The following is a 56,145-nucleotide window of genomic DNA, read 5'->3' as shown; positions in this document are numbered from 1 at the left end:
AACCCGGGCAACGTGCTCCAGCCGGGCGCCTTCGCCGAGGTCGAGCTCGTGCTCGACGAGGTCCCCGACGCCCTGCTCATCCCGGCCGCCGCCGTCACGACGGGCGCCGACAGCACGACGGTGTGGGTGCTCCAGGGCGGGGCGGCCGTCCCGCGCGCCATCACGACGGGCGTCCGCACGGCCGACCGGGTCCAGGTCACGAGCGGGCTCTCCGCGAGCGACGCCGTCCTCACGTCGGGTCTGAACCAGGTTCGCCCGGGGCAGCCGGTCCGCCCGGGCGGGGCGTTCGACCCGACGCGCGTCCGCCCCGCGGGCACGCCCGAGCGGACCCGCGAGTACCAGGCCGTCCAGTGAGCCGCCCCGCCCCGCCCTGCTCCTCCACCCCGCCCGGCGCCCCGCGCGCCGTGCCCCGCCCGCGGGCGGGGCGGGGTGGCGACTCTCCTGCCGCGACGTCCGCGGGCCACCCCGCCCCTCTCCCCCGCCCCGCCTAGCCGATGGCCTCGCTCTACGACGTCTCCGTCCGGCGGCCGGTCCTCGCGACCGTCTTCTCGCTCGTCATCCTGATCGGCGGGGCCATCGGGTACCTCGAGCTCGGGGTCCGCGAGTACCCCATCGTCCAGACGCCGGTGATCTCGGTCAGGACCGACCTCCGGGGCGCGAACGCGGCCGTCGTCGAGAGCCAGGTGACCGAGCCCATCGAGGAGTCCGTCAACGCCATCGACGGCATCCGCTCGATCACGAGCACCAGCAACCAGGGCCGGAGCACGGTCCGCGTCGAGTTCGACCTCGGGGCCGACCTCGACGCCGCCGCCGCCGACGTCCGCGACCGCGTGAGCCGGGCGCGCGGCCGGATCCCCGACGAGGCCGAGGAGCCGGTCATCTCGAAGTCGAACGCCGACGGCGAGCCCGTCGTCTTCCTCAACCTGTCGTCGGAGCAGCACGACCTCCTCGAGCTCTCCGAGGTCGCCGACAACTTTTTCGCCGAGCGGCTCCAGACGATCGACGGCGTGGCCTCGGTCGACATCTGGGGCGACAAGCGGTACGCCATGCGGCTCTGGATGGACCCGGTGCGGCTCGCGGCCTACGGGCTCACGCCGGGCGACGTCCGCCGGGCCGTCGAGGAGCAGAACGTCGAGCTCCCGGGCGGGATCATCGAGGGCGACCAGGTCGAGCTCACGATCCGCCCGCTCACGCGGATCGCGACGACCGAGGAGTTCGAGAACCTCGTGCTCAAAAACGACGGGACCACGCTCGTCCGCTTTTCCGACGTCGGCCGCGTCGAGCTGGCGGCCCAGAACCAGCGGACCGTCCTCAAGCGCGACGGGATCGCCATGGTCGGCGTCGTGCTCCGCCCGCTCGCCGACGCCAACTCCATCGACATCGTCGACGAGTTCTACGACCGCATCGAGGGCATCGAACAGGACATCCCGGACGGGATCGAGCTGGGCATCGGGTTCGACAACACGGAGCCCATCCGGGCCTCGATCGCCGAGGTCCGCAACACGGTCTTTATCGCGCTCGGGCTCGTCGTCCTGGTCATCTTCGGCTTCCTCCGCGACTGGCGGACGACGCTCGTCCCCGTCCTCGTCATCCCGGTCTCGCTCGTCGGCGCATTCGGGGTGATGGCGCTCGCCGGGTTCTCGATCAACGTGCTCACGCTCCTCGCGCTCGTCCTCGCGATCGGGCTCGTGGTCGACGACGCGATCGTGGTGCTGGAGAACATCTACGCCAAGATCGAGGGCGGGATGGACCCGGTCCCGGCCGCGATTGCCGGGACGAAGGAGATCTACATCGCCGTCATCGCGACGACGCTCGCGCTGGTCGCCGTCTTCCTCCCCATCATCTTCCAGAGCGGGGTGATCGGGGCGCTCTTCCGCGAGTTCGGGCTGACGATCGCCGCGGCCGTCGTGATCTCGTCGTTCGCGGCCCTCACGCTCACGCCGATGCTCTCGTCGAAGCTGCTCAAAAAGCGCGACCGAAAGCCGTGGCTCTACCGGAAGACCGAGCCGGCCTTCGAGCGTCTGAACGGGGCGTACCGGACCACGCTGGAGCACTTTCTCGACGTCCGGTGGCTCTCGCTCGTCGTCATGGCGGCGGCCGGGCTGGGAACGTGGTGGCTCTTTACGCACCTCGAAAGCGAGCTGGCGCCGGCCGAGGACCGCTCGCAGATCCGGCTGTTCGCGAACGCGCCGCAGGGGCGGGGCTACGCCTACATGGACGCCTACACGAACGAGCTCATCGCGCTCTTGCAGCGCGAGGTGCCCGAGACCGAGGCGCTCATCTCCGTCACCTCGCCCGGGTTCGGGTCGTCGGGCTCGGTCAACTCGGCGTTCGCCAACCTCATCCTCGTCGGTCCCGACGGCCGCGAGCGGAGCCAGGACGAGATCGCGAACGCCGTCCAGCGGGCGGTCAAGACGTTGCCGGGCGCGCGCGTGAACGTGAGCCAGCCGGCCACGATCTCGACGTCGTCGAGCCGGGGCTCGCCGGTCCAGCTCGTGATCCAGGCGCCCGACCTCCCCGCCCTCCAGGACGCGCTCCCGGCGTTCATGGAGCGGGCGACGCAGGACCCCGCGTTCCAGTTTGCGCGGGCCGACCTCGAGTTTACGCAGCCCGAGCTCCAGGTCGAGGTCGACCGCGACCGGGCGCAGGCGCTCGGGATCGCCCCGCTCGACGTGGCCCAGGCCCTCGCCGTCGCGCTCTCCGAAGGCCGGTTCGGGTACTTTACGCGCGGCGGCGAGCAGTACGAGATCATCGGCCAGCTCGAGCGCGAGGCGCGGGCGACGCCCAACGACCTGCAAGGCATCTTCGTCCGCAGCGCCGACGGCCGGCCGATCCCGCTCTCGAACCTCGTCACGCTGACCGAGTCGGCCGCCCCGCCCCAGCTGTACCGCTTCAACCGTTTTACGGCGGCGACGGTGTCGGCGGAGCCGGCCGAGGGCGTCTCGCTCGGCGACGCCATCGAGGCCATGGAGCGGATCGCCGACGAGACGCTGCCGGCCGGGTTCTCGACGGCCCTCGACGGGCAGAGCCGCGACTTCCGCGAGGCGGGCGGGTCCATCTTCGTCGTGTTCGGGCTCGCGCTGGTCCTCATCTACCTCGTCTTGGCGGCCCAGTTCGAGAGCTTCCGCGACCCGGTGACGATCCTCCTGACGGTCCCGCTCGCGCTCGTCGGCGCGCTCGGGGCGCTGTACGTGTTCGGGAGCACGATCAACGTGTTCAGCCAGATCGGGCTGGTCATGCTTATCGGGCTCGTCACGAAAAACGGCATCTTGATCGTCGAGTTCGCCAAGCAAAAGCGGGCTGAGGGGCTCGACCGTCGCGAGGCGGCCGAGGAGGCGTCGGCGGCCCGGTTCCGGCCGATCCTCATGACGGCGTTCTCGACCGTCCTGGGGACGCTCCCGATCGCGCTCGCGCTCGGGTCGGGCGCCGAGAGCCGGGTGCCGATGGGGCTCGCCGTCATCGGCGGGCTCCTGGTCGGCACGCTCCTCACGCTCTACGTCATCCCGGCGCTCTACACCTACCTAGCGAGCGCGGACGTCCACCCGTCGCTGGGCGAGGAGACCGACGACCCGCTGGCCGAGGGCGGGGCGGAGACCGGGGACGGAGCGGAGACCACGGGCGGGGCGGCCGGCGACGGCGCGACGGGCGACCTCCCCGACGACCCGCCGATGCGCGCGGGCGGGGCGGCGGGCGGCGACGGGGCGCCGGCCGAGGCCGCCCCGCCCCCGGCGGACGAGCGCTCAGCGGAGGCATCGTGAGCGAGACCGAGATGCGAGAGGCCTTCCGTGCGCCCACCCCGCCCCGTCCCGCTCGCGGCGGGCGCGACCGTGCGCGGCGCACCCCCCGTCCGAGCGCCCATCGCTGCGCCTTCGGCTCCGCTCAGCGGGCGCTCAGATTGTCCCCTTTGATAAGGACAGCTTTTCGAGCCTGGGAGCCGGGCGGGCGAATGCCCGCCCGCGACCGGCCGCAAAGCGGAGGGTACCGGGCGGGGTGGCTCGGCATAAAGGCTGCGCTCGCTCTCGCCCTGCTCATGGTGGGCGGGGCGGCCGGCGCCCAGGAGCTCCCGTCGCTCCGCCAGGACTCGATCCCGCCGCTCCCCGACTCGCTCCGGCTCTACGGCGCCACGCTCCCCACGCAGCCGCCGCTCCCGGACTTTGCCGCGCCGGCCGGCGCCGTCCGGCTCACGCTCGACGAGGCCGTCACGGTTGCGCTCCTCCAGAACCCGGACCGCGCGGTCGCGGTGCTCGAAGGCGCGCGGGCGGTCAACAACGTGACGCGCGGGAACGCGGGCTACCTCCCGACGCTCGACGCGACGGCCGGCCTCGCCGGCTCGCGGAGCAGCACGTTCGGCGGGGGCGGGGCGGACAGCGTGGGCCTGGGCGGGGCGGGTGGCACGCGGTCGTCGACGGCGCTCGACGCGGGTCTCACGCTGGGCTATACGCTCTACGACGGCGGGCTGCGGGCGGCGACGTACCGGCGGCTCCAGGCCGAGGCCCGCCGCCTCGCGCTCCTCGCCGACGCCGACGCCGAGGCGCTCGCCCTCGACGTGGCCGCGGCCTACCTCGACGCCGCCCGCCAGGCCGACCTCGCGGCCGCGCGCGCCGAGGCCGTGGCCGTTTCTGAGGACCGGCTGCGGATCGCGCAGGCCGAAGTCCGCATTGGGACGTCCGCCGAGATCGACGCGGCCCTGGCTCTGGCGGACTACAACGCGGACCGGGCGCTCCTTCTGCGCGAGGAGGTGGAGCTCGCGGGCGCCCGGGCGGAGCTGGGCGGCCTGCTCGCCCTCCCCGACCCCGAGGCCGTCGTCGTGACCGACACGCTCGCGCTCGGCGCCCCGCCCGCGCTCGACGCCCTGGTGGCGGAGGCCGGCGCGGGGAACCGCCGCGTCGCGGCGTTCCAGGCGGCCGAGGCCGTGGCGGCCCAGGCCGTCGCCCAGGTCCGCTCGGACTACCGGCCGACGGTGCGGGCGGCGGGCGGCGTCGGGCTGACCGTGTTCGACCGCGGGTTCTTCCCGCCCGCGCTCGCCCCGACGGTGGGGCCGGACCTGCGGTACGGGGTCACGGCGTCGCTCCCGATCTACGACGGCGGCGAGCGGCGGCGGCGGCTCGAGAACGCGCGGATCGACCTCCGCCAAGCCGAGCTCCTCACGGCCAGCGAGCGGCTGGCGAACGCGGCCCGCGCCGCCGGGCTCGCCTCGACGGCCCGCGGGTTCCGGGCGCTCGCCGATCTCGAGACACTCAACGAGCGGGTCGCCCGCGAGAACGTCCGCGTGGCGCTCGCCCAGCTCCGGCTCGGGTTCATCACGCCGGTCGACCTCCGCCAGATCCAGCTCACGCTCGTCGACGTCCGCACGCGCCGGGTCGAGGCGGTGTACCAGGCGCGGCGGGCCGAGGCCGAGCTCCGGCTCCTCGCCGGCGTCCTCCTCCCGCCCGGGACCGCCGTTGCCCCGACCCTCCTCGACGGTTCGGACGGCCCGGAGTAGCGGGCGGCCCACCGCTGGCTCTCGGGCGGGGCGGGGCGTTCGGGGGTGCTCCAGCACAGGACGCGCGCGCCCGACGCCGCCGCGGACCTTGCCTACGCGGATCTACCCGCCACGACAAGGTCCGAGAGGGCGCGAGCGTGACGAGGGTTGAGGTCGCCGTGCGCGGGAAGGCCCGGCCACTGGCGCTCTACGAACTCGACGTCGCGCCACGTCGCACCGAAGGCGCGAGTTCTACCGCGTCGAGGTACGGCCCCATCTCGGGCAACCCGGCCGCGCCGTCGCCGCCGTACTCGCTCGGCGAGACGCCCGTGGCGCGCTTGAACGCCTTCGAGAACGACGCCTTGGACCCGTAGCCGGCGTCGGCCGCCGCCTCGAACACGGCCGCGCCGCGCCGGAGCGACCGGGCCGCCTTGTGGAGCCGCCAACTCGCGACGTAGCGGAGCGGCGGCGTCCCGACGGCCTCGGTGAATCGCGTCGCGAACGTCGTGCGCGACATATACGCTTCGGCCGCGAGTGCCTCGACCGTCCACGGGTGCTCGGGCGCGCGGTGGATCGCCAGGAGCGCCCGCCCGAGGTCCGGGTCGGCGAGCGCGTGCAGCCAGCTTGACCGGTCGCCGCCGTCAGGGCAGACCTCGGGGAGCCCCTCGACGTAGGCGCGGACGGTCTGGAGCAGGAACACCTCGGCGAGTCGTGCCGCGACGGCCGAGGCGCCCGGCCGCCCCGCCTGCGACTCGTCGGCGATAAGGGCGAGCGTCTGGCTCGCCCACGGGGCCGCCTCCGGCGGCAGCACGAGGGCGGGGGGCAGCGCCGCGATGAGCGGGCTGGCCGCCGTGTCCTCGATCAGGAGCGAGCCCAGCACGACGTGGTCGGGCGCCACGCCGTCGGACGGCGCGCCGTTCTCTTGGCCCTGCGCGTCGTGGCGCACGCGCTCGAACCGTTCGGCAGGGCACGCGCCCGTCACCGCGTCGATGGCTACGGCCGCCGTCGCCGCACCACGCGGCGACCGCACGACGTAGGGCACCGAGCGCGGCAGCACGGCACCCGCGCCGGCGTCCAGCGTGACGGTCCCGCCCGCCGCCTCCACGACGGCCGTCCCGGACGAGACGAGCACGAGGTCGGCCTGCCCCGGCTCGGGCGAGGCCTGGAGCGCCCACGGCCCCGACAGCTCGGCGGCGACGTGGGCCACGCTGCGGACGTCGGTGGCGGCGAGCGCGAGGGAGAGCGGGTCCATGGACGACGATCTAGTGGAGGTCCTTTGGTATCCCGCACCGTCCTCCCCGTTCCTGGTCCCACCCCGCCACTTCTGGACGACGGGACACGGCATCTGGGGGATCGGACGGGACCGCGACACGCCTCGCTGTGTTGGAGGGAAGACGACGCCAGCGTTTGTGCCGGCGTCGTTCCCGTCTCACAACTCCTCGCCCCATGCCCAGCAAGATCGCCGTCGTCTACTACTCCACCTACGGCCACAACCACCAGATGGCCCGGGCCGCCCAGGAGGCCGCCGAGGCCGCCGGCGCCGAGGTCCGCCTCCGCAAGGTGCGCGAGACCGTGCCCCAGGGCGTCATCGACGCCCAGGATGCCTGGAAGGCTCAGCAGGAGAAGACCTCCGACGTGCCCGAGGCCACGCCCGACGACATGGAGTGGGCCGACGGCTACGTCCTCTCGTCGCCCACGCGCTTCGGCGGCGGGACGAGCCAGATGCGATCGTTTATCGACACGCTCGGGCCGCTCTGGCAGAAGGGCGGGCTTGCGAACAAGACGTTCACGGCCATGACGAGCGCCCAGAACCCCCATGGCGGCCAGGAGACGACGCTCCAGACGCTCTACATCACGGCGATGCACTGGGGCTGCATCCTGGTGCCGCCGGGTTACACCGACGACGCCATCTTCGCGGCCGGCGGCAACCCCTACGGCGCGACCGTGACGGCCGACGGCTCGGGCGTGTCGGACGAGTCGCTCGCGGCGGTTCGGCATCAGGCCCGCCGCCTGGTCGAGTACACCGACAAGCTCACCGCGAGCTAGCCGCTCCGCTGAGCGCATCGGCGGGCGTTCCATGCCGGGGCGCCCGCTCTTCTCTGTCCTACCTGCTTAGACCATGTCCTCCCCCGTCACCGGGCTCCACCACGTCACCGCCATTACGGGCGCCGCCCAGGCCAACGTCGACTTCTACGCCGGCCGCCTCGGCCTCCGGCTCGTCAAGAAGACGGTCAACTTCGACGACCCCGGCACCTACCACCTCTACTACGCCGACGGCGATGTCCGCCCGGGCTCCGTGCTCACGTTCTTCCCGTGGGCGGGCGCTGCACCGGGCCGCCCGGGACCGGGCGAGACGACAGCGACGGCCTACGCCGTGGCGCCGGGCGCGATCGATGCGTGGCAAAGCGTATTCGCCGAGGCGGGCGAGGACGTGGGCGAGCGGTTCGAGCGGTTTGGCGAGTCGGGCTTGCGGCTCCGCGCGCCAGACGGCTTGACCCTGGAGATGATCGAAACCGACGGAGCCGACGGGCAGTGGGCCGACGGCCCCGTTCCGGTGGACCAAGCGCTCGGTGCCTTCCACAGCGTCACGCTCTGCTCACGCGCGCCCGAGGCGACGGCGCGCGTGTTGACGGAAGCCTATGGCTACCGTGAGCAGGGACAGGAGGACGGCCGGATCCGGTTCGTCAACGACACCGCCGACTATGCCCGCTACGTCGACCTCTCGTGCGAGGCCGTCGAGGGCGCGGGCCGAAACGGGAGCGGGACCGTCCACCACATCGCCTTCCGCGTGCCGGACGACGAGGCCGAGCTCGAGGTCCGCGAGGTACTCTTGGGGATGGGCCTCCAGCCGACGCCCCAGATCGACCGTCAGTACTTCCACTCCGTCTACACGCGTGAGCCCGGCGGCATCCTCTTCGAGGTCGCGACCGACCCGCCCGGATTCGCCACCGACGAGACAGAAGCCGAGCTGGGCCGTTCGCTCCAGCTCCCGCCCCAGTACGAGCCCAAGCGGGCCGCCATCGAAGCCCGCCTCGCCCCCCTCTCCCTCCCCTACTGATGACCGCCGACCCCCACACCGACGCGGGCGTCCACACGCTCGTCTCCGCAGACTCCCCCCACACGGTCCTTGTGCTCTGCCACGGCCGCGGGGCCACCGCGACGTCTCTCGAACCGCTCGCGCAGGCGGTCGCGCGGCCCGGCGTAAGCGTGCTCGCACCGCAGGCGGGCACGATCCAGGGGGTGCCGCAGTGGTACCCGAACAGCTTCCTGGCCCCGCTCGCCGACAACGAGCCCGCGCTGAGCGGGGCGCTCGCGGCCGTCGAGCGGGCCGTCGAGGACGCCCGCGCGCTCGGCGTGGGCGACGCCCAGATCGTGCTCGGCGGGTTCAGCCAGGGCGCGTGCCTGGCCGCCGAGTACGCCGCGCGCCACGCTCGGCGCTGGGGCGGGGTGGTCGCGCTCTCGGGCGCGCTCATCGGCACGGCCGAGGCCGACGACGCCTCACCCCGCCCAGAACTTGCGGGCGCAGGCGGCGCCTACCCCGACAAGGCGTTCGAGTACGACGGCGACCTGGCCGGCACGAGCGTGTTCCTGGGCTGCGCCGAGCGCGACCCGCACATCCCGCTCGCGCGCCTGGAGCGCTCGGCCACTGTCCTGACGGACCTCGGCGGCGACGTGACCAAGCGCGTCTACCCCGGCGGCACGCACGCGGTCGTGGACGACGAGGTCCAGTTCGTGCGCGAGCTCCTGGACTACCTCGCCTGCTGAGCCCGGTGACTAGTGCCATGGCGAGGGGTCCCGCGCGCGGTGGCCGGCGGGGCCGCCCGCCCAACGACCACCCCGCCCCGCCCGGCCTGAACGCCGACGGCGTCTGAGCGCCGATAACGCCGCAGACCACCCGGTCCTGCACGAGCCCGGCCCGTCTGGCGCTCCTAACTCACGCTCCCCCACCTCCAACCGACCTATGACCTGGCCGCCCCTCCCGCTCGACGACTGGCAGGACACGTACGACACGCTCCACCGCTGGACCCAGGTCGTCGGCAAGGTCCGCATGGAGGGGACGCCGTGGGTCAACCACTCGTGGCACGTCCCGCTCTACGTCACCGCGCGCGGGCTCTCGACCGGGCTCGTCCCCTCGCAGGGCGGCTTCGAGGTCGAGTTCGACTTCGTCGACCACCGGCTGAGCATCTCGACGACGCAGGGCGAGCGACGCTCGTTCGCGCTCCGCCCGATGACCGTCGCCGCGTTCTACGCTTCGTTTACCGAGGCGCTTGCCGACCTGGGCATTGAGGTCGAGATCCTAGCCCGGCCCGTCGAGCTGGAGGACGCGACGCCGTTCCCCGACGACACGGAGCACGCGGCCTACGACGCCGACGCGGCGCAGCGCCACTGGCGCGTGCTCGTCCAGGCCCACCGCGTGTTCACCGACTTCCGCGCCCGCTTCCTGGGCAAGGTGAGCCCGGTCCACTTCTTCTGGGGCGCCTTCGACCTCGCCGTCACGCGGTTCTCCGGCCGCGAGGCGCCGACGCACCCCGGCGGCGTCCCCAACTGCGCCGACTGGGTGATGGAGGAGGCGTACTCGCGCGAGCTCTCGAGCGCCGGCTTCTGGGCGGGCGCGGGGTTGGGCGAGGCGGCGTTCTACGCCTACGCGTACCCGCAGCCGGAGGGGTTCTCGGAGTGGGCGGTCGAGCCCGCGGCGGCGTACTTCCACGACGACCTGGGCGAGTTCGTGCTGCCCTACGAGGCCGTGCGGACGGCCGATGACCCGGACGCCGTGCTCATGGAGTTCCTACAGAGCACCTACGAGGCCGCCGCCGACCTAGCAGACTGGGACCGGGCGGGGCTGGAGCGCGAGTCGGCCCCTCCGGCCTGACGGCCCTCGCGGCCCCTACGTCCCCACCCCGCCCGGCCTCTACCGTCTGGCCTCCCCCCGGCTCCTACCGCCCGACCCCACCCCGCCCATGAGCGCTCCCTCACCGACCCGCGTCCTCGGCTTCGCCGGCAGCCTCCGCACGGGCTCTTACAACCGCGCGCTCCTGCGGGCGGCGCAGGAGCTCGCACCGGAGGACATGACGATCGACGTCTTCGACCTCCGGGGCGTCCCGCTCTACAACGCAGACGTGGAGGCCGAGGGCGACCCGGAGCGCGTGGCGGCCCTTAAGGAGGCTATCCGCGCCGCTGACGGTGTGCTTATCGTCACGCCGGAGTACAACCACGGCGTGCCGGCGGTGACCAAGAACGCGGTCGACTGGGCCTCGCGGCCGCCGCGGTCGGCGCCGCTGGGGGGCAAGCCGGTTGGCATCATCGGGGCGTCGCCGGGCATGACGGGGTCGGCGCGCGGGCAGAGCCAGCTCCGGCAGGCGTTCGAGTTCACGAACTCGTTCTGTATGCCGCAGCCGGAGGTCCTGGTCGCGCGCGCTCACGAGAAGTTCGACGCCGATGGGCGGCTAACTGACGAGACGACGCGGACGTACCTCGGCCGCTACCTCGTGGCGCTAGCGGCCTGGATCGACCGTTTGCGCGAGCCATCCGGCGCAAACGACTGAACACACGCCCCGCCCTCGGGCGCCCGCCGAAGAGGGGCGCTAGCGGCCCCGGCGGAGCCGTTGTGTTCCCGTCACGTTACACAACCTCATCCCCGTTACTTCTCGCGGCAGAGCGCCTACCCGTCCTGCCGCCCGCTCTCTACTCCCCATGCGTCTTTTCCTAACCGTCCTCCTCATCGCTGCCGTTCAGGGGTGCTCGTCTCCCAGCAACGAGACTACGGCTGAGCTCACACCCGAGCCGACGGCGGAGCCCGCGGCCGCGGCCGCCCCGCAGACGATGTACACGTGCGAGAGCGGGAGCACGATCCAGGCCTCCTACCCGACGACCGAGACGGCCGTCGTGGAGTACGAGGGCCAGACGCTCCCGATGACGATCGCGGTGTCGGGCAGCGGCTCCCGCTACGTGGGCGACGAGCTCGAGTGGTGGACGCAGGGCGCGGGCGTCGGCTCGGAGGGCACGCTTTTCCGCCACAACAGCGACGGCACGAGCGGCGAGATGGTCGAGTCCTGCGAGGCGTCGGCCTAGCCCGGCGCGCCAGGCGCGGGTCCGTCTCGGGCGCTCGGTTCCGTGCGTCGGGGAGGGTCCGCGAAGCCTCCTCGATACGGACCCCAAACAGACACGGGTGGCCGGGATCATATGGGAGCCCTGCTCACGCTCTTGCTGTTCGTCACGCTCTCGGTGCTCATCAACCAGATCGCCGCCAAGGCGCTCATGCTGACGGGCCTGTCCGAGGACGTGGCGCGCTTCCAGGCCCGCTCGGTCTCGACCGGCACGGGCTTTACCACCTCGGAGGCAGAAAACATCACCAAGCATCCGGCCCGGCGGCGGATCGTGATGACCCTGATGCTCCTGCACAGCGCGGGACTGGTGACGATCCTCGGCACGGGCATCGCCTCCTTTGCTGAACCGTCGGGCACGACCGTCGTGCTCCGGCGGGTAGTGCTCCTCGTGGCCGGCGTGGTGGGCCTGTTCGCACTGTTCAAGAACCGACGGTTTAGCCGCGCGCTCGACCACGCGATCGAGCACGTCCTGCGGCGCTACACCACCCTCACCGTGCGCGACTACGAGGCGCTGCTCCGCCTGCGCGAAGGGTTTCGCGTGGTCCAGTTCGAGATCGAGGAGGGCACGTGGCTGGCGAACAAAACGCTCCGGGAGCTGAACCTGCCGGAGGAGGGCGTCACGGTGCTCTCCATCCTGCGCCCCGACGAGACGGCCGCCGCCGTGCCCCGCGGCTCGTACCGCCTCCACGTCGGCGACAAAGTCGTCCTGTACGGGAAAGAGGATCGGGTGGCGGAGTTGAGGAGCCGGCCGCGCGGCCGGCCCGGCGAGGGGGCACGGGTCGAGGCGCAGCAAGAACACGCAGAGACGGAGCGACAGCAGGACGTCCAGCAGCGGGCGTACGAGAACGAGAAAGCCTGGACGACGCGCTGACCGAACGCCTAGCTCCCCCTTGTCCTACGCACCCGTTCTCCGTCACCCCCTCACTTGTCGGGTCTCCACCACATTACCGCCACCACTGACCGCGCACCTTCCCGAACGCGGCGGAACGCCTACAGCGTGACCGAGCTTCGACATCTACCGTCCCACACGCGCAGCGACACCTGAATCCCCGACCCATGAGCGACGACCCGACGAGCCCGCGCGTGCCCTACTGGCACCTTTACACCGACGACGACGGCGTGAGCCGGCAGCGGCTCTGCCACATGACGGCGTTCGAGTTGGAGTCGATCTCGCCGCCGGCCGACCCGCAGTGGCTCGGGGAGAAGCACCACGACGGCATGACGGTCCTGTTCACGGTCCAGCCGGCCGGCTGGACCGGCACGTGGCACGAGAACCCGGCGCCCCAGTGGATCGTCCCGCTCTCCGGCGCCTGGTGGGTGGAGTCGATGGACGGCGAGCGGCGCACGTTCGGGCCGGGCGAGATCTCGTTCGGCGAGGACCAGGGGACGGTCGAGCGGGGCGGCAAGAGCGGTCACCGCTCCGGCACGGCGGGCGACGAGCCGGCCGTCCTGATGATCGTTCAGTTCGACTCGGAGCGCGACGCCACGACGCCCTGCCGGTTCGACTGACATGGTCCTGCACACTCCAACTGTCGTCGCCGAGAACTTCTGCTGGGTGGAGGGGCCGCTCTGGGTGGACCGCCTAGACGGCCTCCTCGTGAGCGACGTCAAGGCAAACACCATCTTCCTGCTCCGCCCGCCCGTCAGCGAGGGCGGGGCGTGGACGCGCGAAGTGTTCCTCCGTCCGTCCGGCACCTCCAACCCCCACCCGCCTGGCGAGGAGCACGGGGCGAACGGCCTGTCCCTCGACGCCGACGGCCGCCTCCTGCTGTGCTCGCACGGCGAGCGCGGCGTGTTCGTGCTCGACGAGGAGCGGTGGACCCGGCGGCCTTTGGTAACGCGCGTGCGCGGGCGGCGTCTGAACTCGCCCAACGACGTCACGGTGTGCCCGGCCTCGGGGGCCGCCTACCTTACCGACCCGCCGTTCGGGCTCGACGACACGTTCGACGACCCGCGCCGCGAGACCGACGTGTGCGGGATCTACCGCGTCGACGCCGCGACCGGCGCCGTGACTCTGGCCTCGGACGCGCTCCACGCGCCAAACGGGATCGCCTTCTCGCCTGACGGTCGGACCGCCTACGCGACCAACTCGAAACCGCCGCACGGCCGCTACGTCGCGTTCGACGTGGGCGCCGACGGCACGTTCGGTCCGCCGCGCACGCTCCTGGACACACCAGACGCAACGTACGAGACGGGGATGCCGGACGGGCTGGCGGTGGCCAGCGACGGGACGGTCGTCGGCGGCGGGCCGGGCGGGGTGTACGTGTTCTCGCCCGAGGGGGAGTTTCAGGAGCGCGTCGACGTGGAGCCCCTCGCGTCGAACGTGGCGTTCGGGAGAGGCGGACGGTCGCTGTTCGTGACGGCGGGCGAGCGAGTGGTCCGGTTCGAGGTGGACTGATACGGGGTCGCTGAGTTCGCATAGCACTCGCCACCCCGCTCCTCTCCCACGTGTACAGGCCAGGGAGAGGAAACCTCGTAGCGGGCGCCGGGGCGGGGCGGGCGCACTGCGAACCTTCAGAGCGCGCATGAGACCGAGAGCGACTGGCCTACCACGGTCATCGGAACAGAGTTATGCAGTACCCGCCCGCGACGGCGCTCAAGAGGACGAGGGTCCCCCCACCCCGCCCACGATCCACGCCGGCACCGGGGCGGCCGGGAGGCGGACTGTGAACGCGCTGCCCACTCCGGGCTCGCTCTCGACCGAGATCGTCCCGCCCATGAGATCCACGAGCCGCTTGGTGATCGCGAGGCCCAGCCCGTTCCCCTCGTGGGTCCGCGCGTAGCCGGTCGAGGCCTGGGCGAACTCGTCGAACAGGCGGGGCGCGAACGCCGGGTCGATCCCGATCCCGCTGTCCTCCACGCGGAGCCACGCGCGCCCGTCGTCGACGCCGACCTCGACCACCACCCCGCCCTCGTCGGTAAACTTGATCGCGTTGCCGACCAGGTTGTTCAGGACCCGGTGGAGCGCGGCCGAGTCTGCGAGCGCCCGGACCGGGGGGCCGACCACGTCGAGGGCCACGCCGCGCTGCTCGGCGAGCGGGGCCAGGAGCCGGGCCACCTCGGCGGCCTCGCCTCGGAGGTCGACGGGCGCCGCCTCGAACGTGAACGAGCCGCCCTCGAGCTGGGCCAAGTCGAGGACCGAGTTTAGCGTGCCCTGGAGCCGCTGCGCGCTCCGCACGATGATGTCGACGGCCTCGCGCTGCTCCGTGCCCACCTCCTCGGCGAGCACCTCGGCAAACCCGAGGATGCCCGTCAGCGGCGTTCGGAGCTCGTGGCTCATGTTGCCCAAGAACGCCTCCTTGATCCGGAGCATCTCCTCGGTCCGCTCGCGGGCCACGCGCTCGGCCTCGAACCGGATCGAATCGGTCACGTCCGTGATCGTCCCGGCCGCCCCCCGGACCGCCCCGCCCTCGCTGCGGAGGAGCTGGACGTGGACCTCGACGTGGCGGACGCCGCCGCCGGCCCGGAGCAGCCGGCACTCGTGGCGGACGTACGGGACGGCGCCCGAGAGGAGCGACCGGAAGTTCCGCGCCACCTCGGCGTGGTCGTCGGGGTGGATCACGTCGAGGCACGGGCGGCCCAGGCTCTCGGCGACCGCGTGGCCCGTGACGGTCTCCCAGGCCGGGTTCAGGAACGACCACCGGCCCTCGGCGTCGGCCTGCACGACCACGTCGCGGACGCTCTCGACGACGCCCCGGTAGCGGGCCTCGGACTCCGTCCGGCCGTCGAGCGCGAGCGTGAGGGCCACCTCGCTCTCGACGATGTCGGCCAGGTCGCGGAGCGTAGCGCGGTCGTCGGCCGTCCACGCCCGGGGGTCGCGGTCGATGGCGCAGAGCGAGCCCAGCGCGTAGCCGTCGGGGTCGCGGATCGGGACGCCGAGGTAGGCGCCGACGCCGATCTCCGTCACGGCGGGGTGGTCGCAGGTCTCGCCCGCGCGGGCGTCGTCGAGCTGGTACAGCCGGCCCGTCCGGGCCACCCGCTGGCAGAGCGAGTGCGAGAGCGGGGTCCCCGCGGTCCACGGGTCGGACAGCCCCTGCTGGCTCTTGAACACCTGGCGCTCGTCGTCGACGAGCGAGACGAGCGCGATGGGCACGCCGACGACCCGGCACACGAGCCGGGTCAGTCGGTCAAAGCGATCCTCGGGCGGGGTGTCGAGCAGGCCCGTCGCCAGGAGGGCGCGGAGCCGGCGGTCTTCCAGGAAAGCGGGGGCGGGGTGAAGCGACACGGCCGGCTCGGTCTTGAGGGAGCACCCGTCCTAACGGGCAATCCGCCCCCTACGATCCGCCCGGCCGTCCCGTCAGGACTCTCCCCCCCGCCCCGCCCGCGTGGGCCGGGATGGCACGGTGGCGTGCGCGGGCGGGGCGGCCGGGTCGGCGCTCGCGCCGAGCGCGTCGCGGGCCGGCGCGAGCACGGCGAGCAGGTCGGACGTCGTGGCGAGCACGAGGTCGGCGCCCTCGCGGACCAGCTCGTCCTCGGTCCCGAACCCGCACAGCACGCCGACGGCCTGCGCGCCCACCGCCCGCGCCGTCTCCATATCGACCGTCGTGTCGCCGATCACGAGGCACGCCTCGGGCGCCACGTTCATGGCCTCGGCGGCATAGACGAGCGGGTCAGGGTAGGGCTTCATGCGCGGCGTCGTCTGCGCGCCGACGACGGCCGCGAACAGGTCGGCCACGCCGTGGTGCGCCAGGAACGCCCGGATGCGGACCTCCCCGCCCGTCGAGAAGGCGCTCATGGGGTAGCGCGGGGCGAGGGCGCGGAGCATCTCGGCCACGTCCGGGACGAGGTCGTGGGGCACCTCGTCGGCGGCCTCGGCGGGGTGGCGCTCGGCCCGGTTCCGCTGGGCGATGGCCCGCGTGAGGAGGCCCTTGAGCGCCGCCAGCTCGTCGTCCAGGCCGTAGCGGTCGATGGCCCCGTACGCCGCGTTGACCGGGCTCTCGGCGCCCATCACGATGCGCCGCGCGAGCTCGGCCGCCCGGCGCCCGCTCAGGAGCGGGAGCGCGTCGAGGACGCCGGCGATCTGCGCCACGAGGTGGTCGTCGGTGTCCGAGAGCGTCCCGTCGACGTCGAAGACGAGGGCCTGGACGCGGGCGAGGTCGAGGGGCATGGTGCACGGTGAGCGGCGCGGAAGATGGCTCCCCCGCCCCGCCCGGCGCAACCGACAGAGAGCGGACCGCCCCGCCCACAACAGAGCGGGCGGGGCGGGGCGTGGGTAGGAGCGAGGGCGGGGCGGCGGCCCTACAGCTGCGCGGCGCGGCGGCGGACGGCGGAGAACCGGCCGTCGGTCAGGCGCAGGTCGCGGCCGTCGTACGGCCGGGCCAGCTGGCGGACCGTCTGCATCCGCTCGGACGAGAGCGGGTGGGACCGGAGCAGCGCGATGCCACCGCCCCGCTCCTCGGCCGCGAGCCGCTCCAGCAGCTGGGCCAGCCCCTCCGGGTCGTACCCGGCCTCGGCCATAACGCGAACGCCGACGGCGTCGGCCTCGCGCTCGTCGGCGCGCGAGAACGAGGCGAACGCGCCCTGCGCCGCGATCTGGGCCGCGATCTGCGTGACGGCGCCGGGGTTGCGGCCGAGGACCATGCCGGCGATGGCGTTCGTCTCGTTGCTCTTCGAGAGCCGCTGGGTCCCGTGCCGCTCGACGCCGTGGGCCACCTCGTGCGCGATCGCGCCGGCCAGCTCGCCCGCGCTCCCCACGTTCGCGATGAGCCCCGTGTTTATGTACACCAGCCCGCCCGGCACGTTGAACGCGTTGACGGCGTCGTCGCGGACGACGTAGAACCGCCACGGCAGGTTGTCGACGCCGGCCGCGCGGACCATCCGCTGGCCCATCTCGCGGACGTAGCCGGTCACGAGCGGGTCGTTGGCGAGCCGGAGCTCCTGTCTCAGCTGGGTCTCGAGCTGCTGCCCGAGCTGCCACTCCTCCTCGACCGAGTAGTAGTTGGTGCCGGCGAGCGTGGCGCAGCCGGACAAGGCCGTGAGGGCGACGAGCGCGGCGAGGACAGGCGCGCGGAACGCGCGGGCGGGGTGGCGGGACATGGCAGCGGGGGGAAGGGGACGACCAACGATACCCACCGCCCCGCTCACACTCCGTGCCGACCGCCCCGCCCCGCCCCATTGCGAGGAGAGGCGGGCGCGGGCGGGGCGGCGCGTCCACGGGAAAAGACGCAGGGCTCCCGAAGCACGCTTGAGAAGGGTACAGGGTGCGAGGTACAGGTACGTGGCCCGACCCGTCTGCTTCGAGCCTGCCCCGTACCGAGTACCCCGTACCCACCCGGAGGGTGCTCTAGCTCACCGGCGGCCGGCGCGTGTGGAAGTCGGTCGCCTCCTGGACCGCGTGGGCCAGGCGCAGCGGGAGGTGGTCCTTCCAGAGCGGCCCGAGGAACGTGACCGAGTGCGGGCTCCGGCGGTCCGCGGAGCCCTCGACCGGGAAAAAGCCGTTGGGGACGACCGCGGCGGGGTGGCCCGTCAGGTTCGTGATCGCGAGGCCGGCGTTCCCGAAGCTGGGCGTGACGAGCACGTCGAGGCCGTCGAACAGCGCGGCCATCTCGCGCATGAGGACGGTCCGCAGCCGGTTCGCGTTGAGGTAGTCGACGGCCGGGACGAGGTGGCCGTGGCGGAACACGTTGGGCCACGCGTCGCGCGTCTGGCGCACGAGGCGGTCGACGCCGCCCGAGCGCGTGAGGCCGTCGAAGGCGGCGGCGGCCTCGGCCTCCAGGATCAGGAGCAGCGCGTCGACCGGCACGCCCGACGGGAGCGCGACGGGCTGGGCGTCGACGCCCAGCCGCTCCAGCACGGCCAGCGTCGCGCGGTCGGCCGCCCCGCCCGCGCCGTCGGCCTCGAAGGCGCCGGCGAGGACGCCCACCCGGAGGTCGCCGAGCGGGGAGGCGGGGTCGAACGGGAACGCGGGGTCAGGAGCGAGGGCGGGGCGGGCCGCCTCGGGGTCGGCCCCGCGGAGGGCGTCGAACACGAGGGCGCAGTCGACGGCCGACCGCGCCATCGGCCCGAGCTTGTCCATGCTCCACGAGAGCGCCATCGCGCCGCGCGTGGGCACGCGCCCGAACGTCGGCCGGAGGCCGGTCACGCCGTTCCGCGTCGACGGCGAGACGATCGAGCCCAGCGTCTCGGACCCGATGGCGAACGGGACGAGCCCGGCGGCGACGGCCGCGCCCGGCCCGGCGCTCGACCCGCTCGCGCCCTCGTCCGGGTTCCAGGGGTTCTTGGTCGTCCCCCCGAACCACACGTCGCCCCAGGCCAACGCGCCCAGCGTGAGCTTGGCGACGAGCACGGCGCCGGCGGCCTCCAGCTTGCTCACGGCGGCGGCGTCCTCGTCGATCACTTGGTCGCGGTACGGCTCGGCGCCCCACGTCGTGGGGTAGCCGCGGGCGGCCAGCAGGTCCTTGGCGCCGTACGGGATGCCGTGGAGCGGACCGAGGTCGATGCCCGCCGCGAGCTCGGCGTCGCGCGCGCGGGCCGTCTCGAGCGCCCGCTCGCGCGTGAGCGTCACGACGGCCTGGAGCCGGCTGTCGAACCGCGCGAGCCGGTCCAGGAACAGCTCAGCGAGGCCGACAGCCGTGACCGCCCCGCCCCGGAGGAGCGCGCCCAGCTCGGGGATCGACGCGAACGCGAGGTCCTGGTCCGACGGCCGGCGCCGAACAGCGGCCGGCATGGAGACCGACGCGCCGGCGCCCGGGGCGGGGCGGGCCTCCCCGCTCAGACCGAGGTCGAGCGCGAGCGCCGGCGGCACGCTGTTAGGCGGCTCGGCGGCGCGGATCGCCGCGAGCTGCTCCAGCCGGTCGTTCACGTCGTCGAGCATGAGCTCGCGCTGGTCCGGCGTGAACGAGAGCCCGAAGACGGCCTCGGCCGCCGCGATCTCGCCGACCGTCACCGGCCGGCTCTGGGCCTCCGGCATGGGCACGGCGCCCGGCGGGGCGCCGGGGGCGGGGCGGTGGTCCGCGAGCGGAGCGGGCAGCGCGGCGACGGGCAGCGCGGCGCCGGCGGCGAGCGTGGAGGCGAGAAAACGGCGGCGGCTGTGCACGGCTGGACTGCGGAGTGGAGAATGCGCAAAGGTGCCCACCCCGCCCGCCGAGCGCAAGGGCGAATCGCGGGCAACGAGGCCCAAGCCGACCACCCCGCCCTGCCCCACGGATCCCCACCGCCTACGGCTCTTCCAACCCCCACGCCTGGGCAATGTGCCGGAGGACGGTCCGCTCCATCGTGTGGACCACGCCGTCGGCGTCGGCCACGCGGACGAGCGCGGCGTGGGCGCGGGCCAGCAGCGGCGGGCCGACGGCGTCGCGGAACCGGGCGACGACCGTGTCCAGTCCGACCACGCTGAGGTCGCCGTAAACCTTGACGGCCGCCTCTACGACCGCGCTCAGGTCAGCCCCGCTGTGGACGTCGGGGTCGAGGAGCGTCGAGAGCCGCCCCAGCTGCTCGACGAGCACGTGCGTTTCGCGCGGGTCCAGGTCGGCGTCGGTCCCGTGGGCGACGACGAGCGTGAGCACGGCGAGGTCAGCGAGCGGCGTAGGCATGGGCGGGGCGGTCTCGGCCCTACGGCTCGGCCCGCTCCGGCGCCTGCGACGCGTCGCGGAGCACGGCGACGAGGCACGCGAACTCCTCCCGGCACCCGGGGCACGTCTGCAGGTGCTCCTCAACGAGCGGGAGGGCGGCCGCCGCGTCCAGGCCGGCCAGCTCCATCTCCGCAAAGTGGTCGACGTGGACGTAGCAGTCGCCACACGGGATCTCACCGGGGTGCGCGTTGAACACGCGCCGGACGAGAAAGCGGAGGACGTCGGGGGTGAGGGTCATGGTGTGCCGTAGACGCCGGCGGGCGGGGAGGTCTTACAGCGGCGCGCGGGCCGCCCCGCCCGCAGCACGTGGTGGCCTAGAGGTCGAGAAGGTCGTCCGGCCCCAGGCCGCGGTCCTCGAACGCCCGCTTGAGGCGGAGCCGGGCGTCGTGGAGCAGCTTGTAGAGCGCGTTCCGGTTCGTGTCCAGCCGCCTGGCCACCTCGTCCATCGGCATGCCGGCGAGGACGGCCTTGAGCGCCGTCTGCTGTCGCTCGGTGAGGTCCTCGTCGATGAGGCGGCGGACGAGGGCGGCGGCCTCGCCCTGCTCCATCACCTCGTCGGCGCCGGGCTCGGGGGCCGCCGGCGGGTCGGCCACGACGGCGTCGAGCGAGACGTTCTCCCACCGCTTCCGGCGGAGCTCGGAGAGCGCGATCCGCACGGCCACCTTCTGCGCCCACGTCGTGAACCGGGCGTCGCCGCGGAACTGGCCGACCCGGTCGCGGACGTGGAGCAGCGCCCGCTGCACGAGGTCCTCGGCGAGCGCGTCGGCCCCGCGGTCCACGCGCGGCGCGAGTGTGACGTGGAGGGCGCGCAGGAGGACCGGGCGGAGGTCGGCGAGGGCGGCCTCGGCCTCGGGGCCGTCCGAGCCGAGCGCGGCCACCCACTCGTCGTTCGTGCGGTCGGGGCGGGGGTCCGGGCGGCGCCGAGGGAGCACGGGCGGGGTGGGAGTGGGCGGGGCGGAAGCTACGCGCCCCGCCCGCGCCTCGATCCGACCGCCCCGCCCGGGCCTCGGCCCGCCGCGGGCGGGGCGGAAACCCCACCCCGCCCCGCCCGTGCGACCGGCCCGTCCGCAGACGCGCGCGGGCGGGGTGGCGACCGACGCCGCCCCCGCCGACCACCAGCCCCCCGCCCCCATCGCCACCCCGCCCCTGCTCCGCACCGTCCGCATGACGTTCCGGCCCGACCGGCTGGGCGACTTTCTCGCCCTCTTCCGCGAGGCCCGCCCGCGGATCGCCGCCGCGCCCGGGTGCCGGCACCTCGAGCTGTGGGAGGACGCCCGCTTCCCCAACGTGCTCACCACGTTCAGCCACTGGGACAGCGCCGACGCCCTCGACGCCTACCGCCGCTCCGACCTGTTCCGCGAGACGTGGGCCGAGACCAAACCCTTGTTCGCCGCCCCGCCCGTGGCGCACAGCCAGTTTAGAATGTGGAATTCGGAAGGTTGAATGCGGAAGGTGCCTGCCCCAAACTCGGGGGCGGGGCGGCGAGGGGCGGGGTTCGAACCCACGGGCCGCCCCCTTTCCGCCTTCCGCATTCACCATTCCGCATTCAGATGACCGTCCCGTCGGGGACGATGGCGTTTTTGGGGAGCACGACGATGCCGTCGCGGATGTACCAGCCGTCGCCGTCGGCGTCGGTCACGCCGTCCTCGTTCGTGATCCGGCAGTCGGCGCCGACCTGGACGTTCTTGTCGATGATCGCGCTCTCGACCACGCTCCCGCGGCCGATGCCCGGGCTCGGCGGCGGGTCCACGCCGGGCCGCCGCGCCGGGTCGCGCCACGGGAGGTAGTCGGCCCCGAGCATGACCACGTGCCGCAGCGCGGCGCCCTCGCCCACGTACGACCGGATCCCGACGACCGAGCCCTCGACCGTCGCCCGCGTCACGACGGACGCCTCGGCGATCATCGAGTCGACGACACGGGAGTCCTGGATCTTGGCCGGCGGGAGCATCCGCGAGTTCGTGTAGATGGGCGCGTCCTCGTCGTAGAGGTCGAACGACGGCACCTTCGAGGCCAGGTTCAGGTTAGCCTCGTAAAACGACCGCACGGTCCCGATGTCGGACCAGTAGCCGTCGTGGGGGTAGCTCACCACGCGCCGCGAGCGGATGGCGGCCGGGATGATCTCCTTGCCGAAGTCGGTCTCGCCGGGGTTGGCCAGGAGCACCTCGCGGAGCACGTCGCGCTCGAACATGTAGATCCCCATCGACGCCAGGTACACGCGGCCCTGCTCGCGCATCCGCTCCGAGACCGGGCTGTCGAGGCCGTCGAGCTGGTCGCGCGCCGGCTTCTCGCGGAACTCGGTGATGACCCCGTCGGCGTCCGTCTTGAGGATCCCGAACGCCGGCGCCTCGTCGGCCGTCACCGGGACCGTCGCGACCGTGAGGTCGGCCCACGTCGAGCGGTGGTGGTCCGAGAACGTGTTGAAGTCCATCCGGTAGAGTTGGTCGCCGGAGAGGACGAGCACGCGCCGGTGCGGGTAGGCGTTGATGTGCTGGAGGCACTGGCGCACGGCGTCGGCCGTGCCTTGGTACCACTGCTCGGAGTCCGGCGTCTGCTCGGCGGCCAGGATCGTCACGAACCCGTGGCCAAAGCGGTCGAAGCGGTAGGCCCGCGAGACGTGCCGGTTGAGGCTGGCCGAGTTGTACTGCGTGACGACGAACATCCGCAGCAGCTCGCTGTTGATGCAGTTCGAGATCGGGATGTCGATGATCCGGTACTTCCCGGCGAGCGGGACGGCCGGCTTCGAGCGGTGGGCGGTGAGCGGGAAGAGCCGGGTCCCGGCGCCGCCGCCGAGGATGACCGCGAGCGTGTCGCGCATGGGGAGCAGGTGTGAAGGGCAGCCTAGATACGGAAGCCCGCCGCCAGCGTTCGCCGCCCCGCCCACAAACGAGCCGACATCGTAGGGGCGACCGGCGGTCGCCCGCTCGGGACCCCGCCCGCGACCGCCCCGCCCACGCGACACGGGCGGGGTGATCCCCCCGACCGCACGATTCGACGGATCGTACCCGGCCGCCCCGGCCGATTCACCGCCCCGCCCGTGCCGTGCGGGCGGGGTGGAGACCACCGGGGCCGCCACCCGCCGCCCCTACGTGCTGGGCAATCGCCCACCGCCCCGCCCCGTTCGCGCGGGACGGTCCGCTACCTTCCGGCCGCCCCGCCCCGCCCCGCATGTCCACCCCGCTCGCCGACGCGCTCCGCCGCCGGATCCGGCACGCCCGCCGGCGGCTGACGGCGGCGGCCGTGGCCCAGGGCGTGCTGGTCACGGGCGGGGTGGTCGCCGCCGTGGCCCTGGTGGCGGTCGCGGCCGAGGCCGGGTTCTGGCTGGGCGTCGAGCTACGGACGGCCGTGTTCTGGCTGCTCGCCGCGCTCCTCGCCGGGCTGACGGCCGCGCTCGTCGTCGTGCCGCTCCTGCGCGGGGCCGGCGTGCTGCCCGGGCTCGACGAGCGCGCCGTCGTCCGCCGCGCCGGCCGCGACTACGCCGGCGTCGACGACCGGCTCGCCACGTTCCTCGACCTCGCCGACGGCCACGCCTCGGGCGGGGCGGGGCGGCTCCACGAGGCGGCCCTCGACGCGCTCGGCCGCGAGGTCCGGGACGTCCCCTTCGAGCGCGTCCACGCCTTTGGGCCGGCGTGGCGGACCGCCCGGTGGGCCGCGGTTCCGGCGCTCCTGCTCGCCGCCCTCTTTCTCGGCGCGCCGTCGACCGTGGGCGGGGCGGCGGCCCGACTCCTCGCGCCGGGCGTCTACTTCGCCCCGCCCGCCCCCTTCCGCCTCGACGTGTCGCCGGGCGACGCGGCCGTGTCGCGCGGGGCGAGCCTGCCCGTCGCCGTCCGGGCCGCCGGGCGCGAGCTGCCGCTCACGGCGCGCCTCGAAGTCGGCCGCGCCGACGAGCGGGCGACCGAAACCGTCCGCCTCCAAGCTGACGCTGACGGCGCGTTCGCCTACACCGTCGAGGACGTCCGGGCCGACATGCGCTACCGCGTGCTGGCCGACGGCGTGCGCTCGCGGTGGTACGAGATCACGGTCGAGAACCGGCCGCTCGTGCGCGGGGTCCAGGTGACGGTCGCCCCGCCCGCGTACAGCGGGCGCCGGGCGCGGCGGCTGCCCGAGGGCGTCGGCGACGTGACCGGGCTCGTGGGCTCGGGCGTCCGCGTCCGCGTGCGGCTGGGCGGGACGCGGCCCGAGGCGGCGTGGCTCCAGGTGGCGTGGGAGGACGGCCGCACGCAGCGGGTCCCGCTCCGCGTCGAGGGCGACCAGGCGTCGGGCGGGTTCGGGCTCCGCGGCGGCGGCACGTATTCGGTGCGCCTGGAGGCCGGAAACGGGCTCCAGAACGCGGACGCGGCGACGTACTCGCTGGGCACGCTGAGCGACGGGCCGCCGCAGATCGCGCTCCTGGAAGGCGCCGAGGACCCGCTCTCGGGCGACGCCCGGCGCCTCGTGTTCCGCGTCACCGACGACTTCGGGTTCTCGGGCGGCGCGCTCGTCTACCGCGTGGCGGCGTCCGAGGGCGGGGTGGCCGGCCCGCTCCGGCGGCTCCGCCTCCCGGTCCGCTCGCGGCCGCTCGACCAGGAGGTGGCCCTCGACCTCCGCCTGCCGGGCATCCGCCCCGGCGCCACCGTCGAGCTCTACGGGACCGTCCGCGACAACGACGGGCGGGGCGGCAAGGCGGCGCGGACGCCCTCCTTTACGCTCCGCTACCCCACGCTCGCCGACCGCCTCGACGCCTTCGACGCCGACCGCGACTCGGCGGCCCAGGCGCTCGACGAGCTCCAGGAGACCGCCGAGGAGTCGGGCGAGCGGTTCCGCCGGCTCCGCGACGACCTCCGCCAGTCGCTCGACCCGGACTGGGAGGACCGCCGCCAGGTCGAGGAGCTCCTGCGCGAGCAGTCCGAGCTGGGCGAGCAGGCGCAGGGCCTCCGCGAGCAGATGCAGCGCCTATCCGAGCAGATGCAGCGCCAGGACCTCACCGACGAGGCCACGCGCCAGCGGTTCGAGCAGATGCAGCGCGTGATGGACGAGCTCGACACGCCCGAGCTCCGCGACGCCCTCGAACGCCTCCGCGACGCGATGGAGCGGCTCGACCTCCAGGAGATGCTCCAGGAGTCCGAGGAGGCCGCCCAAACCGAGGAGGAGTTCCGCCGCCGCCTCGAACGGGCCATGAGCCTCATGAAGCGGCTCGAGGCCGCCGTCGAGATGGAGGAGGCCGCGCGCCGCGCCGAGGACCTCGCTGAGACCGAGGAGCGGCTGGCCCGCGAGACCGAGGCGATGCGCCCCGACCGCCCCGCCCCCGGCGAGAACGAGCCGGAGCGGGGTGGCGAGCCGACGCCGCCCCGCCCGAACACGCCGGCCGAGCGCGAGCGGCTGGCCGAGGAGCAGCGCCGGGCCGCCGAGGACGCCGAGGCCCTGGAGGAGCAGCTAGAGAACGCGCGCGAGGCGGCCGACGACGTGCCCCGCGCGCCGACCGAGGCCCTGGAGCAGATGATGGAGCAGATGCAGCAGGACGGCGGGCTCCCGCAGCAGATGGAGCAGAACGCCCAGCAGCTCCAGCAGAACCAGCTCCAGGACGCCCAGGAGGGGCAGGAGGAGATGTCCAAGCAGCTCCGCCAGATGGCTCAGAAGATGCGCCAGCAGAGCGCCCAGATGCAGGGCCAGCAGGCCCAGGTGGACCAAGCCGCCCTCCGCCGCTCGCTCGAAGACGTCCTCACGCTGTCGCGCGAGCAGGAGCGGCTGGCCGGCGAGACGCAGGCGATCCCGGCGCGCAACCCCGCCCTCGTGCCCGTCGCTCGCCGCCAGGGCGAGCTCCGCGACGGGCTCGCGGCCGTCACCGACACACTCCGCCGCGTGGCCCTCTCAGTCCCCCAGCTCGGCCCCGACATCGACGAGCGGGCCGGCAACGCGCGCCGCGAGATGGCCGGCGCGCTGGAGCAGCTCGCCGAGCGCCAGTCGCGCCAGGGCGCCGCCCACCAGCGGACGGCCATGTCGCACCTGAACGAGCTCGCACTCCTACTCTCGAACCTGCTCGACCAGCTCCAGAATCAGAGCCAGCAGCAGGGCGGGGAGGGCCAGGGGATGCCGCAGAAGATGCAGCAGATCGGCCAGCAGCAGCAGCGGCTCAACCAGCGCATCCAGCAGATGCTGAACGAGTCGGCCGGCGAGCGGCTCTCGCCTGGGGAGGGCCGGCGGATGCGGCAGATGGCGGAGCAGCAGGAAGCCCTCCGGCGCCAGCTCCAGCGCGCCGTCGAGGGGGGCGGGGCGGGGCTGGAGCCCGGCGACCGGAGCGCGCTCAAGCGCGTCGAGGACCAGATGCGCGAGGCGGCCCAGGACCTGCGCCGCGGGCGCGCCGACCGGCGGACGGCCCCGCGCCAGCAGCAGATCCTCGAGAAGCTCCTCGAAGCCGAGGAGTCGGTCAACCAGCGGGGCCGCGAGGAGCAGCGCGAGGCGCAGACGGGGACCGCCCGCCCGGACCCCGACCGCCCCGCCCCGCCCCGGACCGAGCGGCCGGCCGAGCGCGTCCGCCGCGACCTGATCCGGGCGCTCGAGAGCGGGTACGCGTCGGACTACCAGGACCTCATCAAGCGCTACTTCGAGCGCCTCCAGCAGCGGACCGGCGGGTGAGGGTCCGAGGGCGGGGCGGGCGTCGCGCGCCCGTCACCGCCCCGCCCGCCGTCTGCTCGGGCGGGGCGGGGCGGCTTCGGCCACCTCGCAGAAAGGCTCGGGCGGGGTGGCGCCTCTGTACCTCCCCCGCCCCGCCCTACTCCGCCGGCTGGACATCGCCGTAGCTGACGACGCCGTTCCGGCCGTCGACGAGCAGGAGCCGCGTGAGGGCGTCGTCGCCGACCGGCGACACCTCGCGGCCCTGGAACGTGAACGTGCAGATCGTCGACGTGACGGCGTCGTCGCACGGCTGGCCGATGAGGCGGAGGCGGCCGTCGCCGTCGAGCCGGTAGAGCGCGAGCCCGCCGGCCACGCCCGAGACCACGTTGACCTGGTACACGCCGGTCTCGCGGAACGGGAGCGGGTTGGGGTACGGCACCTGGATCGTCTGGACGAGGCCCCCGTAGGCCGGCCCGATCCGCCAGTCGCCCGCGTCCTCGGCGACGACCGCCCCGCTCGCGTCGGTCCGCGTGTAGCCGGAGGGCGGGGAGAACGCCTGGTCCTCGAAAAAGCGCTGCTCCTCGACGGTCGCCCCGTCGCAGGCGGCGAGCAGCGGGAGCAGGGCGAGGGCGGCCAGGAGCGGCGCGAGCGGGGCGGGGCGGCGGGGCATGGGCGGCGGGCGAACCGGAGCGACGGGCGCGCGGTAACGGCCCGCCCCGCCCGTTGGGTCCGCCTGTTCGCGCGCCGTGTGGACCTGAGGGCGGGGCGGCCGCGCTCCGCTCCACCCCGCCCCCGCCCGTGCCCCACCTTGCCGCCCACGACCTGTCCGTCTCGCTGGGCGACCGGTCGGTGCTGCGCGACGTGTCGTTCGCGGTCGCCGAGGGCGAGCGGGTCGGGCTCGTCGGGCCGAACGGGGCGGGCAAGACGACGCTGCTCCGCGCCGCCGCCGGGCTCCTCCCCTACTCGGGAACGCTCGCGCTGCGCGGGCGGGGCGTTCGGGCGTGGCCGGCGCGCGAGCGGGCGCGCGAGGTGGCCCTCGTGCGGCAGCAGGCGGACCTCGCCGTCGACTTTACGGTCGCTGAGGTCGTCGGGCTGGGCCGCGCCCCGCACCTCGGGTGGCTGGCAGCGCTCGGGGGCGATGACCAACGCCGCGTGGCCAAGGCCCTCGCCGCCGTCGACCTGGCGGCGTTCGCGGACCGGCCGGTTCCGGAGCTCTCGGGCGGCGAGCAGCAGCGGGTGTTTCTGGCCCAGGCGCTCGCCCAGGACGCCCGGCTGTTGCTCCTGGACGAGCCCACGGCGCACCTCGACGTCCGCCACCAGCTGGACCTGCTGGCCCGCGTCCGCGCGCTGGGGGCGGCGGGGCGGACGGTCGTGGCGGCGGTCCACGACCTGGAGTTGGCGGCCCGCTTTGCCGACCGGCTCTGGGTGCTCGCGGGCGGCCGGCTCGTCGCCGACGGGCCGCCGGCGGACGTCCTCCGCCCCGCCCTTCTGCGCGACGTGTTCGGGGTCGAGGCCGAGGTCGACACGGACGCGGCCGGCGTCCGCATCCGGTACTTTGGAGCGTTGGGAAGTGGAACGTGAGAGGCGAGGAGCGAGAAACGCACGGGGCGGGGTGGCGCCACTCGCCAGGACGCTGCTCCCTATGAACGTTCACGCCCCGCCCTTCCCCCTTCTCCTTTTCCCCTCTCCCCCTTGAAAGTCTACACCCGCACCGGCGACGACGGCACGACTGCCCTGTTCGGCGGCGGCCGTGTGGCCAAAAGCCACCCCCGGATTTCTGCCTACGGGACGGTCGACGAGGCCAACGCCGCGCTCGGGATGGCCCGCGCCGCGCTCGGCGACCAGAGCGGGGCGGACCGCGCCGACGCGCTCCTCGCGCGGCTCCAGGAGGAGCTGTTCGTGCTCGGCGGCGACCTCGCCTCGCCCGGCGACGTCACGTACCCGGTCCCGCGGATCGAGGCGCCGCACGTGGCCGCGCTCGAGGCCGACATCGATGCGCTGACCGCCGACCTCCCCGCCCTCAAACACTTCGTGTTGCCCGGCGGCACGCCGGCCGCCGCCGCGCTCCACCTCGGGCGGACCGTCGCGCGCCGGGCCGAGCGACTGGTCGTCGAGACGGCGGCGCTGGAGGAGGTGTCGCAGGACGCGCTCCACTACCTCAACCGGCTCTCGGACCTCCTGTTCACGCTCGCGCGGTGGGTCAACCACGCGGCCGGCGTGGCGGAGCCAGTGTGGGCGCCAGTCGAGCGCGGCTCGGGGGGAGAGTAGGGCGGTAGGTCGATGAGTCAGTAAGGCGATCGATCAGTAAGAGACTGTTTGGTAGAGGTCCGGCCCTCCCCCACCGGGGGAGGGCCGGACCCAAAGGGCGGGGAGGGTGATAGGCGTCGGAGCGGCCGTCGAGGGCGGGGCGGCCGCCCCGGGTCCCCCCTGGCTGCGCCGACCTGACGGTTCCCGGCCTCCCCCCGCTGGGGGGAGGAGACTCGAAGCCGGCTACCCAACAGCCTTTAAGCGTCAGCCCCTCGCGCCACGAGGGCGGGGTGGCGTAACGTTTGCGGGGTCTGCTCCGACACACCACCCCGCCGCCCCACCGGCCCGAGCAACCGCCGCTCCCCGCGCGCGTACCGACGCCATGTCCACCCCGCCCTACTCCCTCCGCGAGGAGGTCGCGAGCGCCGTCACCCACGGGCTCGGCGTACTTCTCAGCGTCGGCGCCGGCGCCGTCCTCATCACGCTGGCCGCCCTGACGGCCGACGTGTGGACGATCGTCGGGGCGTCGGTCTTCGTGGGGACGCTCGTCCTGCTCTACTCGGCGTCGACGCTGTACCACGCGATCCCGTTCGAGCGCGCGCGGGCGCGGCTGCGGACCGCCGACCACTGCGCGATCTACGGGCTCATCGCCGGGACGTACACGCCGTTCCTCATCGGCGGCCTCCGCGGGCCGTGGGGGTGGTCGCTGTTCGCGGTCGTGTGGGCGCTGGCGCTGGCCGGCATCGTGTTCAAGCTGTTCTACACGGGCCGCTTCCAGGTGATCTCCACGTTCCTCTACGTGGCGATGGGCTGGCTCGTCGTCGTCGCCACCGGCCCGCTCCGCGAGGCGCTCCCCGGCTCGACGCTCGCGTGGCTCGTCGCGGGCGGGGTGGCGTACACGGCCGGCGCCGCGGTCTACCTCAACCGGCGCATCCCGTACGGCCACGCCGTGTGGCACCTGTTCGTGCTGGCCGGGAGCGTGTGCCACTTTGCGGCCGTCCTGCTCGAAGTCCTGCGCGTCGCGTAGCCGCCCCGCCCTACGCCGCCCCGCCGGGGCGCCGGTAGACGGCGCGGGCCGCCCCGCCCTCGCGGACGGAGGCCTCGGCGACCAGGAGCCCCGCCCGCTCGGCGGCCCCGTCCAGCTGACCGGGTTCGACGGCGGCCGCGGCCCACAGCCAGGCGCCGGGGCGGAGCACGCGGGCGGCCTCGGCGACGGCCGCGTCGAGCGCCGCCGGGGGCGGGGCGGCGAGAACGGCCCAGTCGGCCCACGCGTCGGGGAACCCCAGCGCGCTCAGGTCGGCGAGCGTCACGCGGCGGGCAGCCTCGGCGTCGCCGACGAGCGGGGCGAGGCGGGCGCGGGCGGCCTCGACGTGGGCGGCGTCGGGGTCCACGGCCCACACCTCGAACCCGAGCCGGGCGAGCGCCTCGGCGGTCTCCCCCGCCCCGCTCCCCAGGTCGACCACGCGGGACGGGACGGGGACCGCGGCGAGCGTGCGGAGCAGGTGGTCGGACGGCTGGCTCATCACGCCGCGGTCCGCTGGCGGGGCGTAAGGTGGGGGGCCACGTCAGGCCACTCGCGGGCGGGCACGGCGCGGCCGCACACGGCGCACGTCGAGCGCGACGGGGCGGGCGGGACGGGCGCTCTGGGGCCGTCCGACGCCGGGCGGACGTGGCCGGCGACGCTCTCGGCCAGCGCGTCGATAAGGAGGGCGTGGCAGTTGAGCCCGCTCGTCACCTCGAAGTGCGAGACGCCCCGCCCGGCGGCCCGCCCGCGGGCCGTGACGTCGAGGTCGAACGCCGTCTCGACCCGGTCCGAGATGAACGAGACGGGGACGACGAGGACGGCCGAGGACCCGTCGCTGGCCAGGTCGTCGAGGGCGTCGTCGACCGTCGGTCCTACAGGCCGCCCCGCCCCCAGCGGCGTCTCGAAGGCGACGCCGACCGACCGCTCGGGCTCGGCGCGCGCCTCCAGCACGGCCTCGACCGTGGCCTGGACCTGGCAGCAGTACGGGTCGTCGAGCGCCGTCAGGTGCCGCCGCTGCGCCCCGTGCGCGGCGAACAGGATCTGGACCCGGTCGCGGACCTCGCGGGGGAACCGCTGGAGCCCCTCGTCGATCCGCTCGCTGAGGGCGTGGACCAGCTTCGGGTGGCCCGCGTAGTCGCGCACGAGCGTGGTCGGCCAGTGGTCGGCCGCGGGCTCGTCTTCGAGGGCGCTCCAGTAGGCCAGCGACGAGCCTGTCGTGGCCGCCGAAAAGTGGGGCTGGAGCGGGAGGAGGACCACCTTCGTCACGGCGTCCTCGGCCATCTGCGCCCGGGCCGCCTCCATCGAGGGCTCACCGTGGCGCATGGCCACGTAGACGCGGAAGTCGACGCCCGCCGAGCGGTCGTACCCCTCGCTCAGGACCCGCTGGAGCGCCCGGGCCTGCTCCTCGGCGTGCCGCCGGAGCGGGCTCGCCCCGCCGATCAGCTCGAACGCCTGGGCCAGGCGGCGCCCGCGGCGACGGGCCAGCAGGCGGGCGGTGCGGTGGCGGGCAAACTGGGGGACGCGGAGCTCGACCTCGGCCGGGTCCATGAGCCGGCTGTACAGGAACGGGACCGCCTCCTCGGGGCGCGACGGCCCGCCGAGCCCCATCAGCACGACGCCCACGGTGCTGCCCGGTTCGACCGCGAGCGCCCCCAACTCGAACGCCTCTCCCGTGAGGGTCGCTCGGTCCGGTCGGAATCGACGGAGGTACTCGAACGGGGTCATGGGAAGGGGGCCGGGGGGGAGCCTGGCGCCCGGGTCTCCCGGGCCGTCCCGAACTTTACGCCCCGGCGCTAGAGTCCTGTATCGCGTCTCGTTGAAGACGGTGAAACAACCGACGGATTTACACCGGCTCCACACCGCCGCAGCGCGGCGCGAGAACGCGGCCGCCCCGCCCCGTTTGCCCTGCCTGCCGTGGGCGGGGCGGCTCGGAGATTCGCGTGCTGGCGCGCCTCCGCCCCGTCAGATCCCCGCCGCCACGTCCGCCAGCTGCCGCCGGACGTCGGGGGCCGCGAGCGCCGTCCACGCCTCGCGGACGGCCGCCGGCGCCGGGCCGCGCACGCCGAGGAGCCCGGCCGTCCGGCGGCGGTCGCGCTCGGCAGTCACGCGGGCCTCGGCGGCGGCGACCGTAGCGGCGAGGTCGTGGGCCGGCCCGTCTGTCGCCCCGGCCGCGAGGCCGAGCGCGAACCGGAGGGCGCGGAGGGCCGACGCAACGTGCTCGGCCACGTCGAGCGGGTCGTCCGCCCCGCCCGCGTCCTCGAACGCGCGGACGGCCTCGTAGCGGCCCCAAAGAGCCGAGCCCAACACGTGCCGGAGCCGCGACGGCCCCGCCCCGCCCCGCCCCGGCTCGACAAAGTCGACGGGCGGGGCGGGCGCGTCGTCGCCCGACCGGACGCCCGCCGCGTCCTGCGCGTCGAGCCGCGCCACGAGCCGCCCCGCCCGCGCGCTCCACGCCTCCCGCCCCGCAAGGGCGCCGTGGGCCGACGCGAGCGCGCGCCGCCGTGCCGCCTGGAACCGCCCCGCCCGCGGCCCCGCCTCGGCCGCCGCACGGTCGTAGTCGAGGGCGGCGTCGAGGTCGATGACGAGCGGGCGGAGCTCGGCCACGAGCCGGTCGACCGCCGCACCGGGCAGGACGTCCCGGAACGAGAGCAGGGCCAGGCGCACGTCGCGCGCCGCCGACGCCAGCCGCCGCGCGCTGCCGACGGAGCCGTCGAACGCGTGGGCCGCGGCGTCGTAGCGGCCGGCGTGGGCGTCCACGATCCGCGCCGCGACCTGGAGAACTGGCGTGTCGCCCGCGAACGCCAGCGGCGCCGGCACGCCGGGCCGGTCCCGCATTGGGGGCGAGGCGCCGCCTTCCGCGCCCGACCACACGAGGGCGGGGCGGTCGTCGGCGGCCCGCCCTACCAGCGGACGCGCCGAGCGGGGCGGCTTCAGCGCACCCCCGGCCCCGTCGTCCTCGACGAACAGGGGCGTCCTGGGCGGGGCCAACTGGAACAGGTCGAGCAGGTCGTCCATGTCCTCCGGGGCCGGGTTGCCCCTCGCGGCCCCGTCGCCTCCAGCGGGCAAACTCGCGGGCCACCCCGCCCCGCTCGGCGCCCGCGTCGGGTCTGCATCGTCGGGCAGCCCGGGAGCGGACGGGCGGGGCGGCGTCGGCGTGGGGGCAGGGTTGGTCACGACGGAGAGCGGTGGAGGAGTGGGAACGGCCAGCGGGCTTCCTGCCGCCGACGGGCCGACGACGACGGGCGAGCGCGGGCAGCGGGCGGCCTCGAGCAATCTACACGCCCCCGCCCCGCCCCGAAACGTACGGGCGGGGCGGGCACGGGCTGGGGCGGGGCGGGCACGTTGACCGTTCGGAGACCGCCCCGCCCACGCCGCAAGAGCGGGCAGCCGGCGGCGTCGCCGCCCCGCCCCGTCTACTGCCCGTCGCCCGAGGGCACCGCCAGCCGCTCGGCCTCGGCCACGAGCGCCTCGACGGCGTCGAGGCCCTGATCCCAGAAGCCCGGGTCGCGGAGGTCGATGCCCAGCCGGCCCACGAGCACGTGCGGCCAGTCCGACCCGCCCGCGGCCAGGAGGTCCCGGTACTTCCGCGCGAAGCCCGGCCCCTCGGCTTGGTAGCGCGCGTAGAGCGCGAGCACCAGGAGCTCGCCGAAGGCGTAGGCGTAGACGTAGCCCGGCGTGTGGACAAAGTGGGGGATGTAGCTCCACCAGTGGCGGTAGCCCTCGGTCAGCGTCACCGCGTTCCCGTACATGGCCTCCTGCGTCGCCATCCAGTGCCCGGCAAAGTCGTCCGGCGTCAGCTCGCCCCGCTCGCGGCGGTGCGTGTGGATGCGGTCCTCGAAGCGGTTCATCGTCACCTGGCGGAAGACGGTCGCCATCGTGTCGTCGATCTTGCCGACGAGGAGCGCGAGGCGGTCGCTCGGGCTCGGCGTCGTCTCGAGCATCCGCTGGAACGTGAGCATCTCGCCGAAGACGCTCGCCGTCTCGGCCGTCGTCAGCGGCGTGTCGGCGTGGAACACGCCTTGGTCACGCGCGAGGTACTGGTGGACCCCGTGCCCCAGCTCGTGGGCCAGCGTCTGGACGTCGCGGAGCGTGCCCGTGTAGTTCATCAGGATGTACGGGTGGGCGCTCGGCACGGCCCCGTGGCTGAACGCCCCGCCCCGCTTGCCCGGCGCGGGCGGGGCGTCGATCCAGCGCCCGTCGAAAAAGCGCTCGACCACCCCGCCCATCTCGGCGTCGAAGCCGGCGTAGGCCGCCGTGACCTGCTCGCGCGCCTCGTCCCAGGTCACGAAGCGGTCGGCCTCGCCGGTCGGCGCGTAGCGGTCGTAGTCGTAGAGCCGGTCGAGCCCGAGCAGCCGGCGCTTGAGCGCGTAGAACCGCTCGACGAGCGCATAGCGCCCCGTGACGGCCTCGACGAGCGCGTCGACCGAGGCGCCGTCGATCTCGTTGGCCTCGTTCCGGCTCGCGATCCACGACGGGTAGTGGCGGAGCCGGTCGCTCGACGCCGTGTCGGCCAGGACCGTGTTGAACACGTAGGTCAGCGGGCGCTCCAACGTGACGAGCCCCTCGGTCACGGCCTTGGCCGCGTCACGGCGGAGGCTCCGGTCGGCGTCGTAGAGCTTGACCGTCGCCTGCTGGAGCGGGAGGCTCTCGCCGCGGACGCGGAACCGGGCGGCCCCGAGCGTCTCGTCGAAGAACCGGTTCCACGCGCTCCACCCGGTCACGGCCTTCTCGGCCAGGATCTTCTCCTCGGGCTCGGAGAGGACGTGCTCGCGGGCTTCGGTCTTGAGCTCCAGGTAGTGCCGGTACGGCGCGAGCTCGGGGCTCTCTAGGAGCGTCCGCGCCCGGTCCGGCTCGACGGCCGCCCACTCGACGTCGAAAAAGACGAGCTCCTGGCCGACGCGCGTGTACGCCTCGCGGACCCGCTGGAGGAGCGCGCCGCGCGCCGGGTCCTCGGTGTCCGTGCTCCACGCGAGGTAGGCGTAGGTGTAGGCCCGCCCCGCCCGGTCGTGGACGTCGGCGAGCTCGGCGAGCGCCCCGGCCAACTCGGCGGCGCCCAGCTCGCCGACGCGGCCGCGGAGGCGGCCGGCGAGGTCGGCGGCCTCGGCCTCGGCCGTCGCGAGGTCGGCGTCGAGGTCGGCCGCCGAGGCGTAGAGGTCGTCGAGCGTCCAGCGGACGTCTTCGGCGCCGGTCGGGGGCGGGGCGGTCGGGGCGTCAGCGGGCGGGGTTTTGGACATCGGATCGGGTAGGGAAAAACCTTACGAGAGCAGCCCCTGCGGTAGCCCAGGGGCCGCCGTAGCTTCCAGGAGCCGGGGCAGCGCTGTGGTTGCGGCCCCCGGTACGGCCCCCTCCCTCGCGCAGATCCCCGCAGATTCTCATGGCCCAGGTCCAAGAACTCACGTCCACCGCCGACGCCGACGCCATGCTCCAGGCGTCCCACGACGGCCCGGTGTACCTCCTCAAGCACTCGATCGCGTGCCCGATCTCGGCCCGCGGCCAGATGGAGTTCGTCGGGCTCGAAGGCGACGGCGACCCGCCGCTCTACGCCGTCGTAGTGCAGTACGCCCGCGACGTGTCGGACTACCTCGCCGAGCAGCTGGGCGTCCAGCACGAGACGCCGCAGGCCCTCCTGATCAAGGACGGCGAGGCCATCGACGTCAAGAGCCACCACAACATCCGCGTCGCCGCGCTCCGGTCGGCGGCCGAGGCCGCCGCCTAACCCGCCCGCCCCGCCCCAGCGAGTTCCCCGACGCCCGCCCCCTCCGTGACCCACCCCGCACCGCCCCGCCCGAGGCTGCTCGCCCCGCTCGCCGCGTGCTTCGTGCTCGCGTGTGCCGCGCTCGCGTGGGGGTGCGGGCCGGAGCCCTCGGGCGGGGCGGCCGAGTTCACCAGCGGGGCTGCGCACAGCGGCGCCCGCGACCTCGTGCTCCCGTCGGCGACCGGGCCGGTGCCGCTGGCTGCGTTCGCCGGCCGGCCCGTCGTGGTCCACCTCGCGGCGGCGGGCGACGCGGCGGCGTGGGCGGCGCTCGGAGAGGCGACCGGCGACCTGGAGGCGAGCGGGGCGGCCGTGCTCGCGGTCATCCTCGAGGAGACGCCCGCCGCCGAGCTCGAAGCGCTCGGGTACCGGGGCGCGCCGCTCGCCGTGGTCCTCGACGGCGAGGGCACGGTCCGCGGGCGCGCCGCGCCGACCTCGGGCGACGCCGTGTTCGCGGCCGCCGCGCCGGTTCTGGCCGAGTACGACCTCGCGCAGACCGTAGCGTGGCCCGGGGCCGAGACGGTCGACGCCCTCGTCCGCGCCGGCGGCCTCGTCGTCGACCTGGGGACGGACGCCGCCCCGCCCGGGGCGCTCCGCGTGGCCCCGGACTCGCTCGCGGCCGAGACCCTGCCCGCCGACCTGGGGACGCCGTTGGCGTTCGTCGGCTCCGCCGCGGCGGCGGCCGCCGAGCGGGCGGTCGGCTGGGGCTACGCCTCGGTCTACGTCGCCGACGCGGCCGGCCGGCTCGGGGCCGTCGAGCCGCCCCGCCCCGCCGCACCGCCCTCGCCCCGCCGCCGGGGCGGCGTGCGCGGCTAGCGGGGCGCCGAGAGTTTGCTGAGGGTTGTTCGAGGAACGGCCTCAGGTTGCGATTTCCCACCCCGCCCCCACGGCCCGCGGGCGGGGCGGGCGTCATCTTGTGCGTCTGCTGCCACCACGTCCCCCATGTCTACTGACCACGTCCGCATCCTCGGCATCTACGAGGACGCCCTCGCCACCTCCCACGCCGGCGACCACATCACGACCCTCGTCCTCCGCCTCTCGGGCGACCCGTCGGACGACTGGATCTCGGCGTTCAACCTCGAGTGGAGCCGGACCGATTACCTCCGCAAGCGGAGCGTCCACGTCGGGTCCGTCCGGGTCCACAACGAGACCGAGGTCCGGCAGGGGCTCGTCGTCCACACGTCGCCCGAGGACTACGTCTCGATCCACAAGCCCCACGTCGAGCGGGCCGTCGAGCGGGCCAACGCGCAGGCCGCCTGGCGCGACCGCCAGCAGGACGCGACGGTCGCCCGCGCCAACCGGACCATCCGCGCCATCAACGCCGACTACTACGCGGCCGGGCGGGGCGGCGACGAGCGGCCCGGCGAGCGGGCGGCCGTGGAGGACCGGGCGGCCGCCCCGCCCGAGCGGCGAGAGACGGAGGCCACAGACCGCGCGGCGACGTAGGGCGGGGTGGGGGCGGCGGGACTCGAACCCGCAAGCCGTGAGGCGACGAGGCTTAAGCTCGTTGTGTCTGCCAGTTCCACCACGCCCCCGCTCGATGGCCACGAAAAGATACACCGACGCCGAGTTCGTGGCCGCCGTTCGCGCCTCCAAGAGCATCGCCGGCATCCTCCGCCGGCTCGGGCTTCGCCCGGCCGGTGGGAACTACGCGAACGCCAAGCGGACCCTCCAGCGACTCGGGCTGGACGCTTCCCACTTTACGGGTCGAGCATGGAGCCGAGGCGAATGACAGAAGGACTGGTCGGACTACACAAGGGCTACCCATGCGAAGCCCCACCTGATCAAAGAACGAGGGGCCGCGTGCGAGCGGTGCGGGGGCCAAAGGTGGCAGGAGGAGCCCACCCCGCTAGAAGTCCACCACCGTGACGGGGACCGGACGAACAACGTCCTCGCGAACCTCGCGCTGCTGTGCCCCAACTGCCACGCCCTGACCGACACGTGGCGGAACCGCTCTCGGAGTTAAGCCCCCGGGCCGCCCCGCCCGCGGTCGTAAGCTACGGCCCCACCCCGCCCGCCCATGCCGCAGAACCCGCCCGCGGGTCCCGACCGCCTCCGCGGACACGCCCAGGCCGTCGCCGCGCGTGCCCACGTCCCCTACTCCCGCGCGCCCGTCGGCGCGGCCGTCCTGTTCGAGAGCGGAGGCTGGCTCGCCGCGCCGCGCCTCGAGAACGCCTCGTTCCCGCTCACGATCTCGGCGCTCCAGGGCGCCCTCGCGCTCGCGGCCACGGCGGGCGCCGCGCCCGTCGCCGCCGCGCTCAGCCGGCCGCTCACGCGCGGCGAGCGGGCGCTGCTGGAGGACTGGACCGACGGGCCGTGGCGGCTCGCGGCCCCCGACCTCGCCGTCCGCGAGGGCGGGGCGGCGCCCGTGGTCGGCGCGGCGGTCCGCCTCACGCTCCGCCTCCCGCCCCCGCCCGATGTCGCGGGCGGGGCGGCGCTCGCGCTCGCGGCCGCCGACCGGGCGCACGTCCCGGCCTCCGACTTCGCCGTCGGCGCCGCGGTCGAGGACGGCGAGGGCCAGCTCGTGGTCGGCGCCAACGTCGAGCTCGACGGCGACTGGTCGCGCGGGCTCTGCGCCGAGCGGACGGCGCTCGTGGCCGCGCGGGCGGCCGGGCTCGGGCCAGTCCGCCGGCTCTACGTCGCGTGCGTGCGGGCGCCCGGCGGCACGCCCTGCGGCGGGTGCCGCCAGGTGATCGCCGAGCTGGCCCCGGACGCCGAGGTCGTCGTCTGGCGCGGGACCGACCCGCCCGAGGTGACGACGCCGGCGGCCCTCCTGCCGGCCGCCTTCGGCGGCGAGCGGCTGTCCGTCGGCCAGTGAGCCGGTGGATCAGTGGATCAGTGGATCAGTGGATCAGTGGATCAGTGGATCAGTGGATCAGTGGATCAAGGTGCCCGCCCCGCCCGTGTGCAATCCGACTTGACGAAGCGCGTTGGCGTCCGCTCTGAACGGCCCGAAGCCGCCCCGCCCGCTCCAGGTAAGACGCCGCAGGGGCGGGGCGGTCCCAGTGCGCTCCGCTGGCGTAGATCGACCGACTCGCTGACCGACTGACCCGACGACGTACCGACGCGCCGCCGCCCTGGACCTCGCCCTCGCCTACTCGCCCGTCCTCCTCGCCGCGTGCACGCTCGGCGCGGGCGCCCTCGCGTGGTGGAGCTACGGGCGGAGCACGCCGCCCGCGACCGGGTGGCGGCGCGTCGTGCTCCCGGTGCTCCGGTTCACGGCCCTCTTCCTCGTCCTGCTCCTCCTGTTCGACCCCGTGTGGCGCCGCGTCACGCGGACGGGTGAGGCGCCGCTCCTGGCCGTCCTCGTCGACGACAGCGAGAGCCTCACGCTCGGAGCCGGACCGCCCGCCGACGCCGTCCGCGCGGCGCTCGACGGGCTCCCGGCCGACGCGGCGCTCCGGTTCTACCGCTTCGGCGCCGAGGCCGCGCCGGCGGGGCGGGCGCTGCCGGGCGACAGCCTCCGCTTCGCGGGCGAGCGGACCGACATCGCGGCGGCGCTCGGGCGCGTCGAAGCCGACTTTGCCGGGCGCAACCTGCGCGGCGTGGTCCTGGTGTCGGACGGGCGCGTGACCGACGGGCGGAACCCGGCCTACCTCGCCGAGCGGTTCCCGGTCCCGATCTGGACGGCCGTGGCCGGCGACAGCGTCTCGGGCCGCGACGTCCGCCTGGCGCGGGCGGTGACGAATGACGTGGCCTACGCGCGGTCGCCGCTGCCCGTCCAGGTCGGCGTCCGGGCGAGCGGGTACGCGGGGCAGACGGCGCCGGTGACGATCTCCGAGAACGGGCGCGTCCTAACGCGCGGGGCGGTCGAGTTGCCGGCGGGCGGGGCGGAAGCCGTTGTGGACCTGACCGTGACGCCGGCCGCGCCGGGCGTCCGCCGGTACACGGTGGCGGTGGGGCCGCTGGCCGGCGAGGCCACGACGCGCAACAACACGGCCGTCGTCGAGGTCCGCGTGCTGGACGACCGGCGCCGCGTGCTCGTCGTGGCCGGCGCGCCGGACCCCGACCTCGCCGCGCTCCGCGCCGCGCTCGAGGCCGACCGCTCGCTCGACGTGACGGTCCGCACGCAGCGGGCGCCGGGCCTGTTCTACGAGGGCGCCCTCCCCGCCCGGCTGGGCGCGTTCGACCTCCTCGTCCTGGCCGGCTACCCCGGCCCCGCCGCCGACGGGCAGACGGCCGAGCGGCTGGCGGCGAGCGGGCTGCCGGTCCTGTTCGTGCTCACGCGGCAGACGGACCTCTCGCTCCTCGCGCGGGCGTTCGGCGACGTGCTCCCGGCCGCGCCGGCGGCCGTCCGCGCCGGGTTCGCCGAAGCCGGTCTCGCGCCGACGCCGGCCGGCGAGGCCCACCCGGTCTTCGAGGGCCTGGGCGTCGACGCGTCGCGCCTCTCCGCGCTCCCGCCGGTCGCGGTCACCACGTCGCGGTGGACGCTCGCGCCGGGCGCGCGGTCGCTGGCCGGCGTCCGCCGGGGCGGGGCGGCGCTCGACGTCCCGCTCGTCGCCGTGCGCGCGGGCGCCCGGCGGTCGGCGGCCGTGCTCGGCGCCGGCACGTGGCGCTGGCGGACGCTCCCGGACGACCTGGGCGACCTCCGCGGCGCCTACGACCGGCTCCTCGACAACCTCGTCCGCTGGACGACCGCGCCCCAGGACCGCCGGCGCGTCCGGGTCCGCCCCGACCGCGCGCTCTTCGGCGAGCGCGACCGCGTGACGCTCACGGGCCAGGCGTACGGCGAGAGCCTGGAACCGATCAGCGACGCCCGCCTCACGGTCGCCGTCCGCGCGCCGTCCGGCGACGTCCAGCGCGAGGCGATGCGGCCGGTGGGGAACGGGCGCTACGTCGTAGACCTGGGCGTCCGCCCCGCCGGCACCTACACGTTCACGGCCGAGGCCGAGCGGGGCGGTGTAGAGCTAGGAACCGACCGCGGCTCGTTCGGCGTGGGCGCGCTCGCGGCCGAGTTCCGCGAGCCCGGCGCCGACCCCGCCTTGCTCCGCCAGGTGGCCGCGCGCTCGGGCGGGGCGGTCGTCGGGCTGGACACGCTGGGCTCGTTCGTGGCCGGCCTCCGCGAGCGGGGCGCGCTCGCCGACCGCCCGCTCGTGCGCGAGGACGAGACGCCGCTCGTCGGGCTCCCGTGGCTGCTGGCCCTGGCCGTCGCGCTGCTGACGGCGGAGTGGGTGATCCGCAAGCGGGCGGGGATGGTGTAGCAGCGAGCAGCGAGCAGCGAGCAGCGAGCAGAAGCTGAACCACCCCGCCCAGGCATGGGCGGGGCGACCGACGTAGCGGCGTTGCATGCAACGCCGTCGGGCCACGGCGCACGGGCGGGGCGGTCCGCAGGCGGGGCCGCGGGCCGGCGATCACCGCCCCGCCCCCAGGGAACGGGCCGAGCTGGATTCGGAGCGACGCCACGCGTGGTGTCCGCATCGGGGGGCCGCCCCGCCCACGCCGCGGGCGGGGTGAGTGCCAGGGCGGCCGAGGCGAGGCCGGCGCCGTGGGGCGAACGCCGCGGCGGTATCCTCCGGGACGCGCTCGGCTCCCCCCGCCCCGCCCGAGGTGGACGCGCCGGCCGCCTCCCCCGCCCCGCCCGCATGCTGCCGGACACCCTCGACGAGACCGCCCGCCCGCCCGCCCAGGGCGACCCCGTCGAGAGCGGGGCGGCCGACGTCCCCGCCGCCCCGAGCGTGTCGCTCCGGCCGTTCGCGTGGTCGGTGGCACTGAGCGCCGTCGTGTTTGGCGTGATCGGCTACGCCACGTTCGACCCGGTCGCGTTCCGGCCGTTCCTCCGCGACGCCCGCCCCTGGCTCCTGGTCGCCGCGGTCGGCACCGTCGTGCTCCGCGTCGTGTTCGGGGCGTGGCGGCTCCGCGTGGTGTCGGACGGGCAGATCGGCCTCCGCCGGGGCGTCCGCGACCAGATCGTTTGGGACTTTTTCGCCTACGTCACGCCGTCGGCCGTGGGCGGCGGGCCGTTTCTGGCCGTGTTCATGGCGCGCGACCGGCAGCTCCCGCTGGGCGAGGCCACGTCGGTCGTCCTGTTCGCGATGCTGGTCGACCAGGTGTGGTTCGCGCTCACCATCCCCGTGCTCCTCGTCGCCGCCGTCTGGCTCGACGTGTTCCCGCAGGCTCTGGGCACGGCGGGCACGGCCGCCCTGCTCGCGTTCTTCGTCGGCTACCTCGCGTGGGTGGCCGTGCTGGCCTACGGGACGCTCGTCCGGCCGGACCGGATGGCGGGGTGGGTCGAGCGCCTGTTCCGGCTCCGCTGGCTCCGCCGGTTTGCGAAGCGCGCGCGCGGAGCGATGGCCGACATGCAGGCCCGGTCGCGGTCGCTCCGCTCGCGGTCCGGTGGGTTCTACGCGAAGGCGTTCGCCGTATCGCTCGTGCCCTGGATCTGCCGGTACGCGCTCGCCGTGTGCGTCATCGCAAGCGTGTACCCGGGCGTCGATCAAGCGCTCGTGTTCGCACGCTCAGCGGCGCTCCAACTGGGCGCACTCGTCGTGCCCACGCCGGGCGGGGCGGGCGGCGTCGAGGGCCTGTACGTCCTGTTCCTGGGGCCGCCGCTCGTGCCCGCCGCGCTCGTCGCGCCGACGCTGCTCGTGTGGCGGCTCCTGAGCTTCTACGTGTTTATTGGAGCCGGCCTCGTCCTCGTCGCCCGCCACCTGGCACGGGTCGCCCCCTCCCCACCCCGCCCCGCTGGCGCCCGTACATGACCGAGGAGACCGTCGCCGTCAAGCGGACGGGCGAGATCGAGGAGCCGACGAACCGGCTCTTTGTCCACCCGCTGAGCCGGGCGCTCGTGGCGCCGCTCGCGCGGTGGGGCGTCTCGCCGAACGCGGTCTCGCTGGCCGGGCTCGCGTTCGGGGCCGGGGCCGCCGTCGCCTACGCCCGCTACACCGAGTGGCCGTTTGTCGTGCTGGGCTTCGCGCTCATGGTCGTGTGGCACGTGCTCGACGGCGCCGACGGCCAACTCGCGCGGCTAACAGGAAAGACATCGGAGATCGGGAAGGTGCTCGACGGCCTGTGCGACCACGGCACGTTCGTGCTCGTGTACGCGAGCCTCGCCGCCGCCGCGTCGGCAACGCAGGGGTCGTGGGTGTGGCTGTGGGCCGCGGCCGCTGGCGCGAGCCACGCCGTGCAGGCGAACGCCTACGAAGGCCAACGCTACGCCTACGACTTCTGGGTCCAAGGCAAGCAGTCGGCCCGCGTCCCGACGCCCGACGAGTACCGGGAGGAGACGCGTGGGGCCACGGGCGTGGCGTGGGCGCTCGGGCGGCTCCAGCTCCTCTACCTCCAGATCCAGTATCGGGGTGCGGCTGCGGCCGCCCCGCTCCGGCGGCGGCTCGCGGCGGCGGCAGCCGCACCGGGCGGGGCGGCGCGCGTGGCCGAGGCGTACCGGGCCACGCACCTCGCGGGCCTCCGGCGGTGGAACCTGCTGAGCTCGAACTACCGGACGGGCGCGATCGCCGTGGCCTGCCTGCTCGGCAGCCCGGTCTACTTTTTTGCCTTCGAGGCCGTCGTCCTGAACGGCGTGTTTCTGGCCCTCCTGCAGATGCAGCGGCGGAACGACCGGGCGCTGCTCGCGCGGCTCGGCGCGGGCGGGGCGGCGTAGAGCGGGGCGGCTTGTGCGGGGCAGCCCGCGCGCTACTCCCGGAACGCTGACCGCACCCGCCCCGCCCACCGGAACCCGAGTACTCGGTACGCCCAGACGTAGGGCCGCGCGTTGGACGCCGAGACCGGCGGCACGTAGTGGGCGGGGAGGCTGCGGTCGTAGAACATCTTCACGGCCTCCGCGCCGCACGGGTACAGCCCCCAAATTGCCTTCAAAGCCTTGCGGCGTCGAGGTCCGCCCCGCCCGCGAGGGCGCGCACCTCCGCGAAGGCGAGGGCGCCCACGCGCGCGGGCGGTTCCGTCCGTCGACCCGCCGTCGACGCACGACGATCACGACGATGTCGGGCGGGGCGGTCTGCGCCGGCGCGGGGACAGCGGGGGCAGAGGCCTCCGCGTTGTGCCAAGGGATTACGACGGAGACCGTAGAGACGGATGGCGGCACGCGTGCAGGGAGACCCTGAAAGAGGTCCTTCGCTGAAGAGCCGGGCGAACGGGTACGCTGTCGTCCCGTACGGGTCTCCAGAAGCGACCGCCCGTACCAGCCCCTCGTCCCTGTGCTCCCTCCTCCTGCCCGCTTGTACGCGGGGCAGTTCGTCCTGGGCACCGCCCTCTCCCGCGTCCCCGAGGGGTGGGCCGAGCACACCGTCGGGCGCTGGACGCTGGCGACCGACCTCCCGGTGTGCTTCGTCCTCGACCCCGACGGCCGGACGGTCGGCGCCCTCATCGGGTTCGCGGTCACGCCAGACGGGGCCGTCCGCGACACGCCGCTCACGCTCCCTGAGCCGCCCCGCCCGGACACCGCGACGGCCGTCGAGGACGCCGTCTACGCCCACGGCGGCCGCTTCGCCTGCGTGCTCGCCGCCGACGACGGGTTCGAGCGGCTCTACCTCGACCCGGGCGGGACGCTCGCGGCCGTTTATGGGTGGGGCGGGGCGGCCTCGACGGGGACGCTCCTGGCGTGGGCGCACGGGCGGGAGTTCCGCCGCCCCGCCCCGCCCACCCCCAGCAGCGGGTTCTTCTACGCCGGGCGGACGAGCGACCCCGAGGTCCAGCGTCTCGTCCCCAACCACTACGCCGACCTCGCGACGGGCGGGGCGGTCCGCCACCACTGGCAGGAAGCGCCAGTCCCCGTCTCCAGCGACGAGACCGCCGGGCTCGTCCACGAGATCGCCGCCGGCGTTCGGCGGAACGTCGAGGCGGCGGCGTCGATCGGGCCGATCCGCATTGGGATCACGGCGGGGCGGGACTCGCGCATGATCCTGGCGTCCGCACGAGGCGTCGCCGACCGGACCTCGCTCTACACCTTCGACCACCCGGCTCAGCCCGTCGACACCGCCGCGGGCCGAGCCATCGCGCGCCGGCTCCGGCTCCCCCACCACGTCATTCCTCTCAAACCGATCGGGAGCACGCGCGAGGTCTACCTCGAACGGACGGGGTACGCCGGCAGCGCGGGCAAGGCAAAGGACTTCTACGAGGGCGTCCGCTGTCACCTCCCACCGGGCGGCACCCTCCTGGCCGGGTTCGGCGGCGAGCTCGGACGGGCGAGCCGGATGCAGCGGACCCTGACGCCGGAGACCCCAATCGACGCCGCGATGGTCCTCGACCGCTACGACGACGCCCCCCTCGCCGAGCGGGTCGAGGCGCTCGAGGCGTGGTTCGAGGGGGTCTCGTGGACGGACCCGTTCTCGTTTCTGGGCCAGGTCTACTGGGAGAACCGGATGGGGTGCTGGGCCAGCCCCCACCTCTACGGCGTCTCGCCGACCACCACCCCGCTTGTCCCGTTCATCGACCGCCGGGTCGTCGACGCGATGGCCCGGCTGCCGGTCGCGTACCGGCTCGCGAACCGCCTCGCCGACGACGTAGCCCGGGCGGGGTGGCCGGAGCTCGCGGAGATCCCGTACCAGTCTCGGCCGGGGTGGACGGGACTCGCGTACCGGGCCGCCCACGCGGTCCGGTGGCGCGTCCGACGAGCGGCGCGCTACGCTGTCGGCGCCCGCTCGCGCGCTGCGCCTCCACACTCTGACGAGAGCGCGCCGACCGATTCGCGGGCCTAGACCACCAGCGGGCTGGGCTCCGCCCGTCAGCGGGCGGGCGGCTCCGCGGAGTGCAATCCGATGGCACGGGGGAGAAGCCGGGCCATCCGGCGGGACGCGAGAAGGCGCGGGTCGAGTGCCGCCGCCGAGCAGAGGAGCGCCCGCAGAGCTCTGGGGTCTCGCAGGCCGTGCCTTCCCCCCTGCGCGAGCAGCGACGCCGCGGCCTCCCGACGCAGGGACTGGGCGGCCGCGGGCGGCTCGGTCTGGCGCACTCGCTGGAGCACTTCCCGGAGCAGGGGGAGCCCGACGCGAACGCCTGCAGGGTTGAGCGCGTGGTGCCCCCGGTACAGCGTGACCACGGCCGCGACCTCCTCGTCGGTGAGCGTGCGCTCCAGCCGGTCCTCTAGGAGGGGCTGCGACACGCGTAGGCTGAGCCGCAGCCCAGCCTTTCCCCGCGTCCTCACGACCGACGTCCCGTGCGTGCGGTAGTGGACGAGAGTGTCGGGGAGATTCGCAAACCGAGTCCGGTCGTGGAGCCGAGCCCACAGGTCGGTGTCCTGGGCCGTCCAGTAGCTCTCGTCGTACCCGCCGACGCCTCGGACGACGTCGGCCCGGAACACGACGCTCGGGTGGAGGAGGCTTCCGGAGAAGAGCTGCCGGGCACGAATCGTCTCGTGGTCCTCCGCGTAGCCCTTGCTGTAAAGGTACTCGCCGCCGGGACCTATCCTGTGGAACCCGCTGCCGAGGACGCCGACCTCGGGGTGGCGTTCAAGGAAGGCGACCTGCTTTTCGAGGCGGTCCGGCATGTTCACGTCGTCGGCGTCGGCGCGGGCGACGAGCGGGGCGCGGCACGCGGCGAGCCCCCGGTTCAGCGAGGCCGCGAGCTTCCGGTTCTCCTCGTTCCGGAGCACGACGAGGCGGCCGTCCCGCGCGGCGTAGTCCGCGAGGATCGCGGCCGTCCCGTCCGTGCTCGCGTCGTCCACGACGACGATCTCGATGTCGGAGAGCGTCTGCGCGAGCACGCTGTCGAGCGCCTCAGCGAGGTACTGCTCGCCGTTGTAGACGGCCATCAGCACGCTCACGCGGGGGACGGCCTGTTCCTCTAGGGAGCGCTCCATCAGGGGCGGGGTGGTGCCTCCGACCGCGCGGCCGCCCCGCCCACAGCCGTGCGGTCGGGATGGCCGCTCAAGGCGACGGAGATGGGGGGAGTAAACATGAAAGCCGAGACGGCGACGCTACACGCAGGGGCGGGGCGGTCGGGCGCGAGCCGCGTACAAAGACGGGCCGCCCCGCCCGAGCGGAGCCTAGATCACGATCAAGAGGTCTTCTACTTTATCAGCGTTCCAACTGAGCGGGGCGGGGTGGGAGGAGTCTCCTTCCTAAACACCACGAAGCGACGGCGCAGCCAGGGGTGGCGGACCGGGCGGGGCGGGGCGCACGAGACCTCTTGCCGCTGCACTAGCGAGTCAGGAGGTACATCTGCCGCCCCCCGTCGTCGAGCGACGTCACGACCACCTTCTCGCCGTCGGGGCTCGGGTTCGGGTGGAGGTCGCACCGGAACGCGCCGCTCGTGGGCCGGTGGTTCTGGAACCGCGCCACCTGCTCCTGCTCTCCGCTGCTCGCGTCGTACGCGAACACGTCGACCTCCTCCCGGTAGGGCGTGTCGAACACGAACCGATCCGTCGTCTCCGGGAAGTGGCGCATGTGGACGTTGTAGTCGACGAGGCCCGGCGCCATCCGCTCGACCCGCTGGCCGCCGGAGGGGGCGTCGCGGTAGAGGGCGAGCTCTCGGTCCGCCTCGTTCCAGAGGTAAAGCCGCTCGTCGTCGAGCCAGATCACGTGCGACGTCGCCCACGAGAGCAGGCGGAGGTCGCTCCCGTCGACGCCGCACGTGAGGCTCATGCCCATCCGCCCGTTCCACTTCCACCGGCTAAAATCGCGCGGGCGGAACCGGAACTTGACCGTGAACCGCCGCCCGTCCGGTGACATCTTCACGTGGTTGAACCAGTAGACGTAGCGCCGGATAAAGTGCTTGAGGCGCTCCTTCGGCGACAGCAGCGGCGCGACGAGCCGGGCCGCGTCACGGAGCGAGAGGACGAGCCGCGAGTCGCCCGTCTCCAGGTCCATGCGCCACACGCCGTCGTCGGCCGGGCGCCGCTGGTCCAGGCGGGCGCCCGCCCCGCCCGGGTAGCCGTAGCCGGGGCGGACGTGGTCGAGCCGGGCCATGTTGAGCGAGAGCGCGAACTGTCCCGTAGGGTCGACGGCGTAGACCGGGCGCGGGAGCGTCCTGTCCTGCCCGGTGTCCAGGTCGAGCGTGCGCGCAACGAAGCCGTCGCCCTCGCGGTCGTTCCAGACGAGCGTGCGGCCGCCCGGAACCCACTGCGTCATGGCCCCCTGCTGCCAACTCCACGCGCGGCTCTCGCCGACCGGCGTCCACGCGCGGTCGCCCTCGGTGTCGACGTATCCGATCTCGATGGCATCGTTGGGCGTCGGCTGCCGCTCGGCGAAGCCGACCTGATGGCCCGCCACGAGCCGGCTGTCGGCGTCGAAGACGGGGATGTCGTAGTAGGCGTGCGCGTGGAACCGCCCCGCCCGGGTCCCCTCCGTCAGCTGCGTGCCGGTCCATCCGTTGAACGTTTCCATCATGGTGCGACTCGGTTGCTCATGGAGTGGGGTCTCCCTCGCCGGAGGCGAGGAGGTCTGGCGGGGGCGGGGCGGTCGGTGCGGATCGGATGCCCGGCGGCGATGCTAGGCCACCCTCCGCTTGACGGCGCCGGCCGCCCGGCGCGCGAAGGCGACGCCGCGGTCGGCGGCGACGGTGGCTCGGAGCGCGTTCGTGCGCACGCGCCACGGGACACGGTCGGCGAGCGTGGGGTGGCGGACCGGAACGTCGCCCAGCCCGATCCGTCCGCCCCAGAGGGCGAGGCGGTCCAGGAGGAGCCGTCCGTAGGCGCTCCCCGCCGAGCTCGCGCCGGGCGTGTCGAGCCGGCGCTGGTGGCGTTCCGCGAGCGCCTCGGTCCACTTAAAGTGGTGGACGCGGAACGGGATGGCGAACCGGACGGCCGAGTTCGTGATCCCCGGCATCCGGCCGAGCGACGTCCCCAGGAGGAACGAGACGGGAACAGCGTCCTCGCCCTTGAGCGGCGCGTGGCCGCCGCGGCTGGGGAGCACGTCGCCCCGGCAGAGCATGACGTTGACGGTCCCGAACTTGTAGTTGTCGCCGTCCCCCTCGTGCTGCCGGATGGTGCAGATCACGTCGGCCTCGACGGGGAACTGGTCCCACAGCGACGGCGCCGGCTCGATCTCGGCGAGCGCCCCGCCCGGAGCGAGCCGGTCGATAAACACGCCCTGGACGCAGTTCGCGCCCCGCCGCTCGCAGTAGTCGAGCACCTCGCCGAGCGGGGCGGGAAACTCGCAGAACTCGTCGACGTCGGCGCTCACGACCCAGTCCTCGGGCGACGCCACGCGCCGCTGGACCTCGCGCCGCTTGTCCCACATCGCGTCGCTCGTGTACGGCTCGATCCAGTCCTCGCCGCCGTCGACGCCGTGCTCGGCGAGGATCGCCCGGGCCTCGGCCAGGCCGGGCGCGTCGGCCGTCAGCGCGTTGAGGACGATGTGCATCCGCTCCGGCGCGACGCCGAGGTCGAGGTAGTGCCGGAGAAAGTGCGGGAGGAGCGGGAGGTCGCTCTCCACCCCGACGCACGAGATCAGCAGGGTTCGGGAGGCGGCGTCGGAGTGGGTCACGGAGTCGGGCGGGCGCCGCAGGTCGCGCGGCGCCTGCGGGGTAAGGAGTTGTCCTACACGCCCTGGCCCCACCCGATCCGCATGCGTCCCGCGCCGCCGATTCTTAACACGGGCTCACCCGGCCGCTGCCGCCGCCCCGCCCCCGTTGGAGGCCGTCTCTCCCGCCCGGTCGATGACCGTGGGCGGGGCGGTCAGCCCCCACCCCGCCAGCACGTCGGCCACCCCGCCCGGCGTGTAGCCCTTCTTAAAGCTCATCTTTACCATTGGTAGGCGCGCCGCCTCGGCCGGCGTGGGCAGGTCGGACACGTCGAGGTGGCCGTCGAGGGCGCGCTGGAGTACGTGGGGGCCGCGCGCGCTCAGGCGCGGCACGCCGGCCCAGGCGGCGGCGGCGCGGGGGTCTTCGCGGAGCAGCCACTCGAACGTGTAGTGCATCCAGAGGTAGGCGGCCGGCTTGAGCGGGGCGGTGATGTAAGGCTCGCACCAGCGGCGCCACGCCTCGAACACCGGGTCCGCCGGCTGCGACGCCAGAAACCAGCTCGCGAGGTGGCGGGCCGGCTGCGGCCGTGCGAACGCGAACCGCCCGCTCGCCGCGGCCCGGTCGACCCAGTCGTCGAGCGGCCGCAGGCAGATGGCCGTCGCGTCGGCCCACGCCCCACCGTAGCGGCTCAGCAGGCGCAGCCGGACGACCTCGGACTTGGCCGTGCGCGTCACGTGTTTGGGCAACTGGGGCATCTCGATCCAGTCCCCCACGGTGTCCGCGTCGAGCACGGTCACGTCCCAGCCGGGGTTCACCTCGCGCCAGCTGTCGAGGGCCGCGCGGACGAGGGGCGGGGCGGCGGCCTCGCCCTGGTCCCACATCGTCCACAGGCGGCGGGGCACGACCGGCCCAGGGTCGGGGCGGGCGACGAGCGCGTCCCAGTCGGCGACGAAGGTGTCGAGGCCGAGCCGCGCGCGGACGGCCTTGTCCCGCTCCATCTGCCGGGGCACGAAGCGGCGGTGGCGGACCCGGTTCCACAGGGACCGGCGGGGACCGAGCGGCGTCTCAGCGGCCATCGGGCGGGGCGGTCGTGGGCGGGGCGGCGGCCGCCGAGGCACCGGGCGGGGCGGGCGGGGACGGGTCGTCCGACGCGTCGTAGTCCACCAGGAACGAGAAGCGGCGCGTGAGGGCGCGGACGCGCTCCAGCTGGGCGTCGGTCCACGTCACGGAGCGCCGGCTCTTGTTGGGGCTGTCGTGGACGATGGAGGCGGCGGCGGCGAGGTACTCGGGCTCAGGGTCGAGGTCGAGGAACTGGCACAGCCGGCGGATTTCGACCTCGGGCTCCCGCGTAAACTGCTCGTACACGACGTGCAGCCAGTCGTCCGGGGAGATCGCGGCCTCCATCTGCGCGACGCCCCCGCACAGCTCCTCGTAGTCGTCGATCATGGCGTCAAGGGCAGACGCCGCGATGTCGCCGCGGGCCTGCGCCGCCTTGAGCTCCGCTTTGAAGGCGGCGGAGCTTTCAGAGGCGATCCGCAGCCGGTCGTAGGTCCGCCCCTTGCGGAGCGACATGGTCGCGATGTTGTCGAGCGGGTGGCGCGTCACGAGCACCCACCGGCAGCGCGCGCGGAGGCGCCGCCGGACGGCGTCGAGCAGGTCGGGCTCCTGTTGGACCCACCGGACGGCCCAGTCCCCCTTTTTGTCGCCGACGACCGTGGGCCGCCCCGCCCCGCCCCCGTCCTGGCCGGGGACGACGTAGGAGAAGCCGTTCCAGTAGCGGCCGTTCCGGCTGAACGCGGCCGAGTTCTCCAGGACGAGCGCGTAGAGCATCCGCTCGGAGAGCCCCGCCCGGAGCAGGCCCATCGCGTCCAACTCGTGCGAGACGACGGCCCGCGGGTGCGCGTCGAGGACGGACCCGATGAGCGAGTGCCCCGAGCGCGGGAAGCCGACGAACTGCACGAACTCCTGCACGTCGGCGAGGGCTCGGCGCTCGCGGACCGCCCCGACGGCGCCCTGGAAGGCCAGCCGCCGCATCGGCACGTCGTGGTGGATCCTGGACTGGTCGCCCTGAAAGAGGGGGACGCTGTGGGTCTGGGTGAGGAGGCGTTTCAGCACGGGGCAGAAGTTCAGCGGGCGGGGCGGACCAGACCCGAACGGCGGGAGCGCGTTCCGGGGTCAATTTCGTCGCCCGCGTGAGGGCGGGGCGGTCGGGACTTCGGAGGCGGCCGAGCGTTCGCCCGCGCGACGGCGCCCGCCCCGCCGTCGACGCGGCAACCTCGAGAGAGCGGGCTGTCTCGAAGCTAACGCGCGCCGGGCGGAGGCTGGTCCACCGTCCGCGACGGGCGGGGCGGTGGCACACCCGCGCAACCCGCCTGGACGCCCGACGTTGACGCGCCTCACCCCGCCCGCGCCGTGACCGCTCGCCCCGCCCCGCCCGCCGCCACCGCCGGCGCCCCCCGCCCCGCCCCGCCCGACCCGGTCCAGGCGCGGATCGACGCGGGCGGGGCGGTCGTGCTGTTCGACGGCGTGTGCTCGCTGTGCAACGGGGCCGTCGACTTCATCATCCGCCACGACCCAGCGGGCCGCTTCGCGTTCGCCTCGCTCCAGTCCGACGAGGCGCGGGCGTACCTGGAGGCGCACGGACGCGACGCCGACGCCCTGCTCGACACCGTCGTCCTGGCCGACCGCGACGGGATCCACGAGCGGTCGACGGCCGCGCTCCGCGTGCTCCGCGGCCTGGGCGCCCCGTGGGTTGCCTTGTACGCGCTCGCCGCCGTGCCACGCCCCGCCCGCGACGCCGTGTACCGCTATGTGGCGGCCAACCGCTATCGGTGGTTTGGGACGCGCGAGACGTGCCGGCTGCCGAGCCCCGAGGAGCGGGCGCGGTTCGTGTAGGGGCGGGGTGGGGTGCCGTTGTGCCGCCCCGCCCCCACGCACACGAGCGCGGGGCGGGGTGGCGGATGGCAGTTACCTGCCGGAGGGCACTGCCTCCCGCTGGCGACGGAGCCACGCGGCAAAGTGGGCCAAGCCGTCGTCGATCCCCGTCTGCGGGTCGTAGTTCAGCAGCCGCCGCGCGCGCTCCAGGTCGGCCCAGGTCTGGGGCACGTCGCCGGGCTGCTCGGGGTGGCGCTCGACGCGCGCCTCGACGCCCAGCACCCGCTCCAGCGCCTCGACCAGCTCGGAGAGGCGGACCGTCCGGTTGTTGCCCAGGTTGATCACTTCGTAGGGCGAGCCGTCGTAGGCCATCGCCCGGACGACGCCCTCGACGATGTCGGCGACGTAGGTGTAGTCGCGCCGCGTCGAGCCGTCGCCGAAGAGCGGGATCGGCTCGCAGTCGAGCATCCGCCGGGCGAACTTGTGGATGGCGAGGTCAGGCCGCTGACGCGGGCCGTAGACGGTAAAAAAGCGGAGGACGACGACGCGCATCCCGTAGAGGTGCGCGTAGACGTGGCCCAAGAGCTCGGCCGCCACCTTCGTCGCCGCGTACGGGCTGATCGGGCGGAGCACGGCGTCGCCCTCGCCCCACGGCACGTCCGGGCTCACGCCGTAGACGCTCGACGACGACGCGAGCACGACCTGCGGGACGCCCCGCTCGCGGGCGAACTCGAGGACGGCCTGCGTGCCGCCCACGTTCACCGACTGGTACGCCGACGGGTCTTCGATCGACGGCCGCACGCCGGCCTTCGCCGCGAGGTGGACGACGACGTCCACCGGCCCCTCTCCCACCCCGCCCCGTAGGGCCTCGAGGTCCCGGATGTCGGCTTCGACCAGGCGGTACCGCTCGCTTTTGAGGTGGCCCGCGATGTTCGCCCGCTTGACGGCGGGGTCGTAAAACGGGTCGAAGTTGTCGACGGCCACGACCGACCAGCCGTCGGCGAGCAGCCGGTCGACGAGGTGGCTGCCGATAAAGCCGGCGCCGCCGGTGACGAGGGCGGTCCGTTGGTCTGCCGTGTTCATGGGGGCGGGGTGGGGCAGCGTCCTACTCTGGCACCACGCCCGCCGCCACGAGCGCCGCGCGGACGGCCGCGACCGCCTCGTCCACGCTCATGTCCTTCGTGCGCAGCGTGATCTCGGGGGCGTCGGGCGCCTCGTAAGGAGCCGAGACGCCGGTGAGGTTCTGGATCTCGCCCCGCTCGGCCTTCGCGTAGACGCCCTTCGGGTCGCGGGCCTTCGCGGTCTCGACGTCCACGTCGACGTGGACCTCGAAAAAGCGGCCGCCGGGGACCAGCGCGCGCACGCGGTCGCGGTCGGCGCGGTAGGGCGAGACGAACGTGCACAGCGTGACCGCCCCGCTCTCGAAGAACAGGCGGGCGACTTCGCCGATGCGGCGGACGTTCTCGCGGCGGTCGTCGGGGCTGAACCCGAGATCGCCGTTCAGCCCGTGGCGTACCTGGTCGCCGTCGAGGAGCATGGTCCCCACCCCGCCCTCGAACAGCTCGCGTTCGAGCGCGCGCGCGACGGTCGACTTGCCCGAGCCCGAGAGGCCTGTGAACCAGACGACGGCGGCCTCGTGCCCCTGGCGCCGCTCGCGGTCCTCGCGGGGGACGTTCAGGCCCTCCCACGTCACGTTCGGCGAGACCGACCGCCCCGCCCCCGACGCCGACGCGGCGTTGGCCGATCGTTCGAGGCGGGCCGCACGCTCGGCCACCTCGTCGGGGCTCCGGGCCGCGCCGCGGATCATGCCCGCGGCGACGGTCGCGTTCGAGTACGGGTCGATGAGAACGAACGCGCCCGTCTCGTGGTTGACCCGGTACGGGTCGAAAAAGAGCGGGGCGGCCGTCGTCACGCGCACGCGGCCGATGTCGTTCAGGCCCAGCGTGTCGGCGTCCTCGCGGTGGAGTGTGTCGACGTCGACGCGGTAGACGAGCTCGTCGACGAACGCTTTCACCTCGCGCGTCGTGTGGCGGAGGAGGTAGTGGCGCTCGCGCTGGAGCGGCTCCTCGTCCATCCAGCAGACCATGGCCTCGACGGCCGTCTCGACGCTGGGGAGGTTCCCCGGGCGGACCAGCATGTCGCCGCGGCTCACGTCGATCTCGTCCTCGAGCGTGACCACGACGGCCTCGCCGGCGCGGGCCTCGTCGAGGTCGCCGTCGAACGTGGTCACCGAGGCCACGCGCGAGCGCGTGCCGGCCGGGAGCGCGAGGATCTCCTCGCCGGGCCGGACCGCCCCGCTCGCGACGGTCCCGGCGAAGCCGCGGAACGACGGGTCGGGGCGGATCACGGTCTGGACCGGGAACCGGAAGTCGCGGAGGTTCCGGTCGGCCGCCACGTTCACGCTCTCCAGGTGGTGGAGCAGCGTCGGCCCCTGGTACCACGGCGTCCGCTCGCTTCGCTCGACCACGTTGTCGCCGCGGAGCGCCGAGACCGGGATGAACTCGATGTCCTTCACGTCCAGCTTGGCCGCGAAGTCGAGGTACTCGCGCCGGAAGGCGTCGAACACGTCCTCGCGGTAGTCCACGAGGTCCATCTTGTTGACCGCCACGACCACGTGCGGGATGCCGAGCAGCGAGGCGATAAAGCCGTGGCGCTTCGACTGCGTCTGGACGCCGCGCTGGGCATCGAGCAGGATGATGGCGAGGTCGGCCGTCGAGGCGCCCGTCACCATGTTTCGGGTGTACTGGACGTGGCCCGGCGTGTCGGCGATGATGAACTTGCGCCGGGGCGTGGCGAAGTAGCGGTACGCCACGTCAATCGTGATGCCCTGCTCGCGCTCGGCCCGGAGCCCGTCGGTGAAAAGAGCCAGGTTGGGCACGTTGTCGTCGCCGGTCATCCCGCGCGCGCGCGAGGCCTCCTCGACGGCGGCCAGCTGGTCCTCGAAGATCGACTTCGAGTCGTAGAGGAGCCGCCCGATCAGCGTGCTTTTCCCGTCGTCGACGCTCCCGGCCGTCGTGAACCGGAGGAGGTCCATGTCGAGGTAGGCGTCGCCGCCGTCGGCGGGCGGGGCGGTCGGGGCGGGGCGGTCGGTCTGCATCGGGGCCTGTTGCGTGTCTCGTGTTGCGTGGGGGTGCTACGTGCGGAGGAACACGCGACACGCGATACGCAACCGCTAGAAGTAGCCCTGCTTTTTGCGGTCCTCCATGGCCGCCTCCGAGCGCTTGTCGTCGTGGCGGCCGCCCCGCTCGGTCTGGCGCGCGGCGGTCACCTCCCGGACGATCTCGGCGGGTGTGGCGGCCGTGCTCTCGACGGCGCCGGTGCACGTGGCGTCGCCGATCGTGCGGAACCGGACGGACCGGCGCGCGGCCGTCTCGCCGGGCTGGAGCTCGACGAAGTCCGTCGTGGCGAGGAGCGTGCCGCGGCGGCTGAACACCTCGCGCTCGTGGGCAAAATAGAGGTCGGGGACCTCGACGCCGTCGAGTGCGATGTACTGCCAGACGTCCATCTCGGTCCAGTTCGAGAGCGGGAACACCCGGAACGTCTCGCCCACGTTCTTGTGGCCGTTGTAGAGGTTCCAGAGCTCGGGCCGTTGGTTCTTGGGGTCCCACTGGCCAAAGCGGTCACGGTGCGAGAAGAACCGCTCTTTGGCGCGGGCCTTCTCCTCGTCGCGGCGGCCGCCGCCGAAGGCGGCGTCGAAGCGGTGCTCGATGAGGGCGTCGAGGAGCGGGACGATCTGGAGCCCGTTCCGGCTCGCCTCGGGTCCGGTCTCCTCGACCACGCGCCCGGCGTCGATGGCCTCCTGGACGCTCCCCACGTGGAGCCGCAGGCCCAGCCGCTCGACGAGCTGGTCGCGGAAGGCGATGGTCTCGGGGAAGTTGTGGCCCGTGTCCACGTGGAGCAGCGGGAACGGGATCGGGGCGGGGTGGAACGCCTTCTGCGCCAGGTGCACCATGAGGATCGAGTCCTTGCCGCCGGAGAACAGCAGGACCGGCCGCTCGAACTGCGCGGCCACCTCGCGCATGACGTAGATGGCCTCGGCTTCGAGCGCGCGGAGGTGCGACGTGCGGGCGGGGCGGTCCATGCGTACGGGGGCGGCGGGGCGGGACAAGCTAGGGGCGGGGCGGCGGGCGGGCATGAGGGGGACGACTAGATGGGGCCAGACCATCGCGGTCGCT

General features: G+C 74.2%; 51 protein-coding genes and 1 tRNA gene (1 of these 52 cut by a window edge). 28 read left to right on the top strand and 24 right to left on the bottom strand.

Annotated elements, in window-relative coordinates:
- The 3 genes from RQM47_RS08610 to RQM47_RS08600 all read left to right on the top strand — a co-directional run.
- Positions 1 to 354 carry the 3' portion of an efflux RND transporter periplasmic adaptor subunit gene (locus tag RQM47_RS08610; RefSeq protein ID WP_311662500.1) on the top strand. The gene continues 798 nt to the left of window position 1, outside the view, so only the last 354 of its 1,152 coding nucleotides appear in the window; the start codon falls outside the window, past its left edge; its stop codon occupies positions 352 to 354.
- A gap of 140 nt (positions 355 to 494) precedes the next feature.
- Complete coding sequence (locus RQM47_RS08605) at positions 495 to 3,758, top strand: efflux RND transporter permease subunit (protein ID WP_314008505.1); 3,264 nt, start codon at positions 495 to 497, stop codon at positions 3,756 to 3,758.
- A gap of 188 nt (positions 3,759 to 3,946) precedes the next feature.
- Complete coding sequence (locus RQM47_RS08600; RefSeq protein WP_311662502.1) at positions 3,947 to 5,482, top strand: TolC family protein; 1,536 nt, start codon at positions 3,947 to 3,949, stop codon at positions 5,480 to 5,482.
- Positions 5,483 to 5,669: 187 nt separating this feature from the next.
- Here RQM47_RS08600 and RQM47_RS08595 read toward each other — a convergent pair whose 3' ends face one another.
- Complete coding sequence (locus tag RQM47_RS08595) at positions 5,670 to 6,713, bottom strand: AraC family transcriptional regulator (RefSeq protein WP_311662503.1); 1,044 nt, start codon at positions 6,711 to 6,713, stop codon at positions 5,670 to 5,672.
- Between the two features lie 194 nt (positions 6,714 to 6,907).
- Between RQM47_RS08595 and wrbA the strand changes: the two genes are divergently transcribed.
- From wrbA to RQM47_RS08550, 9 genes are all read left to right on the top strand, one after another.
- Positions 6,908 to 7,507, top strand: coding sequence for an NAD(P)H:quinone oxidoreductase (gene wrbA, locus RQM47_RS08590; RefSeq protein WP_311662504.1), 600 nt, complete (start codon positions 6,908 to 6,910; stop codon positions 7,505 to 7,507).
- A 73-nt stretch (positions 7,508 to 7,580) separates the two neighbouring features.
- Positions 7,581 to 8,519 carry a ring-cleaving dioxygenase gene (locus tag RQM47_RS08585; RefSeq protein ID WP_311662505.1) on the top strand — a complete coding sequence of 313 codons (939 nt, stop codon included), beginning with the start codon at positions 7,581 to 7,583 and terminating at the stop codon, positions 8,517 to 8,519.
- Positions 8,519 to 9,226 (top strand): alpha/beta hydrolase, encoded by a 708-nt coding sequence (locus RQM47_RS08580; protein WP_311662506.1) that lies wholly within the window; start codon positions 8,519 to 8,521, stop codon positions 9,224 to 9,226. The genes RQM47_RS08585 and RQM47_RS08580 overlap by 1 nt, the downstream gene beginning before the upstream one ends.
- Before the next feature lie 196 nt (positions 9,227 to 9,422).
- Positions 9,423 to 10,331 carry a DUF5996 family protein gene (locus RQM47_RS08575; protein WP_311662507.1) on the top strand — a complete coding sequence of 303 codons (909 nt, stop codon included), beginning with the start codon at positions 9,423 to 9,425 and terminating at the stop codon, positions 10,329 to 10,331.
- A gap of 88 nt (positions 10,332 to 10,419) precedes the next feature.
- Positions 10,420 to 11,004 carry an NAD(P)H-dependent oxidoreductase gene (locus tag RQM47_RS08570; RefSeq protein WP_311662508.1) on the top strand — a complete coding sequence of 195 codons (585 nt, stop codon included), beginning with the start codon at positions 10,420 to 10,422 and terminating at the stop codon, positions 11,002 to 11,004.
- Positions 11,005 to 11,152: 148 nt separating this feature from the next.
- Entirely contained in the window at positions 11,153 to 11,530 is a 378-nt protein-coding gene (locus RQM47_RS08565; RefSeq protein ID WP_311662509.1) for an MliC family protein, read from the top strand.
- Between the two features lie 111 nt (positions 11,531 to 11,641).
- Entirely contained in the window at positions 11,642 to 12,436 is a 795-nt protein-coding gene (locus RQM47_RS08560; protein WP_311662510.1) for a TrkA C-terminal domain-containing protein, read from the top strand.
- A gap of 185 nt (positions 12,437 to 12,621) precedes the next feature.
- Complete coding sequence (locus RQM47_RS08555) at positions 12,622 to 13,074, top strand: hypothetical protein (RefSeq protein ID WP_311662511.1); 453 nt, start codon at positions 12,622 to 12,624, stop codon at positions 13,072 to 13,074.
- Position 13,075: 1 nt separating this feature from the next.
- Entirely contained in the window at positions 13,076 to 13,963 is an 888-nt protein-coding gene (locus tag RQM47_RS08550) for an SMP-30/gluconolactonase/LRE family protein (protein ID WP_314008503.1), read from the top strand.
- 198 nt (positions 13,964 to 14,161) lie between these two features.
- On the opposite strand, the gene RQM47_RS08545 is transcribed toward RQM47_RS08550, so the two are convergent.
- The 7 genes from RQM47_RS08545 to RQM47_RS08515 form a co-directional block, all read right to left on the bottom strand.
- Positions 14,162 to 15,790 (bottom strand): ATP-binding protein, encoded by a 1,629-nt coding sequence (locus tag RQM47_RS08545; protein ID WP_314008501.1) that lies wholly within the window; start codon positions 15,788 to 15,790, stop codon positions 14,162 to 14,164.
- Between the two features lie 72 nt (positions 15,791 to 15,862).
- Positions 15,863 to 16,672, bottom strand: a complete 810-nt coding sequence (locus tag RQM47_RS08540) for an HAD family hydrolase (protein ID WP_314008500.1) — start codon at positions 16,670 to 16,672, stop codon at positions 15,863 to 15,865.
- A gap of 131 nt (positions 16,673 to 16,803) precedes the next feature.
- Positions 16,804 to 17,601, bottom strand: coding sequence for a M48 family metallopeptidase (locus tag RQM47_RS08535; protein WP_314008498.1), 798 nt, complete (start codon positions 17,599 to 17,601; stop codon positions 16,804 to 16,806).
- A gap of 247 nt (positions 17,602 to 17,848) precedes the next feature.
- The gene (locus RQM47_RS08530) at positions 17,849 to 19,600 is read right to left on the bottom strand and encodes an amidase (RefSeq protein WP_314008496.1); all 1,752 of its coding nucleotides are present in this window, start codon (positions 19,598 to 19,600) and stop codon (positions 17,849 to 17,851) included.
- Positions 19,601 to 19,721: 121 nt separating this feature from the next.
- Complete coding sequence (locus RQM47_RS08525; RefSeq protein ID WP_311662517.1) at positions 19,722 to 20,096, bottom strand: TerB family tellurite resistance protein; 375 nt, start codon at positions 20,094 to 20,096, stop codon at positions 19,722 to 19,724.
- 19 nt (positions 20,097 to 20,115) lie between these two features.
- Entirely contained in the window at positions 20,116 to 20,373 is a 258-nt protein-coding gene (locus RQM47_RS08520) for a hypothetical protein (protein WP_311662518.1), read from the bottom strand.
- A 76-nt stretch (positions 20,374 to 20,449) separates the two neighbouring features.
- Positions 20,450 to 21,067, bottom strand: coding sequence for a sigma-70 family RNA polymerase sigma factor (locus tag RQM47_RS08515; protein WP_311662519.1), 618 nt, complete (start codon positions 21,065 to 21,067; stop codon positions 20,450 to 20,452).
- A gap of 118 nt (positions 21,068 to 21,185) precedes the next feature.
- On the opposite strand from RQM47_RS08515, the gene RQM47_RS08510 reads away from it, so the two are divergent.
- Positions 21,186 to 21,578 carry an antibiotic biosynthesis monooxygenase family protein gene (locus tag RQM47_RS08510; protein ID WP_311662520.1) on the top strand — a complete coding sequence of 131 codons (393 nt, stop codon included), beginning with the start codon at positions 21,186 to 21,188 and terminating at the stop codon, positions 21,576 to 21,578.
- Positions 21,579 to 21,681: 103 nt separating this feature from the next.
- Here the strand turns inward: RQM47_RS08510 and RQM47_RS08505 are convergent, their stop codons facing one another.
- Positions 21,682 to 22,950: a glucose-1-phosphate adenylyltransferase gene (locus tag RQM47_RS08505; RefSeq protein ID WP_314008493.1), complete on the bottom strand. Its 1,269-nt coding sequence runs from the start codon at positions 22,948 to 22,950 to the stop codon at positions 21,682 to 21,684.
- A gap of 350 nt (positions 22,951 to 23,300) precedes the next feature.
- On the opposite strand from RQM47_RS08505, the gene RQM47_RS08500 reads away from it, so the two are divergent.
- Positions 23,301 to 26,744: a DUF4175 family protein gene (locus RQM47_RS08500; RefSeq protein WP_314008491.1), complete on the top strand. Its 3,444-nt coding sequence runs from the start codon at positions 23,301 to 23,303 to the stop codon at positions 26,742 to 26,744.
- A gap of 136 nt (positions 26,745 to 26,880) precedes the next feature.
- Here the strand turns inward: RQM47_RS08500 and RQM47_RS08495 are convergent, their stop codons facing one another.
- Positions 26,881 to 27,393: a hypothetical protein gene (locus tag RQM47_RS08495; RefSeq protein WP_311662523.1), complete on the bottom strand. Its 513-nt coding sequence runs from the start codon at positions 27,391 to 27,393 to the stop codon at positions 26,881 to 26,883.
- Positions 27,394 to 27,521: 128 nt separating this feature from the next.
- Between RQM47_RS08495 and RQM47_RS08490 the strand changes: the two genes are divergently transcribed.
- The 3 genes from RQM47_RS08490 (at position 27,522) to trhA (ending at position 29,997) form a co-directional block, all read left to right on the top strand.
- Positions 27,522 to 28,304 (top strand): ABC transporter ATP-binding protein, encoded by a 783-nt coding sequence (locus RQM47_RS08490; RefSeq protein WP_311662524.1) that lies wholly within the window; start codon positions 27,522 to 27,524, stop codon positions 28,302 to 28,304.
- A 111-nt stretch (positions 28,305 to 28,415) separates the two neighbouring features.
- On the top strand, positions 28,416 to 28,991 hold the full coding sequence (locus tag RQM47_RS08485; RefSeq protein WP_311662525.1) for a cob(I)yrinic acid a,c-diamide adenosyltransferase: 576 nt from the start codon (positions 28,416 to 28,418) through the stop codon (positions 28,989 to 28,991).
- A gap of 361 nt (positions 28,992 to 29,352) precedes the next feature.
- On the top strand, positions 29,353 to 29,997 hold the full coding sequence (gene trhA, locus RQM47_RS08480; RefSeq protein ID WP_311662526.1) for a PAQR family membrane homeostasis protein TrhA: 645 nt from the start codon (positions 29,353 to 29,355) through the stop codon (positions 29,995 to 29,997).
- A gap of 10 nt (positions 29,998 to 30,007) precedes the next feature.
- On the opposite strand, the gene RQM47_RS08475 is transcribed toward trhA, so the two are convergent.
- The 4 genes from RQM47_RS08475 to RQM47_RS08460 all read right to left on the bottom strand — a co-directional run bounded on the left by RQM47_RS08475 (position 30,008) and on the right by RQM47_RS08460 (position 35,228).
- Positions 30,008 to 30,493 (bottom strand): class I SAM-dependent methyltransferase, encoded by a 486-nt coding sequence (locus RQM47_RS08475; protein ID WP_314008489.1) that lies wholly within the window; start codon positions 30,491 to 30,493, stop codon positions 30,008 to 30,010.
- Positions 30,493 to 31,719, bottom strand: a complete 1,227-nt coding sequence (hemH, locus tag RQM47_RS08470) for a ferrochelatase (RefSeq protein ID WP_314008487.1) — start codon at positions 31,717 to 31,719, stop codon at positions 30,493 to 30,495. The genes RQM47_RS08475 and hemH overlap by 1 nt, the downstream gene beginning before the upstream one ends.
- Before the next feature lie 237 nt (positions 31,720 to 31,956).
- Positions 31,957 to 33,009 (bottom strand): hypothetical protein, encoded by a 1,053-nt coding sequence (locus tag RQM47_RS08465; protein WP_314008485.1) that lies wholly within the window; start codon positions 33,007 to 33,009, stop codon positions 31,957 to 31,959.
- A 398-nt stretch (positions 33,010 to 33,407) separates the two neighbouring features.
- Complete coding sequence (locus RQM47_RS08460; RefSeq protein WP_314008483.1) at positions 33,408 to 35,228, bottom strand: M3 family oligoendopeptidase; 1,821 nt, start codon at positions 35,226 to 35,228, stop codon at positions 33,408 to 33,410.
- A gap of 140 nt (positions 35,229 to 35,368) precedes the next feature.
- Between RQM47_RS08460 and ytxJ the strand changes: the two genes are divergently transcribed.
- The 3 genes from ytxJ to RQM47_RS08445 all read left to right on the top strand — a co-directional run bounded on the left by ytxJ (position 35,369) and on the right by RQM47_RS08445 (position 37,192).
- On the top strand, positions 35,369 to 35,710 hold the full coding sequence (ytxJ, locus tag RQM47_RS08455; protein WP_311662531.1) for a bacillithiol system redox-active protein YtxJ: 342 nt from the start codon (positions 35,369 to 35,371) through the stop codon (positions 35,708 to 35,710).
- Positions 35,711 to 35,755: 45 nt separating this feature from the next.
- On the top strand, positions 35,756 to 36,562 hold the full coding sequence (locus tag RQM47_RS08450) for a hypothetical protein (protein ID WP_314008479.1): 807 nt from the start codon (positions 35,756 to 35,758) through the stop codon (positions 36,560 to 36,562).
- Positions 36,563 to 36,688: 126 nt separating this feature from the next.
- Positions 36,689 to 37,192 carry a hypothetical protein gene (locus tag RQM47_RS08445; RefSeq protein WP_314008476.1) on the top strand — a complete coding sequence of 168 codons (504 nt, stop codon included), beginning with the start codon at positions 36,689 to 36,691 and terminating at the stop codon, positions 37,190 to 37,192.
- Between the two features lie 7 nt (positions 37,193 to 37,199).
- Here the strand turns inward: RQM47_RS08445 and RQM47_RS08440 are convergent.
- Positions 37,200 to 37,281 (bottom strand) — tRNA-Leu (locus RQM47_RS08440).
- Between the two features lie 5 nt (positions 37,282 to 37,286).
- Here RQM47_RS08440 and RQM47_RS08435 point away from each other — a divergent pair.
- From RQM47_RS08435 to RQM47_RS08415, 6 genes are all read left to right on the top strand, one after another.
- The gene (locus RQM47_RS08435) at positions 37,287 to 37,478 is read left to right on the top strand and encodes a hypothetical protein (protein ID WP_314008473.1); all 192 of its coding nucleotides are present in this window, start codon (positions 37,287 to 37,289) and stop codon (positions 37,476 to 37,478) included.
- Positions 37,479 to 37,526: 48 nt separating this feature from the next.
- Positions 37,527 to 37,712 (top strand): HNH endonuclease signature motif containing protein, encoded by a 186-nt coding sequence (locus RQM47_RS17430; RefSeq protein WP_409945969.1) that lies wholly within the window; start codon positions 37,527 to 37,529, stop codon positions 37,710 to 37,712.
- 54 nt (positions 37,713 to 37,766) lie between these two features.
- Positions 37,767 to 38,564 (top strand): cytidine deaminase, encoded by a 798-nt coding sequence (locus RQM47_RS08430; protein ID WP_311662536.1) that lies wholly within the window; start codon positions 37,767 to 37,769, stop codon positions 38,562 to 38,564.
- 379 nt (positions 38,565 to 38,943) lie between these two features.
- Positions 38,944 to 40,947, top strand: a complete 2,004-nt coding sequence (locus RQM47_RS08425) for a hypothetical protein (RefSeq protein ID WP_311662537.1) — start codon at positions 38,944 to 38,946, stop codon at positions 40,945 to 40,947.
- 381 nt (positions 40,948 to 41,328) lie between these two features.
- Positions 41,329 to 42,444: a lysylphosphatidylglycerol synthase transmembrane domain-containing protein gene (locus RQM47_RS08420; protein WP_311662538.1), complete on the top strand. Its 1,116-nt coding sequence runs from the start codon at positions 41,329 to 41,331 to the stop codon at positions 42,442 to 42,444.
- Entirely contained in the window at positions 42,441 to 43,343 is a 903-nt protein-coding gene (locus tag RQM47_RS08415; RefSeq protein ID WP_311662539.1) for a CDP-alcohol phosphatidyltransferase family protein, read from the top strand. The genes RQM47_RS08420 and RQM47_RS08415 overlap by 4 nt, the downstream gene beginning before the upstream one ends.
- 32 nt (positions 43,344 to 43,375) lie before the next feature.
- Here the strand turns inward: RQM47_RS08415 and RQM47_RS08410 are convergent, their stop codons facing one another.
- Positions 43,376 to 43,510, bottom strand: a complete 135-nt coding sequence (locus tag RQM47_RS08410; protein WP_314008469.1) for a hypothetical protein — start codon at positions 43,508 to 43,510, stop codon at positions 43,376 to 43,378.
- A gap of 386 nt (positions 43,511 to 43,896) precedes the next feature.
- Here RQM47_RS08410 and RQM47_RS08405 point away from each other — a divergent pair, with 386 nt between their 5' ends.
- On the top strand, positions 43,897 to 45,396 hold the full coding sequence (locus RQM47_RS08405) for a hypothetical protein (RefSeq protein ID WP_311662541.1): 1,500 nt from the start codon (positions 43,897 to 43,899) through the stop codon (positions 45,394 to 45,396).
- A gap of 26 nt (positions 45,397 to 45,422) precedes the next feature.
- On the opposite strand, the gene RQM47_RS08400 is transcribed toward RQM47_RS08405, so the two are convergent.
- From RQM47_RS08400 to RQM47_RS08380, 5 genes are all read right to left on the bottom strand, one after another.
- A complete protein-coding gene (locus RQM47_RS08400; RefSeq protein ID WP_311662542.1) occupies positions 45,423 to 46,493 on the bottom strand; it encodes a glycosyltransferase family 2 protein in 1,071 nt (356 codons plus the stop codon).
- A 340-nt stretch (positions 46,494 to 46,833) separates the two neighbouring features.
- Positions 46,834 to 48,021 (bottom strand): hypothetical protein, encoded by a 1,188-nt coding sequence (locus tag RQM47_RS08395; RefSeq protein ID WP_314008466.1) that lies wholly within the window; start codon positions 48,019 to 48,021, stop codon positions 46,834 to 46,836.
- 102 nt (positions 48,022 to 48,123) lie between these two features.
- Positions 48,124 to 49,119, bottom strand: a complete 996-nt coding sequence (locus tag RQM47_RS08390) for a hypothetical protein (protein ID WP_314008464.1) — start codon at positions 49,117 to 49,119, stop codon at positions 48,124 to 48,126.
- A gap of 114 nt (positions 49,120 to 49,233) precedes the next feature.
- The gene (locus RQM47_RS08385) at positions 49,234 to 50,172 is read right to left on the bottom strand and encodes a capsular polysaccharide synthesis protein (protein WP_314008462.1); all 939 of its coding nucleotides are present in this window, start codon (positions 50,170 to 50,172) and stop codon (positions 49,234 to 49,236) included.
- Positions 50,162 to 51,211 carry a sulfotransferase gene (locus RQM47_RS08380; protein WP_311662546.1) on the bottom strand — a complete coding sequence of 350 codons (1,050 nt, stop codon included), beginning with the start codon at positions 51,209 to 51,211 and terminating at the stop codon, positions 50,162 to 50,164. Before RQM47_RS08380 ends, RQM47_RS08385 begins: the two co-directional genes overlap by 11 nt.
- A 297-nt stretch (positions 51,212 to 51,508) precedes the next feature.
- Between RQM47_RS08380 and RQM47_RS08375 the strand changes: the two genes are divergently transcribed.
- Positions 51,509 to 51,991, top strand: a complete 483-nt coding sequence (locus RQM47_RS08375; protein ID WP_314008460.1) for a thiol-disulfide oxidoreductase DCC family protein — start codon at positions 51,509 to 51,511, stop codon at positions 51,989 to 51,991.
- A gap of 72 nt (positions 51,992 to 52,063) precedes the next feature.
- Here the strand turns inward: RQM47_RS08375 and RQM47_RS08370 are convergent, their stop codons facing one another.
- From RQM47_RS08370 to cysD, 3 genes are all read right to left on the bottom strand, one after another.
- Positions 52,064 to 53,053 (bottom strand): NAD-dependent epimerase/dehydratase family protein, encoded by a 990-nt coding sequence (locus RQM47_RS08370; RefSeq protein ID WP_314008457.1) that lies wholly within the window; start codon positions 53,051 to 53,053, stop codon positions 52,064 to 52,066.
- A 22-nt stretch (positions 53,054 to 53,075) separates the two neighbouring features.
- A complete protein-coding gene (gene cysN / locus RQM47_RS08365; RefSeq protein ID WP_409945968.1) occupies positions 53,076 to 55,004 on the bottom strand; it encodes a sulfate adenylyltransferase subunit CysN in 1,929 nt (642 codons plus the stop codon).
- 138 nt (positions 55,005 to 55,142) lie between these two features.
- Positions 55,143 to 56,051 carry a sulfate adenylyltransferase subunit CysD gene (gene cysD / locus RQM47_RS08360; RefSeq protein WP_314008452.1) on the bottom strand — a complete coding sequence of 303 codons (909 nt, stop codon included), beginning with the start codon at positions 56,049 to 56,051 and terminating at the stop codon, positions 55,143 to 55,145.
- Positions 56,052 to 56,145 lie beyond the last annotated feature (94 nt).

It is taken from the genome of Rubrivirga sp. S365 (assembly GCF_032248475.1).
Taxonomy (GTDB): domain Bacteria; phylum Bacteroidota; class Rhodothermia; order Rhodothermales; family Rubricoccaceae; genus Rubrivirga; species Rubrivirga litoralis.
This window is presented reverse-complemented; position numbering and strand designations above follow the sequence as displayed.

Coding starts and splice junctions, on each gene's coding strand:
- RQM47_RS08605 (WP_314008505.1), top strand. CDS start 495: ATGGCCTCGCTCTACGACGTCTCCGTCCGGCGGCCGGTCCTCGCGACC.
- RQM47_RS08600 (WP_311662502.1), top strand. CDS start 3,947: ATGCCCGCCCGCGACCGGCCGCAAAGCGGAGGGTACCGGGCGGGGTGG.
- RQM47_RS08595 (WP_311662503.1), bottom strand. CDS start 6,713: ATGGACCCGCTCTCCCTCGCGCTCGCCGCCACCGACGTCCGCAGCGTG.
- wrbA (WP_311662504.1), top strand. CDS start 6,908: ATGCCCAGCAAGATCGCCGTCGTCTACTACTCCACCTACGGCCACAAC.
- RQM47_RS08585 (WP_311662505.1), top strand. CDS start 7,581: ATGTCCTCCCCCGTCACCGGGCTCCACCACGTCACCGCCATTACGGGC.
- RQM47_RS08580 (WP_311662506.1), top strand. CDS start 8,519: ATGACCGCCGACCCCCACACCGACGCGGGCGTCCACACGCTCGTCTCC.
- RQM47_RS08575 (WP_311662507.1), top strand. CDS start 9,423: ATGACCTGGCCGCCCCTCCCGCTCGACGACTGGCAGGACACGTACGAC.
- RQM47_RS08570 (WP_311662508.1), top strand. CDS start 10,420: ATGAGCGCTCCCTCACCGACCCGCGTCCTCGGCTTCGCCGGCAGCCTC.
- RQM47_RS08565 (WP_311662509.1), top strand. CDS start 11,153: ATGCGTCTTTTCCTAACCGTCCTCCTCATCGCTGCCGTTCAGGGGTGC.
- RQM47_RS08560 (WP_311662510.1), top strand. CDS start 11,642: ATGGGAGCCCTGCTCACGCTCTTGCTGTTCGTCACGCTCTCGGTGCTC.
- RQM47_RS08555 (WP_311662511.1), top strand. CDS start 12,622: ATGAGCGACGACCCGACGAGCCCGCGCGTGCCCTACTGGCACCTTTAC.
- RQM47_RS08550 (WP_314008503.1), top strand. CDS start 13,076: ATGGTCCTGCACACTCCAACTGTCGTCGCCGAGAACTTCTGCTGGGTG.
- RQM47_RS08540 (WP_314008500.1), bottom strand. CDS start 16,672: ATGCCCCTCGACCTCGCCCGCGTCCAGGCCCTCGTCTTCGACGTCGAC.
- RQM47_RS08535 (WP_314008498.1), bottom strand. CDS start 17,601: ATGTCCCGCCACCCCGCCCGCGCGTTCCGCGCGCCTGTCCTCGCCGCG.
- RQM47_RS08525 (WP_311662517.1), bottom strand. CDS start 20,096: ATGCCTACGCCGCTCGCTGACCTCGCCGTGCTCACGCTCGTCGTCGCC.
- RQM47_RS08520 (WP_311662518.1), bottom strand. CDS start 20,373: ATGACCCTCACCCCCGACGTCCTCCGCTTTCTCGTCCGGCGCGTGTTC.
- RQM47_RS08505 (WP_314008493.1), bottom strand. CDS start 22,950: ATGCGCGACACGCTCGCGGTCATCCTCGGCGGCGGCGCCGGGACCCGG.
- RQM47_RS08500 (WP_314008491.1), top strand. CDS start 23,301: ATGTCCACCCCGCTCGCCGACGCGCTCCGCCGCCGGATCCGGCACGCC.
- RQM47_RS08495 (WP_311662523.1), bottom strand. CDS start 27,393: ATGCCCCGCCGCCCCGCCCCGCTCGCGCCGCTCCTGGCCGCCCTCGCC.
- trhA (WP_311662526.1), top strand. CDS start 29,353: ATGTCCACCCCGCCCTACTCCCTCCGCGAGGAGGTCGCGAGCGCCGTC.
- RQM47_RS08475 (WP_314008489.1), bottom strand. CDS start 30,493: ATGAGCCAGCCGTCCGACCACCTGCTCCGCACGCTCGCCGCGGTCCCC.
- hemH (WP_314008487.1), bottom strand. CDS start 31,719: ATGACCCCGTTCGAGTACCTCCGTCGATTCCGACCGGACCGAGCGACC.
- RQM47_RS08465 (WP_314008485.1), bottom strand. CDS start 33,009: ATGGACGACCTGCTCGACCTGTTCCAGTTGGCCCCGCCCAGGACGCCC.
- RQM47_RS08460 (WP_314008483.1), bottom strand. CDS start 35,228: ATGTCCAAAACCCCGCCCGCTGACGCCCCGACCGCCCCGCCCCCGACC.
- ytxJ (WP_311662531.1), top strand. CDS start 35,369: ATGGCCCAGGTCCAAGAACTCACGTCCACCGCCGACGCCGACGCCATG.
- RQM47_RS08445 (WP_314008476.1), top strand. CDS start 36,689: ATGTCTACTGACCACGTCCGCATCCTCGGCATCTACGAGGACGCCCTC.
- RQM47_RS08435 (WP_314008473.1), top strand. CDS start 37,287: ATGGCCACGAAAAGATACACCGACGCCGAGTTCGTGGCCGCCGTTCGC.
- RQM47_RS08430 (WP_311662536.1), top strand. CDS start 37,767: ATGCCGCAGAACCCGCCCGCGGGTCCCGACCGCCTCCGCGGACACGCC.
- RQM47_RS08420 (WP_311662538.1), top strand. CDS start 41,329: ATGCTGCCGGACACCCTCGACGAGACCGCCCGCCCGCCCGCCCAGGGC.
- RQM47_RS08415 (WP_311662539.1), top strand. CDS start 42,441: ATGACCGAGGAGACCGTCGCCGTCAAGCGGACGGGCGAGATCGAGGAG.
- RQM47_RS08410 (WP_314008469.1), bottom strand. CDS start 43,510: ATGTTCTACGACCGCAGCCTCCCCGCCCACTACGTGCCGCCGGTCTCG.
- RQM47_RS08400 (WP_311662542.1), bottom strand. CDS start 46,493: ATGGAGCGCTCCCTAGAGGAACAGGCCGTCCCCCGCGTGAGCGTGCTG.
- RQM47_RS08395 (WP_314008466.1), bottom strand. CDS start 48,021: ATGATGGAAACGTTCAACGGATGGACCGGCACGCAGCTGACGGAGGGG.
- RQM47_RS08385 (WP_314008462.1), bottom strand. CDS start 50,172: ATGGCCGCTGAGACGCCGCTCGGTCCCCGCCGGTCCCTGTGGAACCGG.
- RQM47_RS08370 (WP_314008457.1), bottom strand. CDS start 53,053: ATGAACACGGCAGACCAACGGACCGCCCTCGTCACCGGCGGCGCCGGC.
- cysN (WP_409945968.1), bottom strand. CDS start 55,004: ATGGACCTCCTCCGGTTCACGACGGCCGGGAGCGTCGACGACGGGAAA.
- cysD (WP_314008452.1), bottom strand. CDS start 56,051: ATGGACCGCCCCGCCCGCACGTCGCACCTCCGCGCGCTCGAAGCCGAG.